Source organism: Dyadobacter sp. OTU695 (genome assembly GCF_038440355.1).
In the GTDB taxonomy this organism is placed as follows: Bacteria; Bacteroidota; Bacteroidia; order Cytophagales; family Spirosomataceae; genus Dyadobacter.
The window spans coordinates 57,390-115,060 of record NZ_JASATN010000014.1 but is presented as its reverse complement, the minus strand read 5'-3'; the positions used below and the strand labels follow the sequence as shown (position 1 = coordinate 115,060).

Here is a 57,671-nt window from a genome sequence, read left to right as displayed (position 1 = left end):
AACTTCGCTGTTCGATTCGAAATACAAAGGCAGCGACAAAGTCTGGCGCAACACCGCCTTTAATACCAGATATGTCCTGAATGTGCTCGGAGGGAAGGAGTTCCGGATTGGGAACAGCAACGTCCTGAGCGCCAATATCAAGACCTCGCTCGTTGGCGGCAAATACATTACTCCGCTGAACCTGGCAGCGTCGAGGGCCAGGGGGTCGGCGATTTACGACGAAAACCGCGCTTATTCGCTCCGGCAGAGCGCCTATTTCAGGACCGACATCCGCTTTTCGTACCGCCGCGAAATGCGCCGGAGCACCATGGAGTTTTCGATGGATTTGCAGAATGTGACAGCCCGTAAAAACATTTTTCAGCAGACCTATAACCCGCGGACCAACGAGCTGGCGAACCAGTACCAGCAGCCGTTTTTTCCGGTACCTTATTTCCGGTATACATTTTAATTGAAATTTGGCGGGTAATCCAGTAGTTTGCCCGCCGATATTCACTTGCGATGAAAGAAAAGGCTTATACGCTCAATGACAGGAAGTGGCGGATCATCGGTATCCCGCTTATGGGAATGGCCATTGCTTTGATGATCAATTTCGACGAGTTCCTGAAACTGAGCCGGCATTTCTTCATCAGTGCGCTTTTTTCTACATTGCTCACGCTCACATTCTGGGAGGGCAACCGGTACATTATCATCTGGATGCGCCGGATTTTTCCCGAATATGGCCAAACCGGCAGGCGGGTGGCGGCCGAGGCAGTACTGGCGGTGATCTATGTGCTCCTGGTGTCGCTGCTGCTCGACGAGCTCTATTACAAACCGGTTTACCACATGAGCGTGCTCGCAATCAGTTTCAGGATCAGCATTGTGCCCACGGTGATCGTTTATCTGGTGTACGAAGCGGTTTATTTTTTTGATGCCTGGAAAATGAATGTACGGAAAACAGAAGCGCTGATGCGAGAAAATGTGCAATCGCAGCTGGAAGTACTCAAAAATCAGCTCGACCCGCATTTCCTGTTTAACAGCATGAACACCCTGGCGGCGCTGATCGATGATGAGAATACGGCCGCACAGGACTACCTGGAAAAGTTGTCGGACGTTTACCGGTACGTGCTGGTGAGCCGCAATAAAAACACGGTGGTGCTGAGCGAAGAAATTGCGTTTGTGGATGCTTATGTGTATTTGAATAAAATCCGTTTCAGGGAAAATTTGCAAGTCGAAAAGCGGCTTTCAACGTCCATATTGGCACAGCATGTTACGCCGTTGAGCCTGCAAATGCTGATTGAGAATGCGATTAAACATAATGTGGCCTCTCGTGAGAATCCTTTGCAGATCGTGATCCGCGAGACAAATGATGGATATCTGGTGGTCGAGAACAATATTTCAGAGAAGACCATCCTTGAAAAATCGACGCGCGTTGGTTTACAGAACATTATCAACCGGTACAGCCTCCTGACCGACCGGGAAGTGAAAATAACCCGCAAGGAGGGGCGGTTTACCGTAAAGATCCCGCTGCTGGGGCAGTTGGCCGAATAAATGACGACACCAGGGCGGGAGCCGCCTGATTACTATGAAAATACTGATCATTGAAGACGAATACCCGGCGGCTGAAAGGCTGGAAAAGCTTATCAAAAAGCTTGATCCTCGTACGGATGTGTGCGCGGTGCTGGAAAGCGTCGAGGCTGGCCGGAAATGGTTCGCGAAGGCCGAGCCTGTGGACCTTATTTTTTCCGATATCCAGCTGGCCGATGGCCTGAGTTTCCAGATTTTCGAGGAGTTTCCCGCGCACAGTCCCATCATTTTCACGACCTCCTACGACGAATACGCGATCAAGGCATTCCGTGTCAAAAGCATCGATTATCTTCTCAAACCGATCAAGGCGCCCGAACTGGCGGACGCGATCCGTAAGTATGAAAATATCCGGGAAGATTTTTCACCCAAGGCGTATGCAAGAAAGGTGGAAACGCTGCTCGATAGCCTGGAAATGACTAAAAGGCCTTTCAAAACACGGTTTCTTGTCAAAAATGGAGAACAGCTGATCCCTGTCAATCAGGAGCATGTCGCTTATTTTTACACAGCCAATGAAATGGCATGCCTCGTTGCTACCGACGGCCGCCAATATCTGGTGGACTACAAGCTGGAAGAACTGGAATCACTGGTTGACCCGCTTAATTTTTTCCGGCTCAACCGCCAGTTTATCGCACGGATCGACGCCATTCAGAAGATCCACACCTATTTCAATGGCAAACTTAAAATAGAACTGCGCCCGCAGACTTCTCAGGAAGTGGTTGTTAGTCGGGATAAGGCCCCTGCGTTCAAGGCATGGCTTGAAACATAGGGAATAGTGTTTATGTGTAACTCATTCGAGAGGTCTGGTAGACTAAATTATAGACGGCGGGAATGGCATTGTTTTGTATCCGCTTTTTTACCTTTGTCTAAAATCAACCCTCAAATATCGGTTTTCCAGTGAAGCAGGGGTAAATCGACGGACTTACACATGATGAAAATTCCTTTCCGCACCTTATCCAGGGCATTTTTTGTCTGGACCATCCTGCTGGTAGTCATATTGGGATCATTCGTTTTCATGCTTTTGCTGACGCGCGGCAAATCGCAGACGATCCGCGAGAACATCCAGGAGCTCCGCAAGGATATGAATGGTTATCAAAAGATCGATACCTGTATTTCGCTCCTATATGTAGCCGAGAACAACAGCCGGCTTTTTATCATTACCCAGGATTCCGCCTATCTGACAGCATTTACGGGCCAGCTTCAGACTGTTGCCAATATCCTTACCGAATTTGAAACCGAGCGAGCCCACCAGCCGTCGGCGTTGTCGGGGCTTATGGAGAGCAAGCGGGAAAGCAATGACGAATTTATCCGGATGAAAATCCTGGTTGACAGCCTTTTTGCCATCTCGATACAGCGCAGCGAGCAAATCCAGCAGGAGCAATCCAAACCCAAATCGACACCCATACGTGTAAAAAAGACTTCCAAAGTCGATTCGGTCGTGTCCGAGGAGACCCAAAAGAAGAAACGCGGGCTTTTCAAAAGGCTGGCCGATGCCATTACCAACAAGCGCGACGACGAGGTTACCAAGGAAAAAACGAAGGTGATCATCCAGCGGGATTCGCTCATCATGCCTTACCAGCTGGCACGGGAGCTCGATCTCACCAGATACGACGAATACGACCGGGTGAAAAAGCAATTGAACGAGGCGGAGCAAAGATTGTTATATCTGAATGGAGAGCTGTTTGCCAGTCTGCAATTAACCCTTAAATCGCTGAAAGCGGCCGAAGAGGAAAAAGCCAGAAAGTTCAGGCGCGTGCTGCTGACGGAAACCTCCGACAAGTTTGAAGAAGTGAACCACCTTTTCTGGGCGGGTGGGCTTCTGGTGTTGCTGATGACGGTCATTATCATTCGCAATCTCGTCAAACTGTATCGCAACGACGTTACTATCGTCAAGTATGCTGCGCTGGCAACCGAAGCTGCGAGAAACAAGGGGGAATTCCTTGCGCAGGTTACGCACGAGATCAGGACGCCGCTCAATGCGATCATCGGATTTTCTCAGCTCATGGACTCCGACCGCCTTGATGGCCAAATGAAGGAAAGCGTCGAAGCCATTCAAAGTTCTTCACGGATTTTGCTGACACTTGTAAACGATCTGCTGGATTTCTCCAAACTGGAACGGGGTAAACTGACGCTGCAATTCCAAGCTTTCAAGCCAGTTGAGCTGGTCAGCGAGGTAGTGGCATTGATGAGCGTTCTTGCGGATGAAAAGCATATTGAAGTTGTGTCCAAAATCGATGTCGGGCAGCAGGTATACCTCCTGGGCGACGAGGTCCGTATTAAACAGGTGTTGATCAATCTGCTCAGTAACGCGATCAAGTTTACACCGGCGCACGGTAAAGTGCTGGTGGATGCCGGCCTGGAAAATATCGACGGGCAAAAGAAATGTCTGAAAATCAGGGTTAAAGACTCGGGAATTGGTATTGCACAAGAGCATTTGCGGGAGATTTTTGAAGATTTCAGCCAGATCGACGGCGCTTCTGTCGGAAAACAGGGAACAGGGCTCGGTTTGGCGATATGCAAGCGGATCGTAGAATTGCACGGAGGCAAAATATCGGTCGAAAGTGTATTGGGAAAAGGGTCGGAGTTTAAGGTGGCTATTCCTATGCAGGTAGCCGAAAAAGCGAAGCTCGTCAAGAACCCGTCTCCGGCAGTCGTGCAAGTCCCATTACAGGGTAAAAAGGTGCTCGTGGCCGACGATACCAAACTGAACTTGGTATTGATGAGCAGGTTACTGGAAAAACACGGGCTGGCCTACGACCTTGTCGGCTCAGGTGACGACGCACTCGAGCTGTTCGAGAAGCAGCCGTACGATCTGGTGATTACCGATATTCATATGCCCGGCATGGACGGCTCCGAACTGACCAGGCAAATCCGCAGTAACGCCAACCCGCTGAAAGCATCCACACCTGTAATAGGCTTCACCGGCGATCTGTCCGACCGCGACAAGGACTTTTACGCGGGCCTGGGCATTAATGGCGTACTAGGCAAGCCATTCTCGGAGAAAGAGTTTTTGCAGGTACTGGGGCAAGTTTTCAGCGGGCGTAGGCAAAACAACTAGTCGTTAACGGATTTCAATCTGGCTCCAATAGGGGAGTGAATACTGACTTTCCCCGAGCACCATCATGGCGTCGTACCGACCAGGCGGCATGTCGGTGGGAATGCGGTATGCCCCGATGTATAACCGTATCGAGTGATCGGCGTATGTCGGGTCTTCCTTGACCCGGGCCTTCAGGATGGTGATTTTCTCGTTTTTCCTTAGTGCCAGGTCCGGTATTTTTTTGGTTTTGTCGAAAGGCTGCGAAGCATGGTCGGCGATGATAGGAAAGGGATTTGCGAGCAGCTGCGACCCGCGGATGAGGGTAATTGGATCGGACCGGAATTGCAGATAGGTTTTCTGGTCCTCGGACTCTTCCACCCACATCTGGCCGATTGCTCGCGCCAAAGTGTCGCGCGCGATGACGAGCGGTGCATTGCCGATCAATTGTGTTCCTTCATAAAAGCTTAACAGATATTGATCATCCGGCAATGATGAAGGGAATTGCGTTTGCAGACCCGAGATTCCGATTGTTTTAAGAGGAAGTTTAACAGGCGAAGCTAACCTGCCATTTTGCAATGCGACCGAATAGGTGTTTGAATGCAGGAAAATCCCACCGTAAAAGTCAGTAGGCATCCCTTTTTTAAAAACCCGGAAAAGACGATCGGCATAATAGAAGTGAACCGTCACCGGACCTCTTCCAAGTTTTTGCATTTGTGGAAACTGGAAGGTCTTATCGCCGTATTGAAGGCCAACAATAGAGCCATCAACGTCCATTAACGAAAAGACATCCTCGAAAGAAATAGTCCCCAAATCCCAATTTCCCTGTATGTCGATATTTTTGGCGGTGTTTTTAATAAATGGGACCACTTTTGTGACTTCATTGGGCGCTTCAGGAATAGAGCCAATGCCTGACTTTAGGACGATTGTTCCCGCGCCGCGTGCATTAGTCGGACTACTTGGAGTAAGTACAATATCGGAAGTAAGTTCTGCGCTGAGCGGCCCCTCGTGCTTTACAAACACAGCGTATGTTTTGGTATGTGCCCCGGAGCCGCTTTTTTTGGAAAGCGTAAAATGCTCCGGCGGCGATCCTCTGAAATGATATTTAACATGGCCAGGCGAAAAAAGCGGCCGCCAGGGATGTAGCTCTAAAGCGGCATCCTCGCTGATGCCTAGTTCGATGTCGATCACATCACCCTTAAATTGTTCAGGAAGTATGATCTGGATTTGGTTTGCGGTGGTATCAATACTCACTTTCCGTGCGCCTGCAACCTTTACGGATGTGAGAAATGGATTCCCTTTCAATACCTTTTCAGGGTTAAGTTCTTTCTCTTTGTTACAGCCCAGAAATAAAACGAGACCTAAAAGCGACAGAAACAGGCAAGTTTTTTTCATGTTAAAAGGTCAAATGAATTAAGTGTTGACATGATAATTCACCGGATCTCAATCTGGCTCCAATACGGCATGGATACATTGTTTTCTTTCGAAATAAACCGTGCTTCATATTTACCGGAGGGCGCGTTCGTGGGCACTTTGAAAACTCCGTAATAAACGTAAACACTACCATCGCCGTAGCACCAGTCGGCTTTCACGGATGGCTGGATACGCAGCGTTTCACTGCCCGACTTCAATTCCAACGTCGGAAGTGGTTTGTTTGGGTCTATCGGCTTGCCATATTGTGCATCCATGATGACAGGGAACGGGATGGCGTAAAATGTCTGACCTTTATTAAGCACCGTCTTTTTCGCATAACCTCCCAGAAGCATCTGCATCGTAGGGCACTCCGCAAAATCGATCCATACGCTCCCTACCGAGGCTTTCACCGAATCAGAAGCAACAGGTTCGGTCGACTTTCCGATAAGCGTGCTTCCTTCGTAAACCTGAGCGAGGTATTGGTCATCGGGCAGGTCATTGGGCAGTTTAAAGGTCAGCGTGCTATAATCAGCAAAAGTGGCCTCGAATTTTCGCGGCTGAGGCATGCGGTCGTTGGAGAGTTCGATCTGATAACGGTTTTCAGGAAGGAAAAGGCCACCTTGAATTTGCATGGTTTTGCCTTTGGTAATCGTTTTGAAAAGCTTCCTGTTCCAATCCACCTGCCCGATAACGCCCGACCGCTGAATGCGCTTGATTTCGGGAAAAACGAACTTTTCGCTGCCATACGAAATGCTCAGCTTCAGATTCTCCGATTTTAGAAATTTGGCACATTCTTCTATCGAAATATAGTGTAGATCGGAAGAAGCCGTCCCATCCTTAGTTAGCCCTTTTGCCGGATCGGACAGGGTCGACGATAGATTTAATGGCGAAATCGGTGTTTCGGGAATAGTGCCGATACCGGACAGGAACTTAAACTCCGCATTAACCGAAATCTCGCTGGCCGATGGAAAAAATACGGGCGCTATCAGCAACTGGGCTGTGAGAGGTCCCTCATGTTTCACAAAAACCGTATATAGCTTCTCATTGGACTGGTTCTTTTTGCCTACTTTAAACGTCAACGGGGAACTCCCGATGTAGGGATAGCTGATTTGGTTGGCCTGAACCAGTAAACTATCCGCAAATACGCTTAACTCGCTGGTTTTCGGCAGGTCGAACTTCATATCCAGCCTATTGCCTGTAAAAGTCTCCGGCAGTATTATCTGTATGACCCCTTTGCCGGTGTCGAGCTGCACTTCCCGGGCACCACTCACAGTCAAAGACTTTAAAAAGGAATCGTCCACCGGCACTACCTGAGGGTCGATATCTTTGTCTTTTTTACAACTCCCTAAAAAGCAGATAACGAGCACTTGCAGGTAAAAGCAGACTTTTTTCATGGCGTGTAACCTGTTGATAGTAAGTAATGTCGAGAGTTATTTATTTGAAAATTTATGAAATATATTTTTATAATCATTCAGTTACTTAAATTAAAAACCTGCACCAGTTAAATCCGGCTGCTAAGACGCTTTTTACTTGAACATGAATCATTAAAGAACTCAATTAGCATGGCAAAAACAGACTTCAAATCCGTGGACGAATATCAGGATACGTTCCGGGGAGAAAAAAAGGAGCGGCTGGCGGCGATTCGGAAAACCATCCGGGAAGCAGTGCCGGAGGCGGAAGAAGTGATCAGTTACCAGATCCCGGCATACAAGCATTTTGGTTTTCTGATTTATTATTCGGCTGCGACCAACCACATTTCGTTGTCCTATCCTTACAGCCAGGCACTGCTGGACGAGTTCAAAACGGAACTGTCGAAATATAAGATGAGTAAATCGGCACTCCAGTTGCCTGATAAGGAACCGCTGCCGCTCGACCTTATCAAACGCATTGTCGAGTACCGGGCAAAGGAAAATGAACTGGCAGAGGCTTCCAAGCCTCTCAAAAACAAAAAGAAGTGAGACATTCCGCCTGGTATGATCTTTTTCAGTATCACAGCTAAGCAGCGTCAGTTTTCCGGCGATGGGTGGCGAGTACTTTTGGATGAACTATCAAGACCTCATCCAGAATATGATGCCGCATACTTTTCATATACCCGTCCTCGGACTGGGATACTCTATCGATACACCCATTAAAGTTGCCAAATACGGCATTTCCTCAGTCGCATCCATCGTCGACGACGAGCTGATCGAGCGCATGCGCGTACATTATGCCCGCCAGCGTGGCGAGGACCATACGCCCATTACCAAATCCGAGCACGACTACCGCAGTCGCAGGATCACTGCATATCTCGACCTGATGCACCGTATTGTAACGGAAGAATTTGAAGACTTGAAAACCCAGCCCTTCGGCACCGGCAGTGATATCGATCGCTATTTCAGTCTGTTACCGGAGACTTCGGAGCTGAAACACCGGTATGAAGCAATGCTTGCCATGCCCGACAACGCGGAGAAAACGGCTGAATCTTCGGCGCTGCGGGCGCTCATCGTGCCAGGCAGCATTGATGTGAATATTATGTCGAAGGTGGATAAAATGAATTCGGATGCCGAGGGGAACCCGCTCGATGACATTCATACGGACGCGCTGGCGGCGCTTCGCGGTTTCGCATTGAGTAAGTTGTCGTCATCGATCATTCTCTCGGCAGGAATGAACCCGCATTTATACAGCTATCTCGAAGCTTTTACAGATTTTTTCCCGGATTCGGAAGGTAATTTCCGTAAAAAAGTGATCCTCAAAGTAAGCGATTACCGCTCGGCATTGATACAGGCGAAGTTCCTGGCCAAGAAAGGCATTTGGATCTCCGAATTTCGCATCGAATCGGGGCTTAACTGTGGAGGTCATGCATTTGCCACGGAGGGAAATTTACTCGGACCGGTTCTGGAAGAATTCAAAAACCGCCGTGATGAAATGCTGACCGAGTTGCTGGCCCTTTACGAGTCAGCGCTGGACAGCAGGGGCATCGCGCTCATGCGGGTGCCTCGCGTGCGTATATCCGTGCAAGGCGGCATCGGTACCGCGGCCGAAAATGCATTTTTGCTGGAACATTACGGCATTGAAGCTACGGGATGGGGGAGTCCGTTTCTGCTGGTTCCGGAGGTTACCAACGTCGATGAGACAACGTTGAACGAACTCGCGACGGCCGATAGCGACGCTTATTATGTAAGCGATTCATCTCCTTTAGGCGTTCTCTTCAACAATTTCAGGAACAGCACTGCCGAAAAACAACGGCTCGAACGCATAGCGAAAGGGCGCCCTGGTAGCCCATGCCATAAGCGTTACCTCGTTTCGAACACCGAATTCACCAAAGATCCCATCTGCACGGCTTCCAGGCAATACCAGCAATTGAAGATCAAACAACTGAAAGCGCTCGATCCGCAGCCGGCTGACCTTCAAATGCAGATAGATGCGGTTACCGAAAAGCTTTGCCTTTGCGACGGGCTGAGCACAGCGGCGCTCATCAGAAACCATTTGATCAAGCCGCGGGAAAACAGTGCAGTGGCCATTTGTCCGGGGCCAAACCTGGCGTGGTTTTCGGGCACCTATTCCCTGGATGAAATGGTGGGGCATATCTATGGAAAAATAGACCTGCTGTCCAAAAATCTGCGCCCCAACATGTTTATCAATGAGCTCAACCTGTATGTGGATTATCTCAAAAAAGACATTGAGCGGCACACGACGGCGCTGAGCGATAAGAAGGCAAAGTACTTCTCAAAATTCCGGTCGAACCTGCTCGAAGGGATCAGTTATTACAAAAAGCTGATCCCGGAAATAACGAACCAGACGGTGGCTTACCGGCAGGAGATGATGGTGCAGTTGGAGGCACTTGAGGGGAAGCTTTCATAGCTTGTCCGTCTTATCCAGATCCCCTGAATGGAAGAGATTAATGGCTGGCTCATAATCCAAATGAGACTTTCGCAGCAAAATGGACGCATATACGGTCAGTTCTGATCTGAGAAGATTACCATTCTCATCGATCTTCAAGTCCTTGACCATGACCTGTCTGTCGTGTTTTTCGATAGACAGGTCATGGATCAGACTGAACCATCTGTTGAATTTTGCATGCCGCTTGTGACCCTTTCCATCGTGCGGATCGCAATAGTATATAATAATTGCGTCGTTCTCTGCCAGGAAATTGGCCAGGATATCCAGCACAGTATTTCTCAGCCGGATATCCTGGCCCATGGATGGTTTATCCGTTTCGATCAGGAAACTATAAACTTTCTCTATCTCGGGATTATTGGGAAACCATCTTGGATCTTTGGATAGATGCACGGTAACCGCGACATCCTGGAATGTCGTGAATCGGTAGAGTTCGCCGAATTGAAGGTAGGGATAGATTTCAACCAAATTTAATTCCTAATGAATCAAATTCCTCTTTTGACATTTCACCTCTATGATAGGCCCGTATATCTCTGTGTGTCTGCATCATCCTGGCAATCAGGATTTCCAGGGTCAGTTTCTCAGGGCGGTCTTCTACACTGGCTGCCTCGGCAGCTTCTGGCGCTTCGATTGGTTTTGCCTGTTCCATAGTTTGATAGATTTTGAATGAACTTCTAAATCAAAACTAGGGAAAGAAAATGGGCTATTGCGACCCAAAGCCCACGGATGAATAAACGGTATGAAAAATGATTTGAATGGACGGTTTGGGTTATCCTTAGGTGCTAATTCCGCATCCGCGCCAACTTCTCGTATTCAAGAACCGTGATCTGGCTGCCTTTCATATCCACCAATCGCTCATCTTTGAAATCCGATAAAGTCCGTATCACGGTTTCGGTGGCGGTACCTACCATCGAGGCGATGTCTTCGCGGGTAACAGCCATTGTAAACGGTTTGGAGCGGTCTTCCTGGTAACGTTGCACCAGCATTACCAGCGCCTGGGCCACCCGTTTCCGCACCGAGTTGTAAGCCAGTTGCAGCAGCCGCTCTTCGCGATCTTTTACCTCGTTGGAAAGCATACGGATAAATTTCGACGCCACTTCACGATTGCCTTGAAGCAGAGCGAAAAAGTCGTCTTTCGGGATCATGGCCACTTCCGACGTCTCCAATGCGATGGCAGTCTCTTCATAAGGAGCACCTTGAAGCAGGTCGAGGTAACCAAAAAATTCTCCCTCTTTCAAAAGATCGGTAATGTATTCTTTGCCGTTCTCATTCGATTTATATGCCTTAACCTTCCCTTTTTGCAGAAAAAATACATGGGAAGGAAAGCTGCCTTCGGTATAGATCGTCTCCTTTTTTCTCAAAACCTTTACCTTTTTGTCCTCGGCGAGCTTTACGATCGGATCGAATGCCTGTGCTTCCCGGATAAACTGGTCGAAGCCGTCGGCCGAGCGCTCAAACTGCTTTTTGAGCCGGTCGCTTTTTTTCAGGCGCATTTCAACCGCATTGAGCAGCTCCACGTCGTCGTATGGTTTGGTGAGGTAGTCGTCGGCACCCATGGTCATACCCTTGCGGTAGTCTTCCTTCTCTGCTTTGGCGGTAAGGAAAATAAATGGAATGGAGGCCGTACGTTCATCTTTACCCAGCATATGCAACACGCCATAACCATCCAGTTCGGGCATCATGATGTCGCAGATGATCAGGTCGGGGAGGTGGGCGGCGGCTTGCTGCACGCCTTCTTTGCCATTCCGGGCGGTAGTCACCTCGTAGTTGGCCAGTTCGAGGATCTCGGACGTATTTTCCCGCATTTCGGGATTATCTTCTATTAAAAGTATTTTTCTAGCTTCCAAGTTGGATACTGTTTGAGTCAGGATTCGATTTTAAGGCCTGCGGGCTCCGGGTTCGGCAGTTCTACGAAAAACGTAGTGCCAACACCCACTTCGCTTCGGAAACGCACGGTGCCGCCCATCAGTTCTATGTAGTTTTGTACAATATTAAGGCCCAGTCCGGTACCTTGCGCGTTGCCGGCATTGTTGGCACGGAAGAAGCGGTCGAAAATATGTTCCTGGTCGTGCTCGGGAATACCGATACCCTGGTCCTGTACCTCGATGTGAATTATTCCACTCCAATTTTTGATCCTCAGAAAGATTGATTTTCCCGGATCCGAATACTTGATGGCGTTCGAAAGCAAGTTGAAAAGCACGTTGCGCAGGAGCTGCTTGTCCAGCCAGGCATTGGCTTCGCCTTCGTAGCTCACAAACATTTCCTGACCTTCCTTGCAAAGCCCCCGGATCTCCTCGATCAGGTTTTTACAAAACTCCTGAAGATCGGTCAGTACGGGAATGCAATGAATGCGGCCTTCTTCCAATTTACCAATGGACAGGAAGTCGTTCAAAATCTCGGTAAGGTTGGTTACAGTCGATTTGATACGCTGGACATGTTTCTGACGCTTATCCTCATCCTCCGTGCGTGAATACCGGCCTATGAGCGAGGCCGACGACAGGATAGTTGCCAGTGGAGTCCGGAATTCGTGGGAGGCGATTGTAACGAACTGGCTTTTCATATTGTTCAGTTCGCGCTCCTTGGTCAATGCCCGCACGACCTCCTCCTGTGACTGCTCGATACGCTTGATTGCCGCGGCCAGTTCTTCGGTACGTTGCTGCACGCGTTCTTCCAGTTCGGCATTCAGTTTTTGTATTTCAAGATTGGCCTCGATAATGCGGCTTTCCTGTTTTTTGCGTTCGGTAATGTCAATGACAAAGCTGACGACAAATTCTCCGTCGCTGGTCTTGAAAGGGCTCAGGCTTACCTCCACGGGAAATTCGCTGCCGTCCTTGCGGCGGGCAAACAAGTCCATCATATGCCCCATACCGCGGGCGCGGGGCGCTTCCAGGTACTCGTCACGGTAACCGACGTGGTTTCTGTTGAACCTTTGCGGGATTAGCGTCTCGATCTTTTTGCCGATCAGCTCGCGATCCGTGTAACCGAAAAGCTCCTTTGCCTTGGGGTTAAGCATTACAATGTTTGCCTGCTTGTCCACCACCACGATCCCTTCGGTCGCGTGTTTGAACAGGGCATCCAGCATCTCGATATGCCGTGTCATCACCTGCGTATGAATTAAAATATCCGTATCAAACATACCAAAGTACAGGACACAGGTGAAGACACCAAGAATTCATTATTAAACTGTTTGACTAAAAAGCGCGGTTTGGGGTAAATCAGCCCAGAGACGTGCATCAAAGGCCATGCATACGTTGCGTACGAATGCCTTACCTTTTTCGGTAATCCTGAGCCGGAATGGTTCTAGTTCCACCAACTCGTCAAATTCCATTTCGCCAAGCCGTTCGAGTGCCTGGTACAGTTCTGCGCATACTTCGGAGCTGTTGGCCCAGGAAGTTTCGAAGGAGGTCATCAGGCGGAGAATATGCTTTCTCATGATCAGGTCTTCGCGGGTCAGCTCGTGGCCGCGGAACAGGGGCAGTTCGTTTGAAGCGAGCTTTTTGTAATAATCTTCCACTTTCTTCTCGTTCTGCGCATATCCCGTCCATGAGTCGGAGATGGACGATGCACCGAGGCCGATCAGAAGTTGCGTGCGGGTGTCGGTATAACCCATAAAGTTCCGGTGAAGGCGCTCCTGGGTGGCTGCATGATAGAGTTCATCGGATTTGAGAGCAAAATGATCCATGCCAATGTCTTCGTACCCCGCCAGCTCCAGTGCACTTCGTCCTGCTTCGTAGATCGCCATTTTGTGGTCAGCATCGGGCAGGTCGTTTTCGGTATAACTGCGCTGGCCGGGTTTGATCCACGGAACATGGGCGTAGCTGTAAAAGGCAATGCGGTCGGGTTTGAGCTGAATGACGCGCAGCATCGTCTGCATCATCGAGCAGTTTTTCTGTTGTGGAAGGCCGTACACGATGTCGTAGTTGACGGACGTGTAACCGATTTCGCGGGCTTTCAGGGTCAGGTGTTTTACCTGTTCAAAAGTCTGGTGCCGGTTGATAATCGCCAGCACGACCGGGTTGAAATCCTGGACGCCAATGCTGATGCGGCGAAAGCCGACGGAAAATAATGCGAGCAAATGCTCGTCTGTCGTATTTCCCGGATGTGCCTCGAAACCAAAACGGGCATCGGGATGTACCAGGGCATTTTCCAGCAGGCCATTTACCAGTTTTACCAGATTGCCGGGACTGAAAAAGGTAGGCGTGCCGCCGCCCAGGTGCAACTCGCGGATCAGTGGTTTTTCGGCACCGAATAGCTCGCAATACATTTTCCATTCTTTAAGAACCGCCTGAATGTATTTGTTTTCCACCGCGTGATTAATGGTAATGCGCGTATTGCAGCCGCAGTAGGTGCAGAGGCTCTCGCAGAATGGGAGGTGAACATACAAACTGATCCCTTCCTTCTGATTCGAAACCGTGAATGCGTCCTGCACGAGCTCTTTCCATTTTTGAATGGCAGGAGGAGTTTTCTGCCAGTAGGGAACGGTCGGGTAGCTGGTATAGCGCGGCCCCGGAATGTTATATTTGAATAGCAGGTCCTTGTCCATTAGTCAAAGTTTTAATCTGGATGATTAATCAAAACTACCCATGAGGGAAGGGGAAAAACATGACTTTGATCAGGCCAAAAACAGACTCTGACCGGCTTTTAAGGAGTTCTATCCTTTTCGTTGCAGGATCAATGGCGCTGCCGCGCCCAGGTCTTACCGGCAAATGGAAATGTCCGCGGCTGACTTTGAGGGACTGGAATAGGGGGTCATTATCCCCCTTGCCACAAGCCAGATACCCGCAATGGCGACTAGCACCGGCGTAAGTTTGCGAATGCGCGTACGCAACGCAGGCGTGAAGTGCTGTTTTGCAATACCCAATGCGAGCATGGCCGGCATGGTACCTAACCCGAAAATTGCCATGAAGATCGCGCCACCCCAAACGCTGCCGGTAGCAACAGAGCTCAGAAGGGCCATGTAAACCATGCCGCAGGGGATCGCGCCGTTGAGCATTCCAAGTACCAGCATGCCGGATAAGTTTGTTTTTTTTAGATGCCTGGTCATTCTTTGCCTTAGAAGCCCTATTGTTTTTTGCCAAAACAACGGCATGCTCAGCCGGTGTTCCATCCCCGACGGCCAGCATACGTAAACCAGCATCGCGGCTCCGACAGCGATAGAAGCGTACCGGAGCACGCCCAGCCATGCCAGCGAGGCGCCTAGCATACCAATAACCATTCCGAATATCGCGTACGTAAGCGCGCGCCCTGCATTGTATGCCACTACGCCCGCTATCTGTTGAGCGCGCGGACCCTTATGCACGGGTAGTGCGAGCGCAATAGGCCCGCACATGCCCACACAATGGAAGCTGCTGATGAACCCCATCGAAATGGCGAGGTAAGGCAGGACGGTGATCATCGGTCAAAGGTTTTTGTTGCCGATCACGACCACCCCTTCGTTCCAGTAGGTTTCGTTTCCGCTTTTCCAGTCGACCTGGATTTTGTAACGTCCTGCCGGGATTTGCGCCAATGCGATGGTCTGCCGGCCATTGTTCGCACGGATCTCAAATTGGCGGTCGTTGCGGTTGTCGGACGGGCAGTACATCCGGATCTGGCCTGTGATGGTCGAATCGGCGAAAATTGCCGGGTAATGCATTTGCAGATCACTTTCGGTGATCTGCCAGGACAATGGCTCTGCTAATGCGGTAGCGCGTTCGGCCTTATCGATCTTGCCCTGGAATTTCAGTTCCTCCTCGTAGTAGTGGTCGGTTACCAGGTCGATTTTCTGCCCCGCGCTCATTCCTACGAGCAGCAGTATCATCGATACAAAGCTGACATAAACAGCGGCAATGAGTGCTTTCCAGTTGATTTTCATAGTATTTGAAAATAGGTGAATACATTATTCTTCCGGTGCGATGAACGTGCTTTCGAAGCTTTCCAGCTGCCGGTTCCCCTGCGAAACGGATAATTTCAATACCGTTTTGCGGCTTTTTAACGCCGATTTTGGAATAACTACAAATACAGTCCCCTCGGACATCCCCGCGGCTTCCAGCGTCAGATCGGGTGATCCGGCGAAGAGAAGTTTTCCGTGCGGGGCGTCGAGGTGCAGGGAGGGTTTAATGATTCTGTTTGTTTTATTAAAAATCTTGAAAGTATACAGATTGCTGATCGTGCCGTCGGTGTTTTCGATGTAGCGGCTGCCCGGTGCCCGGAAGAGGGTCGTTTGGGTATCGGTACGGGTAGCCACTACGAAGCCCAATGCCGACCACAGTAGCAACAATACCGCAGCATAGCCCCAGGTGCGGGGTGTTACAATCTTTGTCGTTTTCTGAACGATCGCATTTTCGGAAGTATAGCGGATCAGTCCTTTCTGAAAACCGACCTTTTCCATAATCGAGTCGCAGGCATCGATGCAGGCAGTACAGCTCACGCATTCCATCTGGGTACCATTGCGGATATCGATGCCGGTCGGACATACGGCTACGCACTGGAAGCAACTGACACAATCGCCCTCGGTTCGGTCGGCGCCTTTGTGCAGTTTGCCTCTGGGCTCCCCGCGCTCGTGGTCATAAGCGACATTGATCGAATTGCGGTCGAGCAGTACGCTTTGCAGGCGGCCGTACGGGCACACAACCGTGCAGGCTTGCTCGCGTAGCCACGCGAAGTTCCAATAGAATACAGCTGTAAATATGACGATGCCGGAAAACAGGCCGATGTGGTCTTCGATGGGTTCGGCAATGATTTTGTAAAGCTCGTCGGTGCCCACCACATAGGCCAGCAGCAGGTTGGCGATCGCAAAGGATACAATCAGGAAAATGGTGTATTTCAAACCCTTTTTCAGGATTTTATCCGATGTCCAGGGGGCTTTGTCGAGCAGCTTTTGTTTTCCTGCGTCACCTTCGATGGCATATTCGATTTTGCGGAAAACCATTTCCATAAAGACCGTCTGCGGACAAGCCCAGCCGCACCATAGGCGGCCAAAGACCGTCGTGAACAATACAATAAATACAAAAAACGAGAGCATGGTAAGCCCGAAAAGCCAGTAATCCTGTGGTCCGATGAAAATGCCGAACAGGATGATTTTCCTTTCGATCACATTGAATAACACCAGCGGCTGCCCGCCGATCCGGATGAATGGTGTAACAAACAGCAATGCAATGATGGCAATGCTGAATACCACACGGCGGTTATGCCATTTGCCGGTTGGGCGCTGGGGGTAAAGGGGCCGCGTCTCGCTTTTGAAACTTCGGCTGTCGGCTATCGGCAGTCGGGTTTCGCGTTTGAATTTTTCCCCCGAGCCATTCGTATCTGTCCTTTCCATTTCTATCTCTTCTTTCCGAATCATCAATCACTACTCAATAGCCGACAGCCGATTGCCGACAGCCGAAGTTCCTTCTCATCAATCACTACTCGACAGCCGACAGCTGATTGCCGACAGCCGGAGTTCCTTCCAACTCTCCCTGCGGCTCCTTCGCATTTGCAGGTTTGGAGCCTTTGAGCGAAAGCACGAAGCTCGCTACCTTCTGGATGTCGGTAGGGGAGAGCTGCTTCTCCCAGGAGATCATCCCTTTCTCCGGTACGCCGTATTTGATTACTTTGAACACATTGTGAATACCCCCGCCATGCAGCCAGTATGCGTCGGTAAGGTTCGGGCCAACGGAACCGCCGCCTTCGGTACCGTGGCAGGCGGTACATTTTTCCTGGAAGATCTTCATCCCCGCGTCAACACCGGCTTTGTCGGTCAGTAATGTCACGGAATTCTCGTCCATGCTCGCGCCTACTTTTTCCATGTAAGCCTTTTTCTCAGCCTCAGCAGTGGCAATTTCCTTCTCCAGCTCGGCGATCTGCATATCGCCCAGGCCGCTGAAATAGTAGGCCGAGTAAACGACTGCGATTACAACTGTGGCATAAAAAAGGAACTGCAACCAGGGAGGCATCCGGTTGTCGAGTTCCTGGATACCGTCGTAGTCGTGTCCATCGATCAGAATTCGCTTTTCATCATGCAAATCGACGCTGATACCCCTGAACTTTTTCCACCAATGCGCGCTGAACAGGTGAGTAGGTTCCTGGTTCGTGGCATGGGCGGTTTTGTTGAGTAGCTTCATCGCCGAGGCCAGCAGGATTGCCAGCTGGATAATGATGAAAACAAATGCACCGAGCACCACATAGAGGATCAGGTCCAGCTCGGTAATAGCTCGGACTTTCTCGGTAGTTTCCTGTGCCGACGCCGGTAATGCTATGCACCCCAGTAAAAGAAGCGATAGCAAGGTCTTGTTCGCAATGCCGTCATTTAACGGAATATTGCGCATTTTGTCGAGCTTCCTTTTATCCAGGCTCCACACATAAATGAGCAGGCCGACAAAGAAAACGAAGAATATCAGCAGGGATATCAGCGGGTAAATGCCCACTCCGGCTATGGTTTCGAGGTAATTGCGGAATTTCATGAGTGTTAATTTTGAATGACTGAATGACTGAATGAAAAAGGTTTATGAATGGCTGACTGAACCCGACATTTATAATATTCGGTCATTCAATCATTCGATCATTCGGTCATTTTTTAATATCAGTACCAAGCCGTTGCATGTAGGCAATCAGCGCTACGATTTCTTTGTTGGCGGCGGTTTTGATGCCGCTTTGTTTCAGGCGTTCCTGGATTTCCTTCTCCTGTTTTACCAGATCGGCATTGGCCTGGTGTTCGTAACCTTTTTCGTAAGGAACACCCAGCGTCTGCATGGCTTCGATCTTGGCTCTGGTCGTGGCCGTGTCGAGGTCGTTTTCGAGCAGCCATCCATAGCGTGGCATAATAGAGCCGGGCGACATCGACGTTGGATCTTCCATGTGGTTGTAATGCCAGGAGTCGGGGTATTTGCCACCTACACGATGTAAATCCGGTCCGGTGCGTTTGGAGCCCCATTGATGCGGGTGGTCATATACGAATTCACCGGATTTGGAATACTCTCCGTACCGTTCGATCTCGGACCTGAACGGACGGATCATCTGCGTATGGCACACGTAGCAGCCCTCGCGGACGTAAATGTCGCGGCCCTGCAATTCCAGCGGTGTGTAAGGTTTCACGCTGGCAATGGTCGGTACATTGGATTCGACCAGGAACGTGGGGATCATCTCGATCATCCCGCCGATTGCCACGGCCACAAGGGAGAAGATCGTCAATGCCAAAGGCTTGCGCTCCATCAACCGACGGTGCCAGTATTCACTCTTTTCGGCATGCCAGATCGCATTCAGCGGCATGGCTCTGGCAGTTTCAGTTGCTACGAGCTTGCCTTTCAGGGCAGTCATCCAGAGGTTGTAGATCATCACTACAAAACCCACCAGGTACAACGTACCGCCAACACCACGGAGGAAATAGAGTGGTTTGAGGGCTGTAACGGTTTCGAGGAAGTTGGGATATTTTAAAAGTCCTTCCTGGGTAAATTCCTTCCACATCGAGCTCTGTACCCAACCGGCCCAGTACATGGGAATGGTATAGAAGATAATACCCAGCGTACCGATCCAGAAATGGAAGTTGGCGGCTTTGGTAGAATATAGCGGCCGGTTATAAAGACGTGGGAAAAGCCAGTAGAGGATACCGAAAGTCAGAAAGCCGTTCCAACCCAATGCTCCCACGTGCACGTGGGCTACGATCCAGTCGGTATAGTGGGCAATGGCGTTTACATTTTTCAAAGAAAGCATCGGCCCTTCGAATGTCGCCATACCGTAGGCTGTGATCGCTACCACCATGAATTTCAACACCACGTCTTCGCGCACTTTGTCCCACGCGCCGCGTAAGGTCATCAATCCGTTCATCATACCGCCCCATGACGGTGCGATCAGCATGACCGAAAACACGGTACCGAGCGTCTGCGCCCATTCGGGCAGTGCGGTGTAGAGCAAATGGTGCGGACCAGCCCAGATGTACAGGAATATCAACGCCCAAAAGTGCACGATCGAAAGCCGGTAGGAATAAATAGGCCGATTGGCCGCTTTGGGCAAAAAGTAATACATCAGGCCCAGATAGGGTGTTGTCAGGAAGAATGCCACCGCATTATGCCCATACCACCACTGCACGAGTGCGTCCTGCACGCCTGCATACACGGAGTAGCTTTTCATGAAAGAAATCGGCAGCTCGATACTGTTCACTACGTGCAGCATCGCAACGGTCACAAACGAGGCGATGTAGAACCAAACCGCTGCGTAAATGTGCTCCACGCGACGGTTAATGGTGGTCATGATAATGTTGACCAATGCAGAGACCCACACCACAGCGATAGCGATATCGAATGGCCATTCCAGCTCGGCATATTCTTTGGAAGTGGTAAAGCCCATCGGCAACGAAATAGCCGCCCCCAGGATGATCGCCTGCCACGCCCAGAAATGGAACCGGCTGAGGACAGGACTCCAGATTGGCGTCCGCAATACGCGCGGAACGGAATAATACAAACCGGTAAAGAAGCCGTTCCCCACAAATGCGAAGATTACCGCATTGGTATGCAGCGGGCGGATACGGCTGAATGTCAGGAACGGCAGGTCGAAGTTGAGATTCGGGAAAACCAACTGCATGGCCGCCAGCAAGCCCACGAGCATGCCGATAAGCCCGAAAAGGATGGTCGCGATGGCGAAGTCCCGGACAATGCGGTTGTCGTATTGAAATTCATCCAACTCAACGGAGGCGAGCTCGGGATGGGGAACGTTTGACATAACTTGATGAGGATAAATGGTAAAAATCGGTTCTGTTTCGTTGGTTATGGTTTCTCGGAATCGTCCAGCAGGATCCGAACGGAGGGCGTATAGTCGTCGTCGTAATGGCCCTTCCGGACCGACCAGATGAATGCGCCCAGAAACCCCAGCGCTACCAGCAGACTGGCGATGATCAGCAGATACAATGCGCTCATGATGAGGATCGGATTAGGTATTTTTAATAGGTCAAAACTACCTGCGATACGGCAGGTAAAGGATGATAAGTGCTATGTTCGGTTTATGACATTGGTCAGTTTCTTGAGACATCGTCGCGCAGCCGCATTGCTGGCAAGCGTCGTAAAAGCGACGATGGTAATGGAACTGACAGGCATCAGAATCGCCGCTATAACAGGGGAAAGGTGTCCTGTTACGGCAAACGAAAGTCCCAGGATATTGTAGATCAATGAAATAGCGAAGCTCTGCCGGATAATGCGCTGGCCGCTTCGGGCAAGGTTAATGTAACCCGGCAGCAGGCGAAGCTGATTTCCTTCCACAATAGCGTCGCAGGAAGGAGAGAAGTTATTGATATCGTCCGAAACGGCCAGTCCTACATCACTTTGGCGTAATGCGCCCGCATCGTTGAGCCCATCGCCGACCATCAGCACGTGGTGGCCTGCGCGTTGCAATTCACGTACGAAATCCAGTTTCTGTCCGGGTTTCTGGTTGAAAAGCAGCAGGGCATCCCGTCCGAAAAGCGGGGTCAGCAAATCGCGGTCGGTAGGACGGTCGCCGGAGAGGAGGTATGTGTTGATACCAGCCTTGCGCAATGCGGACAATGTTTCCGGCAGTTCCGGGCGGTATTTGCTGCGGATCGTGAAATAACCTTTCACGGCCTGGTCGATGGCCACATAAACCCGGCTCGATTGCTCGTTATCGCCGTCGTTACCCGCAGCTCCTACCCAAATTGCCGAGCCCACCTTCACCATTCTTGCCCCCCATTGCGCGCTCATCCCCTTGCCGCTGGTTTCTGAAAAACCGGTCAGCACGCGCCTGCTCGCAGGAACGTCGGACAGGTGCTTCGCGATCAACCGGCTGAGCGGGTGGGACGATTGCCCCACGAGCGTTTTGATCATGACCAGTTCCTCACGTGTCGACGGTTCGCCTGTGAAGTTGATCTCTGCATCGTCAGGCAGGGTAATAGTGCCTGTCTTATCAAAAACGACCGCGTCGATATGGGCCAGTCGTTCGATGCTGTGGGCATTTTTAGGGTAAAAGCGATTACGGCTGAAAACACTCAGCAGGTTGCCATTCGTGAACGTCGATGAAAGCAGTAACGCGCACGGGCAAGCCACGAGCAGCGTGGTAGTGAATGCTAGAAAAGCGGTTTCAGGATTTTGATATACAAAATACCATATTACAAAAGTAACGGCGGCAATGGCGAGCACGACCAGCGAGAAGTAGCGGTTAATGCGCGCTGCCAGGGATTGATTGGCGTTGTCTTTATTATGTGTAAAAGCTTCGTTGTTCCAGAGTTGGGTAAGGTAGCTCTGCGATACCTCCCGCAGTACTTCCAGCTCGATGGCTGCACCTTTTTGTTTTCCGCCTGCATAGATAGTATCACCTTTCCGCCTTTCAACAGGCTGCGATTCACCGGAAACGAAGCTGTAATCGATCATCGCAACCGCGCTTTGCAACAGGGCGTCGGCGGGGATCAGTTCCTCATTCCGGACGAGCATATGGTCGCCTTTTTGGAGATCGGTGATGGGTTTGCGTGTTTCGCTTCCATGGTCGATCACCGAAATGGCGATTGGGAAATAGGACTTATAATCGCGGTCGAAGGAAACGCCGGCGTAGGTTTTATCCTGGAAATAGCGGCCCACGAGCATAAAAAACACCGCTCCTGCAAATGAATCCAGATAGCCGGGGCCGGTTTGCGTGGCGAGCTGGTAAATGCTGATCAGGAAAACGCAGGTCAACGCCAGGGCAATTGGTGCATCGATGTTCAGATAACGCCCTTTAAGGGCCGACCAGGCTGATTTGTAGAAGTCCGCCGCGCAATAAAATAGGACAGGCAGGCTTAACGCGAGGTTGAGAATGCCAAAAAGCGTACGAAGGTTTTGGTCGGAAGTGTTTTGCCCTAAATGGAAATATTCGGGGAAGCTCAGCATCATAATGTTTCCGAAAGCAAACCCTGCGATACCGATTTTGTAAAGCCGCGTGCGGTTCCATTTATCTGCTTTCCTGCCCGACAGGTCGTCCATGCTCAGGTAAGGCTCATAGCCGATGCGTGTCAGCAGCGCCGCAAGTTCGCTCAGCCGCAGTGACGCCGCGTCGAAGGTGATCCTGACTTTTTTTTCCGGAAAATTCACCACCGAGCTTCGCACAGCCGGGTTGAGGCGATAGAGATGTTCGAGCAGCCAGATGCACGAGCTGCAATGCATTTTAGGCAGATGCCAGTAAACGCTGGTTAGTCGCCCGTCTGTAAACTCGATCATTTTGTCGTGGACTTCCGGCTGATCGAGGTGGTCGTATTTGCCTTTGTAAAAGCCCTGTGCAGGCGAAATGCCCTGTGGGCCGTCGATGGCATAGTATTGGCAAAGGTCGCTCTCTTTCAGCAGGCTGTAAACCGTGACGCAGCCTTCGCAGCAGAAATCATGGTCGTCGGCATGCAGCACCTCGTCGCGGCAATCCTCGCCGCAATGGTAGCACGCGTGCCGGGTATCTGAAATGGCCTCCGTGGCCGTCAATATGCTCATGGTCATGGTATGGTTAACCCTGCACCAAAATTGGAGCATACGAAAAGCGGAACGGATGACGAGGAGGAGTCGGGAAAACTGACTTTGGTCAGGAATCGTAGCCTATTCCTTCGTGCAGTTCGAATGCATAACGATAATTGATCAATGCCTTTTGCTCAGCGTTGTCATACCAACCGGTCTCGTCATGACTCAACTTTACGAGGTCGTCGGTGGAAAGCTTACTATATCGTTTAGCAACAAATTCGAGAACTTTCAATTCATCCTGCGAAAAAAGTGCCTTGTCAAACGCGATGCCGGCAGTAATTTCGTCGCCATAAGCACCATTTCCAAAGTACTGCTCATCAATGCTAATCTGCCCTTGTTCCGAAAGATTGACATACATCTTTTGAAAATGTGCAGGTACAGGCCCGAATTGTATCGCCCTGTATTCCAGTCCGGTAATGGAATAGCCCGTCAGCCGGTAAGCATTGAAATCCGCATAGAACAGCAGCTTGTTCAACTTGGTTTTGAATAGCGGAATTTTTCTCAAAACCTGAAAGAATGCGATCATACCAGCCACTTTGGTCAAATCCGGCTCGCGGTAGCCATTAAGTCGCGATGGAAATATTTTTTCCGAAGTAAATCGCCCGACGAGGTTCTCCGCAGCCCCGGTCAGTTTCCTGATATCTTTTTCGCTAAGGAAACGGGCACTCGCAGAAACCTGCTGGCTAAACGCTTCCGGGTTCCGGATAGACATGATCAGCCTTCCGATGGCTACGGACGGCACCTCACCCGCTTCATACAAGCGGTATGAGTTGGTGCCCAGCCCTAAAATCTCCGACATTTTGCTCGCCGAAATGCCATAACCTTCCCTGATGCGCCTGATCTCATCGGGAAACGGGATCCCGTATTTTTCCCGGTACTGATTATACACCTGCACCATGCTCAACTCGTCCAATCGATCATCGCTGAAACGCTCGCCTGAGTCCTCGCATTCGTAATAATGCGTGACCACCTCAAATTCCTCTTTCCTGAATGCCAGGCTCGCAACCTCGTGGCGAACCTGCATCTCTTTTCCCGTAATCGGACTTTTCATAATGTTTCTTTAAATGGATAGCGCATCAGTTTTTCTGCTATATGAAATGATATGCACAAGACATTTGCATTCGCCCGGCCCATCGAAATCTTAATGTATAGCTGGTGCTCCTTAAAAGCCTTACCGAAAACCCACATATCACTGATTTGGTAAAGTGTGTCTGCCCAAGGCCCTTCGACATAGTCGTCAACCGTAATCGCTTCGATAATCTGCCTGCGTTTTGCGGGCGAGATTTCGAGTAGCAACAAGGTCTGTGCATTTTTTGGATTTTTCCTTTCCATAAACAGAATATCGAATATCCTGTACTTGACAAAGAAGTCATCCAGGAAGCGCTGGACTTCTTAGCGATTCGGCATAGTGGTGTATTGTGTATCTTAATTTATAGTTGTAAAAATAAGCACAAACTGATATATTTTAAATTTTAAAGTTTAATCATTTATTTATCGGTAGCTAAAAGAAACCTGCGGTTGCGGAGGGCTAAGGCACGTCCCTGACAGGATTTTTGGGAGGTTTGTCTTTTGATTTTTACCAACATTGCATCGCTAAGCGATTTTTTGAGGCCAAATTTGCATATTACAACCCATTCCTAAACCACTTTAAAAACCGCATTGAGTGAAAAAACTAAAATCTTCTATTGGTCTTTTTGTTGTCGGCCTGCTTTCCCTGGCTTCGGTAACCCGGCATGACAAACCAATATTTCGGGAGCCGACGCTCCGGGAGCCGACGCTCCGGGAGCCGCTATTTCGAAACCATACGCCGCAAGTCGCAACTCCGGCACCGTCCTCCGGCATTATCGAAATTGCCGAAGGTCCCGATTCGAGCCGTTTTACCTATACAAAACTGGTATCAGGCCTGGACGAGCCCATGGAAATGGCGATATTGCCCAACTATGATATGGTAGTGGCCGAGCGGAAGGGTGCTGTGCGCTATTTCAGCAATGCAACCAGGGAGCTTTCGACTATCGCGCAGTTCAATGTTTTCAGCGGCATTGAGGATGGGCTGCTAGGGGTGGCAGTCGACCCGGATTTCAAGCATAATAACTGGATTTACTTCTACTATGGCCTAGGTGGTGAGAAGAGCGTCAGCCAACTGGCGCGTTTCGAGTTGAAAGGAAAAAACCTTGTCCAGGATTCTAAAAAAGTGCTTCTGGAAGTACCTACCCAGCGCAAATACTGCTGTCACTCTGCCGGCTACCTCACTTTTTCAGACGGATTGCTGTATTTGTCGATCGGCGATAACACCAATGCGGAGGAAATCGAAGGGCACACGCCCATCGACGAGCGTCCGGGGCGCGAGCTTTCAGATGATCAGGCCGCGACTGCCAACAGTAAGGATTACCGGGGCAAAATCCTGCGGATCAAGCCGGAAGCCGACGGTACTTACAGCATTCCTGACGGTAATCTTTTCCCCAAAGACGGCTCACAGGGCCGGCCCGAAATTTACGCAATGGGCGTGCGCAACCCGTTCCGCATTTCCGTCGACCCGAAAACCAAATACCTGTATTGGGGCGATGTAGGTCCTGATACTGAGGTTCCGGGAAGCGAGGGGAAGATGAGTTACGACGAGATCAACCAGGCCCGCAAGCCCGGCTTTTTTGGATATCCCTATTTTCTGGGCGACAATGAGGTTTTTCCCGATTACGATTTTGCGACAAAAAAAGAGGGGCCTGGAAAAGATCCGCAAAAACCGGTCAACGACTCGCCGCACAACAGGGGCATCCGCGAATTACCTCCTGCGCAGCCTGCGTTCATCTGGTATGGCAAAGGTGCTTCGAAGAAATACCCGCTGGTAGGCAAAGGCGGTGCCAGCGCCATGGCGGGGCCAGTGTATTACAGTGACTTATATCCTAATGCGCCGTACAAGCTTCCGGAATATTACAATGGCAAACTGTTCATTTTTGAATGGATCCGGAAATGGATCATGGCAGTCACGATGGACGCCGACGGCAACTATGTAAGTATGGAGCCGTTCCTGCCGCAATTGAAGGTCGTCGCGCCGATCGATATGCAGATCGCGCCGGATGGGGCTATTTACCTGCTGGCTTACGGTACGAACTGGTTTGCCCGCAACACGGATTCGGGTATTATCCGGGTCGAGTATGCCGAGGGAAACCGCAATCCGATAGCTTCGGTGACCACGGGCAAGACCATCGCCGCAGCCCCATTTACGGCCATTCTTTCAGCGAAAGGTTCGAAGGATTACGATGCTGCCGACAAGCTGAGCTATGAATGGAAGATCGGAACTAAAAAGCTTGCCGGTCAGGAAATCAGGCACACCTTTACCAAACCCGGCATTTACAACGTAGTGCTTACGGTCTCCGATCAGAACGGCGGAAAAGGTACGGCTACGACCGAATTCAAAATCGGCAACACACCGCCTGATGTGAAAATCAATACGAAAGCGAACCGCAGCTTTTACTGGGACAACGCCCCGTTTGATTACAATATCAAAGTGACCGACAAAGAAGACGGCCAGATAAAGCGCGAGAAGATTCATGCAGGATTCAGCTACCTGGCATTCGGCAAGGACCTGGCCGGCGCATTGTCCGGCTCGGAAGGAGAGAACATCCGGTATGCGGCGACCGCAAAATTGTACGCTTCACTGGATTGCAAGGCGTGCCACACGATGGAAACCAAGTCGATCGGGCCGGCATTGAAGGAGATTTCAAAAAAATACGCAGGTAATGCGGGCGCCGCGGACATGCTCGCGCGGAAGATCATCACGGGCGGGAGCGGAAGCTGGGGGTCATATCCGATGCCCCCGCACGCAGACCTGCCCGAAAAGGACGCAAAGGAAATAGCGGGCTACATTCTCTCACTGGGGCAAACGGCAGGACAAACGCCGCTTTCGGCCCAATTGAAACTCACGGAACATATTGGCAAAGGCAATGAAGGCGCCTATGTCTTGCAAGCTTCGTATACCGATAAGGGTGCAAACGGCATTGATCCGCAAAAGACGGCCAGCCACATCGTTTTGCGAAGTCCGCTGATTCAGATGGAGGATTATCAGGAGGGCAATGTGGGTGTGGTGATCGCCACGCAAAACACCGGCTACGTTTCCTACATCGCCAATATTACCAACGGGAAGTACGCGCGGTTCGATCAGATCGACCTTTCACATATTAGGAGTATCCGGATGCGCATTCAGGAACACGGCGCCGGCGGGACAATCGAGCTCAGGCAGGATGGCCGGGAAGGTCAGCTGCTGGGCAAAGTTGATGTGCCGGGTGGACGTCTGGACGACCTTAAAACCGGTTGGAAAGAAGTGCTCTTGCCGGTAAGCGGCAGCGGCGTCCACAATCTGTACCTGGTTTTCAGGAATGAAAAGATCAAAAGCCCGATGTTCCATATCGACTGGATGCATTTCGAAAACGATTTCAACCCTTGACGGTAATAATAAATACCTCTGCCGTTGTAGTAAAAAGGGATGCCTGGAAACTGAGGCGGGCACCCCTTTTTACCGGAACGCTGCAATTCCCGCATTATGGCTGTTTCAACAGCCATACGTCCGAAATCTTCGACTGCTTGCGCCAGTTTAAATGAGATTCTTCGGGCCCATCGAATGTGACGGAAATTTTACCGTCCTGGGTAAGACTTAGCGGCACGATCCACTCTTTAAATGTCTCCGGCTCTTTGTTGTAAACCACAGGTGAAAGCCGGCGCCCGTCTACGCGCAATAGCGCGTCGCCTTCACCTGCTACGCGTATCACGTAACGTGCACGAGGGTCGAGGTTGTCGTAATCAAGTTCCGGTTCGCGTTGGAACAGCTGGGTAGAGAGGCGCTTGCGGCTTTTACCATTATCCCACCAGGCCACATCGGTAGCGTCTTCGGATATGGTTTTTACGCGAGGGCCTTTGGCGACGCTGGAAATATCATCGTAATAGCTTCCCGGCCCGGGATTTTCCCAGAATGCGATAGTTTTCAAGCGGGCGAGCTGCTTTTCGGGATCACCCATTTTTTTGATCTTTTCAAATTCATCGGCCAGCCACCAGCGGTTGTTGAGCGGATAATCCACAAAATCCATCACCACACCACGTTCCGGACTTCGGGGTTTATGCTTCTCCGTGCTCGTTTGCAGGCCGATGGAAGTGTACAGTGCGTTGCTCAATTCGGTTAATTCTTTTCGTAGATCACGTTCGACCGGCTCGGTTTCACCTTTGTTAACAATCGCCAGAGCGGTGTCCATGGTTATACGGATATTGGTTTTATTGGCAATAGTGAGCACGGCATTGGCCTGTATTTCCAGCTGTTGGTCGTGGATAAGACGGGCACGGGTATATTGATCGTAGTACGCCCTGAAAACCAGCATTTGCCAGCGCCAATTCCCCTCCAATTGCTCCTCAACTCTTCTTAGTACGCGCCAGTTAAGATACGTCATTTCCACGCCACCATTTTCTGCCAATGGCCCTTTCCAGTTCTGTTCCAGTCCCTCTATCGCGCTGGCGACCACGGAAGCAACTGTAGGGTTGAAGAAGAAAGCAGCATATTCTTCCATGATCCCGTGCGCATCCGCTTGTGGGTCCCAGCCACGCATACTCCACAACACTTTGTTGACATCGTCGTGGCTGCCGTCGGAGTAAGAAACAAAACCATCGGTGAAAGGCGCATATTTCGCATGAATTTTAGCAAACGCAAACGGGCGCGGATTCACCGACTCCCTGCCGAGCGTCAATGCAAATGCCTGGTCGAATTTCTCGACCGGAAATTCGCAGCGGACCGAATGGGTAATGTCGGGATACTGCCGGTGCTGGTATTGTTTGGGTAGCCGGTAGCGCGTTTCAGCTATCGGCGGACTGCCGGGCCCAGATACCACGCCTTGCAGCCAGGTTGGCTTTTCGGTTTCCAGGTATTTGTAAAAATAGTCGATCTGCTCGGTGTCGAATCCTTGCAGTGAAATCCACATTTTGGCCTTAGGATGGTATTTAACTAACTTTTCTTGCAATTCTTTCAGGAAAGGCAGCACTTCCGACGGATGGTTGTCGCCGGGGTCGCCTCCGGGGAAGAAGATATGGTCCAGGCGCGGGCATTCCTTGTAAAATTGCTCGTGCAAATCCAGCTCGGCCTGGCGCTTGGCCTTGTCCGTCAGTTCAAATGTCGCGGGTGTCCATACCCAGTAATCCATGTCGTATTTCCGGCAAATTTCGCTCATTTTAATCCGCATTTCGCTCGCGGGGATTTTGAAATGAGGACTGGGCTTATCGTCTTCTTGAAAAGGAATACCTTCCACTGCATTGCTACCAAAAATAGCCAACTCACGGATGTATTGGTCAAACTGGCCGACTGTCCAGGCGTCGTAGGTATTAGCCGTCGAGCGGTAACCAAGCTGGTGCCCGCGGATCGGGTAAGCGGGCGAGGACGACACATTTACCGGTCCTGCCAGTTCCAAAAGCGGCTTGCCCATGAAGGATTTGCTCATTTTTAAATGTCGCAGCAGATATCCCGTCCCGAACAACACGCCGCGCGCATCCGCTCCGATGATCCAGACGGTCGTATTCCCGCCGGCTGTTTCCGTCACGATCCGGTAGCCCTCCGCTTTGAACTCCGGCCCGTTGGTCACGGTTGACGCCGGCAGCGTGCGGGAGAGCAGGGACTTGTCTGACGATAATGCCAGCGCAATCACCGGGGCGCCTTTTGGCCAGGCGGAAGCATTTTTGAGCGTTATTCCTGTCCGTTTCGCGATTTCCTCCGACAGCACTGCCGGCGCTGTTTCCCTCATGGGGGAAGAAACATTTGGGGAAATGAGCCATGTCGCATTTTTCAGGTTGATTGCCTGGGCGACACATCGGGAATAGAATGCTGAGAAAAGCAGGATGGTAACTAGCGGCAACAGCCGGCCGGTAAGCGACGCCTTGAAACGGGTTTGGGAATGCATGACAAATACAAATCGATGTGTTGTACTTGCATTACTTGGTTTGAAGTATTTCAGGCCATGATTTGAAAACTGGAAAAAGCTGGGTTGGAGGTCCGGCTTTAATTAATCCACCCGCAGGTCTACGGCCAGCCTTTGCGTACATGACCGGCCGGAGGCATGCGAATAGTGCGTCCGAATGTTTACGTTCGAACGATTTCGGGCTGGTAACATTCAGGTAAAGTAGAAAAGGCGGGCTTTCGCTATTTTAGAATTTGAAAACATTTGTATCCCATGCACCGTCTTACATCTCTGTCGACCTGTATTTTTTTATTGCTCTTGCTGGCACCGGCATCGTCGCAGACGCTTACACCTTTGAAGGAATTTGATGTGAAGGAGGCCAAACAGGCCGTGGCGGTAGATGCGCAGTATTTTTTTGTAATCAACAACAGTACAATTACCAAGCATTCCAAGACGGATGGAAAGCTTCTCGCGAGCTGGGATGGAACGAAGGAGGGCATAGTCCATTTGAACAGCGGAGTCGTAATCAAAGGGCTGCTGTATTGCGCTAATTCCAACTATCCCGAAATTCCGATGACTAGTTCTGTAGAGATTTTTGACGCTAAGACCTTGAAGCACGTGGATACTCACAGTTTCGGGATCGCGCAGCATGGATCGCTGACGTGGCTGGACCAGAAGGATGGTTATTGGTTCATCGGCTTTGCCCATTATGCTGGTAAGGAATCGAGCGAGGGACGGGATGTCCGGTGGACGTCGCTGGTGAAATACGATATGGCGTGGCGGCAGGTAGAGGCTTGGGTATTTCCAAAGCATCTGGTCGACCTGTTTACGCCCAAAAGCAATTCGGGAGGTGCTTGGAGTAAGGATGGGCTGCTATATTGTACGGGTCACGATCGCGGCGAGGTCTATGTCTTGAAACTACCGAACTCAGGCTATACGTTAACTCACCTTCGCTCATTACCTGCGCCCATCGAGGGACAGGGCATCGCCATAGACCGCTCGGTGGCTGGCAAAACGTTGCTCTACGGTATTCAGCGCAGCAAGCACATTGTTACCGTTTCCGAAATCCAGTAATCTTTTCTATTGATGAAACCAGATCTTCGCTGTCTGCTCTGTTTTTTTCTGATAATTTCCCTGCAACTGTCTCACGGACAGGGTACGGCCAACCGCCGTTTTGAAGTCAAAACCCTGATCGTGTTTTTTGACGGCTTGCGTCCTGACTACATTACCGAAGAACAAATGCCGAATTTGTTTGCATTTAAGAGAACGGCGGCATGGGGAAAGCATCACCACAGCGTTTTCCCGACGGTAACACGGGTGAATTCTGCTTCCTACGCCACGGGCTCCTATCCGGGCACGCACGGTTTGCTGGGAAATTCCATTTACATTCCCGAAGTAGCTCCAAACAAGTCAATCGGAACTACCTACGACGATTTGAAGAAAATTCCTCCCGCCACAGCCGGGCCGCTGCTGACGGCCAAATCGCTCGGCGAGGTGCTGGCGGACGCGGGTCAGAAAATGATGGTTTTCAGTTCTGGAACGACCGGACAAGCCTTTTTACAAAATCATACCGTGAATGGGGCGGTTGTAAACCCGGATTTGATTTTGCCCGAGTCGTTCAAAAATCAGGTTTTAACTGAAATTGGCCTGGATAGCCAGGGCGCCGATGAGGAAATGGGCCGCCACAAGTGGATAACGGATGCATTATTGAAATACGGACTGGTTAAAAACGGTCCGCTTGTGAGCGCGATCTGGTTTTCGGATCCCGACGGCGCGGCGCATGAGCACGGCATCGGCTCGGAGCAGGCCGTGAAAGCGATCAAATACGTGGACGGCCAGTTTGGAAGAATCATGGAAGCACTACGGACGAAGGGTTCCGGGGAGCGGTATAATGTCATCATTTCCACCGATCACGGCTTCGTAACGCATACTGCCAAGCCCGGACTCGTCGATTTTCTGATTAAAGAAGGTTTGAAAAAGGACAAAGAATCAGACGATGTGGTGGTGGCGGAGGGAGCGATCTATGTCAAAAATCACGACGTAAAAACGATCGAATCTATTGTCGCTGCATTGCATAAGCAGGAGTGGGTAGGGGCGGTTTTTACCAGACCGGCAAAGGAAGGCAACGCGCAGGGAGCAGTAAAAGGAACGCTTTCCTTAGATCTGATCCATTATAACCACTCCAAACGCGCCGGAGATATTCTGGTGGCACCAAACTGGAACGACTCGAAAAACGACAAAGGCTACGCTGGTACTGATTTCTCGGGTGGTGTGGCGGGGCATGGCGGTTCGAGCCCTTATGAAATCAATATTGCACTACTGGCTTCCGGGCCGGATTTTAAAGAAGGCTTCACAACCGAATTGCCGACGTCCAACATTGACATCGTTCCGACGATCCTGCATATTTATAACCTGCCCAAACCGGCCACAATGGATGGCCGGGTAGTGACCGAGCTTTTGAAAAAGTCTCAAAAAACAAATGGTACTTTCCAAAAACTGCTCCTGAAAACGGAAGCATCTTACCCCTGGGGCACTTATAAACTCTCGGCTGAGACCTCCGTTTTAGGTGGGCGTTCCTATTTCAATTATACTAAAACAGAAAGAATGCCGGCCCGCTGACCCGACCTTGACAAGCTGCGTCAGACGAGTGACAAAAGCTCCTGCTCTTCTGCCAATGCTGCAAGCAGTTTATCGTTCAGCCGTTTGTAGGCGGCCATTACGTTCCGGGCGGTGTCGGTGAGCACTGTCCCGCCGCCTTTGGTGCCTCCTTTCTGGGTGACTACGTAAGGCCCCTTGCCCAGCGTATTGAGCGCATCGACCATCGCCCATGCCTTTTTGTAAGAAAGGCCCATTTCCTTGGCAGCCTGCGCGATCGAGCCGGTTTCGGCGATGCGTTCCAGCAACTCGTAGCGCCCGGGGCCAAAAAATTTGACCTCGTCCACAAACACCCAATGACGGAGCCGTATATCGACGTGTCTTTCCATGTGACAGTTTTTTGAAATGACTATTTTTCCCGTTTTAATGCCGCAAACTATGACTAAATCGTAACTTTGCGGCCCAAAAAAGTTCTTTAATTTATTTTCCACCAGGAAAAGGTTTTACGTTCTGTGAATTAATAGGGAATCGTGTGCAAATCACGAACTGTCGCGCAACTGTAAGTAACGAATGCAGTTTATGCCAGATTGATGTCCACTGGAAATTGAGTTTTGAATGACTGAATGATTGAATGATTGAATAAATACACTATGCAATCATTCAGTCATTCAATCATTCAAAATTAACCCGGGAAGGACGGCGTAAATGTTACAAGTCAGGAGACCTGCCTTTTTCGGATCATTACTCACCTTAAACGGTTAAAAGTATGTTCATGTTTAAGACCCGCTGCCCGCGGTATGGCAGAGTCGGGGAGGCTTCTCTTTGTGCCCTGCTGGCAGTGGTACTGTTATCTCCCAGGAGCAGTGTGTTAGCGCAAACCGCGTCCGACAGCATTGCCAAAACCCATCATTTGTCTGAAATAACAGTTTCAGGCGCACACCGCAATGCATTTTCGTCGGTTAATAAAATCGATGTCCCATTACGGGATATGCCGCTTACCACCTCGGCCGTTTCGGCCCGCACCATCGAGCAGCGAGGCATCGACGATTTGCAGGAAGCCATGAAGAACACCACCGGCGTGCGTGCTAACAATACTTATGGCGGTTTTCAGCATTTCACGATCCGTGGTTTTTCCAATTTTGTACTGATGGTCGATGGCGTCCGCGATGAGCGGCATAACATTTCCACCAGCGCGCCGAATACCAATCTGGCGAATGTCGAAAGCATAGAAGTGCTGAAAGGCCCTGCCTCGGTACTTTTCGGGCATTCGGCTTTGGGAGGAATCATTAATATTGCCCGGAAACGACCGTCTGCGGATTTTAAGGCCGATTTTTCGGCAGCTTATGGCAGTTTTAATACCCGGCGCATGCGCGCAGGCGCGGGAGGTCCTGTCAACGACAAACTGCGGTACCGCGTCGATTTCGGAATGTCGGATACGGGCGGTTACCGTCATTCAGGGTCGAATACCAACAATGGTTACCTCGCATTGGAATACACGCCCACCGGTCGCGACCTGTTTTACCTGACCGTCGGTGCCAACAAGGACATTTACGACACCGATACCGGGCTGCCGATGCTCGAAGGCAGCGAGCTCGCCCCGGGTATGGACCGAGATACGCGTTACAACGACCCCTCCGATTTTCTGAAACATACGCGTTATGATTACCAGTTGAAATATGTGCACCGTTTCAACTCCGGTCTGACGCTTTCAGACCAGCTTTCGTATTATGCCGACAATATCAACTATTTTTCAACCGAAGAACTGTCGTTCAATGCCACCCTCGATTCGCTGAACCGCTCTTTCCCATTCTATTTCAATCACCTCACGAAACCCCTGCAAAACCAGCTGGAACTGACCTTTGAGTTTGATACGAAAGGCATTTCGCATAAACTCCTGGCCGGGTATTCGCTGAGCATTCTCGATCGCAAAACCTACAATGGCGACGTTTTCGGGCCGGGGAAGAATGCGACGGTTTCAATTCGTAACCCTGTTTTGAACCAGGGTTATATTGACTTCAAAGACACATACTACCGTGCTACAATGGAGAATGTGCACGGTATTTATGTACAGGACTGGATTAAGATCAGTGAGAAACTGAAAGGTTTGGTAGGTTTGCGTTACGATAATTTCCGTGGTACCTATTTCACTGATCAGGTCGGTGCCGACCGTAAGGTGACATCCAAGGGCCTCGAATCCAGAATCTCCAAATCCGCATTGACATACCGGGCAGGTTTGGTGTACCAGCCTCTGGAAGTATTGTCTGTCTACGGCTCCTATTCGACCTATTTCAAACCTGCCCGCCGGGTGGCGCCGAACGGCGAAACGTTCGATCCTGAAACGGGGTACCAGGGGGAAGTTGGTTCAAGGTTGGAAATGAATAAAAAGTGGGTGGCTAGCCTGGCCTTTTACTATATGCGTAAAAACAATCAGCTGGAAGCAATGCCGGGTGGAATTTACAAGCGGATCGGTTCGGCGGAATCGAAAGGGTTTGAGGCTGAAATGAAGGGTTCTGTGGCTCCCGGACTTGATGTGACGGCTGGTTATACTTTCTCGAAAGCGGAATATCTGCCTTATAATGGTGTGGAGCTCAACCCAGTTGCCGGAAAACGTGTGGCGTTTGCCCCGGAAAATATGGTGAATGTGTGGCTGAACTATGAGGGGCAGAATGGCACATTGAAAGGCGCCAGCATTGGTGCGGGTGTCAATTACATGGGCGAAACCTTTACCAACAGTGCCAATACCTTCGTGATGGCGGCTTATACCGTGGCCGATCTTGCAGTAGGATATCGGGTTGGCCGCATCGGAATGCGGCTGAATGTTAACAACCTGTTCAATGAGCATTATTATGCCAATGCGATTTACGCTAACCAGTTTTCACCTGGTGCTACGCGGAATTTTCTGGTTAGTTTGAGATATAGCCTGTGATTCGATACCACGAAGGCGCTACACCGCCGGAGGGGGACTAAAAAAAACTGCTTCGAAATATTTATTGTTAGTATTATAGAATTAATTTTACGATTTGTGAGGCGAAAAAATTGTGCGCTCACAGCCTGGAGAACAGTTTCGGGACCATAACTGCATTAATTCCAGCGATCTAAGACAAGAATAATAAGCCGATAAACGAACAGTAGTGTAAAAGCGTGTCATGGGCTGCCATAACACGCTTTTTGTTGTTTATCACCCGCTTTTTTTGCGAAAAGCAGCAAGGAACTTCGTATGCTGGCGGTTAAACTCCGAATTTCCGCAGGTTATACACCAGACTGAGCAGGAAATATCGCTTCAATACCCTGCTGCGGACATCTTCAATATAGGCATCACCGGTATTCCTGACCAGGCTGCGGTTCTGGTTGAGGAGGTCGAAAACCTGCAATCGTACCTCGGCTTGCCGCGTGCGAAGAAACTGTTTGGCAACCGAAGCATTCCAGAGCAGGAATCGCTGGTTATATCCTTCGGCCCGGCCGGTGTTGCCGGTATAGGTAAGATCCGACGCGAGCACCAGGTTTCCCGGGAGCTGCCAATGCACATCGCCCGTGGCGTATTGCGACCAGTACTGCATATTTTGTTGGGACAAAAGCGAGTACCGCGCCTGCTGGTAGGTAATGCGCGCGCTCAGGCCATAGTCGATCCGGCCATTGTAATCGGATTGCAGGCGTATGCCTTGCCCGATCGAGGTCGACGTCGTTACATTGTCCGACGCATTGATCATGTTCGTATTGCGGGCCAGGCTTCCCTGTGTGCTCAGGTTGACCGATAGCCCCAGAGGTTCGATCTTTTTGCTAAGCGCGACAAATCCGGTTCCCGATAAGAATCCCCCCGTATTGATCGGCGTGTTGACTTGTACGCCCGACGCATCGGTGCGCGTGGATGTTCCAATGCGGTTGTTGCTTTGGTTGAAGCTCCCGAAAACAAACAGGTTATCCGTCCCGCTCTGGCCCGACGCGCTGAATGTAAGGGTAATATTGTGATAGAACTCAGGCCGCAATGCCGGGTTGCCAATGCTGATATTGAGTGGATTGGAGTTGTCGGCAATGGGTAGCAGCTGTGTAATGCCGGGCGATACGACGCGCGTCCGGTATTGAAGCCGCAGGTTCTTTTTACCCCGGAATGTATAGGAAAAAAGGGCATTAGGCATGAAATAGGCATATTCGGACCGGTAGCCAACCTCGGTTGATCGATCGGTGGGCCGCAGGGATGCCAGCTGCACGTCTGCGCCTAATGCGAACGTGTAGCGCAATCGACGGGTCTGGAAAGTAGCTCCCAGTCGGTTCGTTTCGAAGGTATTGGCGAAATTTCTGCTTAACGAGGCGTCGGATTTGTCATAATGATCCGTTTCCTCGCTTTTGTCGGCTACATTCCGAAGCAGTTTGCCAAAATTATTGCCGTAAGCATACCTGAATTCCAGTTTCTTGGTGAAAGAAATGGGTTCTGTAAAAGAAACGGTCACCGTGTTCTGTAATGCAAGCTGGTCCTGCGCATTCCGCTGATCGATTCTTTCTCTTCCGGGCGTCGTTGTCAATGTGTCGAAGAAAGTGTTGGCCGACCGGTTATAAGCTGTCGTGTTTCCGGTGGTCAGAAGTGTGTTGAGATTCGCGGACAAGCTCCGGCCTTCTTTTCTGAATTTCCGCATCAGCAATAAATTGTTGTACCCATTCAGCCCGGTTCCGTGCAGGTCATATTGGTTAAGGCCCTTGTTGAGCGAGTCTGCGGCAGGGCGGTAGGAGTAACTGCTGTTTTTGCTAAGCAAGTCCCTGGTCTGAAAACTGATGTTGGGTGTAAATCTGAGGCTGGTCAGCGAATCGATCGGCAGGTCGAAGCGGCCGTTGATGCGGTGCGTAAGCAAGGTGTTTTTAGAATAATTACTTTGGTCGGTCAGAAACGACTGCCCGGGCAGGACATTTTCGCGCCTGCTTTGCTGGTCGGTGGTCGTCACGGCGCGGTTCACGAAATAGCTGGCAGCCATTTCGGAGCGTTTGCCCCATTTCACGACCTTGCTTTCAGTCCGGTAGTTGACGCCCAATGCACCTACTTCGATAACATTGGAAGGGGCAATCTGCCCGTCGCCGCCGCCACTACCCGGCTGGCCTACCAATTGCGGCCCGCCACCTCCGTCGGCCATGCTGAAACTCTGCTGGTTAAGGTTGTTAGCCTGCCCGATTACCGAAAGCTGCCGGTTAGGCCCTCCGTTGTGGTTATTGAAACGGTTCACATTCAATTTGGCCTCGTACCTCGCCGACTGATCACCGTTAGCAGGGCCGGCGCCCAGTACATTTTGCCCGAAAAAGCCCTTTCCTTTATCTTTTTTAATGGTAATGTTGATCGTCCGCTCGCGGTCACCATCGTCCACCCCCGAAAACTGGGACTGGTCCGAGGACTGATCATACATTTGAACCTTATCGACAATATCAGCGGGCAGATTGCGGGTTGCCATTTTAGGGTCATTGCCAAAAAATGGTTTGCCGTCCACAAGCACCTTGTTCACAGCCTGGCCGTTGGCCTTAATGGAGCCGTCACGACCCACTTCGACGCCCGGTAATTTGCGCAGCAATTCTTCTACCTGCGCATTTGGTTGCGTTTTGAACGAACCTGCATTGAATTCGATGGTATCTTGTTTGATCGTCACCGGGGCGCGCTCCTGCTTGATCACTACCTCGTTCAACTGTGTGCCCTGCTCGGTCATCAACAGCGTTCCCGCATCAACAGATGCATCGCGGCTAACGGTAATGGGCCAGGACAGGTTTTTATAACCCACAAAAGTGATTAGCAAGCGGTAAGAGCCGGGTGCTGCTTTCCGGATCACAAAATGGCCGTCGCCGTTGGTAATCGTCGCACTTACGTAGGCGGAGTCACGTGCGAGCAGCAGGGAAACGGAAGCCATCCGCAGCGGTTTCCGCGAGACAGAATCGAGGACCATACCGCTGATTTCGCCTGCCGAAGATGTCTTTTGGGCAAATACGGGCGATAGCGAAAGCAGCAGCAGGCAGAGTATCAGTTTAAATGCCTCCACCGCCAGGCCCCATTTTTTGGTGAAAATCAGCCATCGCCTTCTGGCGGATATCTGTCAGCTGTTCCGCACTGACAGTCTCTGCCTGATTATCGGGCATGACGGCTTTCTCATCGACTTTGCCCAGGCTTACTTTCGTGGCCCTGAACTGCTCGCGGCTCCCTTCTACGAGTAGTACAACCCCTTTTTCAGGTGTAAGGGCGGGCACGGGGGAGTACCGGAACGGCAATTCGGTCGTGAACCAAACGGCATAGGGTTCCTTATGGTAATTAACGATCGCTTTTTGACATAAAAAACCTGCAATTTTCTTTGTCTGATGTGTAGGCTGCCAGCCGGCGGTCGCTTCAATCGGCGCTTCGCTTTTATAGGTATGGGCCTCCTTGTCTTTTCCGACCGTTACAAACGTCAGCGTTTTCTGGGCCGCAATGTCTGTCACCACGTATTCTTCAAACGGGCGCCCGGCATTGGTCGTTTGCGGGATGCCGCCGGGTTCTTGTCTTACCCGCAGCATCATGTTTTCTTCATCCCGGTTTTCTCGTACAAAATTCCCGGCAAAAAGCACTTTCTGTCCGATTGTGCGGGTGTCTGGAACATCCGTCGGGAAGTTGGGATCGCCCTGTTTCACCTCCTCGCCATTGACCATGAAGCGTAAGCGCGATTGGTCGATCTTGCGCACGACTTCGTAATTGATTTGTCCTGAGGCTTGGGCGAGAATGTTCGGGGCTGCTGCGAAGAGCAGCATGAAAATTGAAAGAAGCTTTTTCATAATGTCACCTTGGTTTTGATTTTTGATGGATCAAAGGTCAGGCGACGGTTTGTAAGGTTCTGCTATTTAATGTTAAGTAGTGTTAAAGAAAATCCTGCCAGAGTTCAATAAAAAGCCTTCCCAATACGGATTTTGCACCGGCAACTAAAAAAAATCTCATTTTATGATGTATTAAAGAGGTGCTGGCCTTATATTGATTTATACTTAACAACCCTCTGTATACTAATGGTTTATAACCTCTACTTTAAACTGTTCCTGTTTGTTGTCTTCTTTCTGTCTTCTTTGTGGATTTATAGGGTATACATAAATGATCCTCAACACAAAATTTCCCGGAAAGATGCTGTAATCGTGATCTCGGTCATGCTGCTGCTGGTGTGGGCTGTGAGAATCCCTTTTCTGCGCGACAGAGAATATGATATCGATACGAGTACCTGGCTCAGCGCGGTCATCGCCATCAACCATTACCCAGACAAACTATGGACGTTGCTTAACTACACTGACGCCCGGCCATTGACTGTGTTTCCTTTACTTGCTGGTTCATGGGCCGGAATGCCGGTCAATTACAGCAGTGCCGAAATCATCGGGTTGTTACTCTGGACAGGTACGCTACTGCTTCTCTATCAGATATATAAGTTGTTTGCCGGAAAGAATATCAGCCTGGTACTGACTTGGAGTCTTGCCCTTTTTCTCGGGACGATATGCCCCATTTTCGCGGCTTACAATTCCGAGCACAACAGTATTTTTATGGTCACCGCAGGCGTTGCATTGTTCTTTTTGTACTTCTACCGACGGTGGACCAGCCCGGCAATCGCGGCGGCGACGGGCTTGTTGCTTGGGAGCCTGATTTATGCCAAATTTCAAAATGCGCCAATGGGTCTGCTCACAGGGGCCTTTCTGTTGCTGACCATGGCAAAGCGTAAAGACTGGCCAGGCATGGCCGCATTGCTCGCAGGCTGCCTGTTCCCCACTATTTTCGTCAATGCCTTTTATGGCTTGAGGGGCAAACTGGATGTGTTCTGGAATAACTATTTTTGGAACTACTTTTATTATTCTTTCACGACCCAGTTTTCATCCATGCCCATCGCCGAACGGTTCAGTCCGATCCGTGCGATCCGGTTTATTTTCTACGCTACCAGCTCTGGCACTTATGTATTCACACTTGCTGCATTAGCACTTGCCTTGCCGGTTTTGTCTTTTAAAAAATGGCGCTCAGAGCTTAAAATCAATTGGATCCCTTTTGTTTTTGCTTTCCTGTTCCTGCTGCTGAGCGTCTATGCGGTATTGCAGTCGGGTAACAATTTTGAGCATTATAAACTCTTTCTTTTTGTCCCCCTGCTGATCTTCAATGCATTATTCCTGTCGATGAGCCGGCCGCTGGTCCGGCAATATGCGGCAGGTGTCCTGTTGCTGGGAGGTGTACTGCAAACGGCCGTCAGTCTTAAATACCTCGACGGAAAAATACCTTACGACGTTCGGGCTGATACTGACAGGAAGGTGGTTGGGCATATCGTCAGATACACCCGCTCGTCGGATCCGGTGGTGGTTTGGGGCTGGCGTGACGGGTTGCTGGTGAGCGCGCAGCGGCCGATGGGTTACCGGGACGTTCACACTTTTCACTTTTCGATGAAATCGCCGCTTGTTCCGAACTGGACCCAGGATTTTTTGGAAGATATGGAGGAAAACAAGCCTAAAATATTCGTCGAGGCGATGCTACCCGAATATTCAGAGCGCGGGCACCTTTTCCTGCCCCATGACAAAGTGCCTGTGATACGCGAATACATTCGGAAGCATTACCGGTTTGTGAGGGAACTGGATGGGGTAAGAATCTTCCACCGAAATGGGGAAGCGGCCATTTCTCTGCTTCGGTAAGCGCCATATTAATCAATACTATTTTGTGTTAAATAGTGTTAAGGTGCCGGAAATCATCCACCCGGAAAGTTTAGCTTTGTGGTATGACCAACCGCCGCATCCGCTCGATTTTCTGGCTCATGACTGCCTGCATTGTCGCAATCAATGCATTTCAGGGATATTGGCTCCTTACAACGTATCAGCTTAACCGGCAGCAGTTTGCGAATACCGTCCAGGATGCGTTGTTTCAGGTAATCGAAGGGCATCAGGTGGATAATGCGCGAAGGCTTCTGGGCAGGCACCGTCCCGGTCGTCCCGGCAAGGCTAATTCCAGTGACGCTCCTGGAAGCGTTCCTAATACGCCTCCCCGGGCTGTTTCCAAGAAATCTCCCGGAAGCGCTCCCAAAGAAGCGCGCGTGCTGGTCAGGCGCACCGACGCCGGCGCAGGATCGCGTTTTTATTATCAGTTCAACAATGACAGTGTAACCATCGCGCCGGCCGATACCCTGGCGCGACGTATTTCACGCTTCGTGCTGCAGGAGTGGACGGAAGGAGGCGGCCGGGTGGATTTGAGAAGGATCTATTCGGTCTATCGTGCGGAATTATTGAGAAGAAACATCGACGTAGCTTTCACCATCGACACGCTGTCCATTCTTCCCAAGGCAGGGGGAGATAACCTGATCATTTACAACGGGAATGGCTTGAATGCAGAAAGCGATGGCCGTTTCAGGACCTTACCGCTGCCGGTCAATCCGGTCCGGCATATTTTCGTGCAAGCTACTTTCGAAATGCCCGTTCCCTATCTGCTGAGACGAATGGGTTGGCTGCTGGGTGGCTCGCTGCTACTTTTGCTGCTTACTTCGGGTTGCTTCGTCTTCATGCTGCGGACCATACTGCGGCAGAAAAAGCTTTCCGATATCAAGAATGATTTCATCAACAACATGACCCACGAGCTTAAAACGCCTATCGCGACCGTTACGGCGGCTGTGGAAGCATTGTTGCATTTCGGAGCGTTGAACGATCCCCGTAAGACCGAAGAATACCTTCATATTTCTCAGAACAACCTTCAGAGGTTATCCGAACTGGTCGAGAAAGTGTTGAACCTGGCCGTGGAAGAAAAGCAGGAATTTGAATTCCGGACAGAGCCGGTGGGCCTGGCCGAAATGTTATGCGAGCTGGCTGCCAACCACAGGATCAAAGCTGCGAAAACGGTGGTATTTAATATGCATATCCCGTTTGGGACGACAGTGCAGGTGGATCGGATGCATTTCGGAAATGTAATCAATAACCTCATCGACAATGCAATCAAGTATTCCTATGACCGCGTAACGATATCATTCAATTACGAGCAGGAGCCGCATGGCTGGCAGCTTACGGTCACCGACAACGGGATCGGCATCCCCAAGGCTTATCAGGCTTCGGTTTTCGATCGCTTTTTCCGTGTGCCTACCGGCGATTTGCATCAGATAAAAGGCTTCGGCCTGGGGCTGGCCTATGTGCGGCAAGTGGTGGAGAAGCATGGAGGGAGTATCAGTCTGGCAAGCGAACCGGGGAAAGGAAGTGCTTTTGTTTTAAAATTCTGAGAAATGGCTAAGGTACTATTCATAGAGGACGAACCCGCGTTGGGCATGATTGTGAAAGATAGCCTGGCTTACAGAGGGTTCGACGTGCTGTATGCCACTAACGGGATCGAGGGGCTGGAACAATTCAGGCAGTACCAGCCCGATATCGTGGTGGCCGATATCATGATGCCCGATATGGACGGCTTCACGATGGCCGAACATATTCGTCGCGACGATCCGCACACGCCGATCATATTCCTGACGGCACGCTCCCAAACTGCCGATGTGGTAAAAGGTTTTGAGTTGGGCGGAAACGATTATATCAAAAAACCATTCAGCCTCGATGAACTCGTTGCGCGTATCAATGCGCTCCTGCGTGTAGGCGCTTCCCGTGCAAGCATCCAGGGAACGTTGAAAATCGGCCGCTACCTTTTCGATCCTGCCAAACAAAAACTCTCCGTTGACAACCGGGAAGTCACGTTATCTCACCGTGAAGCCGAACTGCTCCGCCGCCTCTACCAGCAGCGCAACGAAGTGCTTGGCCGCAGTGAAGTCCTCAATGAACTTTGGGGCGACGACTCCTTCTTCAACGGCCGGAGTCTTGACGTTTTCATCACCAAACTTCGCCGCTATTTACGCGAGGATCCCAAGATTCAGATTATTAATATCAGAGGGAGAGGGTATAAGCTCGTGCTTTGAGAAGCGGGTATTTTGTATTTTTGTAAAAAGATGAAGGATATGAAAGAGGAGATCCAACTTAAAGTAGGTCGTAGGACAACCGATCCGGATGCGATGACTGCCGAGGAGCGCTCCCGATGGCTTTATCAAGTCAAAAAACACAGGGAACATGGCCACTAAATACCGCTCAATAGACGATTACATCGCAAGCTTTCCGGAGGATGTGCAGCAGATATTACAGGAGATCCGCATGGTGATAAGGAACCTCGCGCCCGAAGCTGTGGAGACGATTTCATATGATATGCCGACGTTTAATATAAACGGGACGTACCTGATTTACTTTGCCGGGTGGAAAAAGCATGTCGCGCTTTATCCTGTTACCGAAAGAATATGTCAAGCGCTCTCATCTGAACTTTCGGGTTACAAGGGGACGAAAGGCTCGGTGCATTTTCCTTTGAATAAACCGATGCCGATGGATTTGATCGCGAAGATCGTCGAACTGCGGGTGGCGGAAAACCAGGCGGCCGCGCGTAAGGTGGCGGAAAAATAATGTACTGATTAAGTGCCTGTCGTGAAAGAATATTTCTTTAAAATATCGTCGATCCGGCTGTCCGGTACCAGGTCGGTAACCTCCACAAGCTTCACGCGGGGATAGTCGGGATGCGCGGTGTTAATGACAAAATTGAATGCCAGGGGCATCACAGCCGACGGTACTTTCAGGGCGAGCGCCTTACCGTCGTTGAACCATCGGTCTCCCTGCGGCTGGCACTGCGAATAGTCGTTGGGGTCGCGCCAGCCGGCTTCGAGTTCGCTTTCGGCGACCGATTCGATAACCGCATCGTCGGGTATTTCGATAAACATGATTTTGAAATCCGTATTGAACCCCACGCCCTGCCTCCTTACGAGGTTTTCAAGTAATGCAAGCGGGATCGTTTCGGAGGTGTAGATCACTTTATTGCCCGCACTGTTCCATCTGCCGCGCATTCCGGAGGCAAACAATGTGCTGGCATAAAGCCTGTGGACGATCCGGAATACCAACATCTTTTAAGCCGGATAACCTTCTGCCATTTTATCGAGCTCCTCGCTCAGAAAATCCACACCACCGCCGGTCGTCAGCCAGTCAGCGGGCCTTTCAGCCGAATTCCAAAATGGCTTTTGCAACCAGTAATTGAACTCGTCGATGGTTCCGAAAAGCTCCTCTCCCTTTTCAAAAAGGGCGATCAGTTTCAGAAGATGCTCGCCATAAAGGGGTTCCAATGGCTTTTGAGCCTCTTTATAGTTGCTGATGGTACGCGCGGAGACGTTCATGATCGCCGCCAATCTCCGTTCTGGCATTTTGATTGCCTCGGCGAAGTCATAAAAAACTTTCGTGTGCAGGCCTTTTCGGGCGGAGAGCACAATAGAGAAATTGCTGTCCATGTCAATGTGTTTGAATTTGGATTTCAAATGTGAACCAGGTTGAGCAACGGCTTTCATAACAAAGGAGATTGAGTCCTCAAATTTATGAATTTTTTCAAAATTAGAAATGAATTTTTTCGATTTCTTCCTAATAAGTATAAACATGCTGTCGCCTTCCTTTATTCTTAGCTTTTAAAACCGAAATTCCTAAACAGTTAAGTATGATCAGGTTTACACACATGCTCGTCCCGCTGGCATTGGCCATGGTGACAGTCCCGTCGCCGGACACCTTTGCGCAGAAAACAAAGACGACACAAACCGAAGAAAAATTCGATCGCGACTACGCGCTGGAAGCGACCATGCTCGGTTTTTTTGCCAAAGACGGTTCCCGGAACCCGACATTGAAGGCCAATAAAGGCGATCGTGTGCGGATCACGATCACGAATGGAGAACTGATGACGCACGATATCGCGCTGGAAAAGCTTGGTATTAAAAGCAAGGTCATCATTGAAAAGGGAACCAGCACGAGCCTTACTTTCAAGGCCGAGCAGAGCGACACCTATTACTGTTCCGTGCCCGGGCACCGCGCTGCGGGTATGGTGGGTAGTTTTGAGGTGGTTGAAGGCGTTATTTCAAATGAAACGGTGGCCGGTCAGCTACCCACAAAAGACGGCCAGGCGCTGAACCTGGGGTTTGAAACGGGTGACCTGAAAAACTGGACCGCGACGGGCGACGCATTCGCCAGTGCCCTGTTCAGCTCGGACCCTTCGCCGGTTCATGAAAAGGAAATGAATATTGGCTACGAAGGGAAATACTTCCTGAGTAGCGGAGGCACGCTTAATTACAAACAAACGGGTACATTGACCTCCGTTCCGTTCCAGGTAACACAGCCATTCGCGGCATTCCGCGTGTCCGGTGGCGCGTTGCAGGATACCCGGGTGGAAATCGTGACGGCCGCCGATAATAAGGTCATCTACCATATCACTGGTCAGGGAAGGGCTACTTTACAGCCTGCGGTGGTGGATCTGCAACCCTATCTGAACAAGGAGATTTTTATCCGGATTGTTGATAATGAGACAGGTATATCGCAAATCCCCTACATTCCCAACGACAAATGGGCGCATATCAATTTCGATGATTTTCGTTTTTACCCAAGCCGGCCGGATTTCCCCAATGAGCTGAAACAGCAAGACATCATCATCCTGCCGCCATTGGACCCTGTTTTAAATGCAGGGCTATCGGGTAAGGACGCGGCGAAGGCCATGACACCTCCTCCGGGTTTTAAAATCACGCTCGCGGCAGCCGAACCTGACATTATCAGGCCCATCAGTTTCACCGTGGATTCCCGCGGCAGGCTTTGGGTCGTAGAAGGCCATACTTATCCGGTACGCGCTCCGGAGGGCCAGGGAAGGGACAAAATCCTGATCTTTGAGGATACCAATGGCGACGGCACGCTCGACAAACGCAAGGTATTTGCAGAAAACCTCAACCTCATCAGCGGTATCGAAGTGGGACTGGGCGGTGTGTGGCTGGGTTCAGCGCCTCACCTTCTATTTATCCCTGCCGATTTTAAAAATGACAAACCCTCGGGGCCGCCACAGATTTTGCTCGACGGCTGGGGACTGGAAGATACGCACGAAGTACTCAATAACCTTCGCTGGGGCCCGGACGGCTGGCTTTATGGCACACACGGCGTATTCACCCATTCCAATGTAGGCAAGCCCGGAGCACCGGATTCGGAACGGACAAAAATCAATGCGGGCGTGTGGCGCTACCACCCGACTGCGCACAAATTCGAGGTGTTTGCCGAAGGGTCGAGCAATCCGTGGGGGATCGATTTTAATGACTATGGACACCCGTTCATTACCGTTTGCGTGATCCCGCATATGTACCACATCATTCAGGGCGCGCGCTACCAGCGGCAGGCAGGCAAGCACTTCAACCCCTATACTTACGACGACATCAAAACCATTGCCGATCACGTGCATTGGGTAGGAGAGCGCGGGCCGCACGCGGGTAATTTCCGTTCGGCATCCGCGGGCGGGGGGCACGCGCACGCGGGGGCGATGATTTACCTGGGCAACAGCTGGCCGAAAGAATATCGCAACGATATTTTCATGAACAACATCAATGGCGCTCGTCTCAATACCGATCATCTGACACGCTCCGGGTCGGGGTATGAGGCAACGCACAAGAACGACTTCATGGCAATGAACGATTCCTGGTCGCAATGGCTGAACTTCAAATATGATGCAAGCGGGTCTGTTTGGGCCATCGACTGGTACGATAAAAACCAATGCCACAGCCCGAATCCGGATGTGCACAACAAAACGATGGGGCGGATATTCAAAATTACCCACGACAACGACAAATGGGTGCAGGTGGATTTGTCTAAAGCCTCGGATATGGAGCTGGTCAATTATCAGTTGAACCCTAATGAATGGTATGTCCGTCAGGCGCGCACGATTTTGCAGGAACGCGGTCCGAACAAGAAAGTACATAAGGCATTGAAAGAGATCCTTGCGAAAAATCCGGACGAAACCCGCAAGCTCCGAGCGTTATGGACACTCCACGTGACAAAGGGACTCACGGAAAAAGAACTTGCCGACCTGCTTTCAAACGACAGCGAATACATCCGCAGCTGGTCAATACAGCTTTTGACCGAAAACAAATCTGTTTCGCCCGAGACATTGAAAAAGTTTGCAGAGCTGGCGCAGAAGGATAATTCCAAGCTGGTGCGGCTGTACCTGACCTCGGGCATGCTTCGGCTCAATCCTTCCCAGCGTTGGGATGTGCTGGATGCATTGGTGCAGAAGGCCGAAGACAAAGACGACCATAACCTGCCGCTGATGGAATGGTACGCCGCCGAGCCATTGGCAGCTATCGACGCGAAACGAGCATTGCAGCTGGCCGGAAAATCTCAGTTCCCTAAAATATTACCGTACATGATCCAGCGCGTGGAGGCGATCGGGACTGATGAGTCGAAAAAGGTTTTGAAAGACTATAACAAGGTGGGAAAAGCCGGGAACCTGCACGAACACCATGACGGGCACGAAACGGGAACAGCTATGAAGCACTAAAAGAAAGGGCTTCACGTAGAAGCCCTTTTTGCTAACGTTGAGTAAAATGATTGAAATAGTACTACAATATACAAGAATTAGTTTGGTTCATAATATGACAAAAGTCATATTTTCAGTTTTGGGTGGATCGAACGTTGTATCACCCGCTATGAACGGGCCGTGGGCCGGATATCGTAATAGCGGGTAAGAGCGGCGTTATTATTTGAAAATCAAATAAAGAAGTAGCATTTGAGCTCCAAAGATCGGAGATTGCTTTCTCAACATAGTTTGTTTATGGAACGAGGAAAAATCAATTTTTTCGAAAAAATGGCTATCCGGATCACAGCCTGGACCGGTAGTTCAATGGCATTCGGCGTAGCATTTAGTATCATACTGATTTGGGGCATTACCGGGCCAATCTTCAAATATTCCGATACATGGCAGCTGGTCATCAACACCGGCACCACGATTGTTACCTTTCTGATGGTTTTTCTGATTCAGAAATCGCAGAACAAAGATTCGAAGGCGATTCAACTAAAGCTCAACGAACTGATCGCCGCCAGCCGTTTCGCAAGCAATAGGATGGTCGATATCGAAGACCTGAGCGAAGCGGAACTCGACGTGCTGCGTAAATTTTATCGAAAACTGGCCGAAATGTCGGAAGAGGACAATGATATTCATAATTCGCATTCCATCGATGCAGCACAACAGTTGCACAGGCATAAGAAAGGAGCGTTTTCGGGATTGACGCGCGGCGATACCGGCTCTCAGGAGTAGGCTACTTGTCTTTTTTCTTATCCTTCTTGTCTTTCTTATCATCCTTGGAGAAGATCTTTTGAAAAAAGGTCTTCTTCTCTTTTTGATCTTCCTTCACTGAGGCGATACTGATCTCATTATCGATCGAAGGCTGGATGGCATGAATGAATGCATTTTGAAGAATATTGGTAATGGCCAACCAGACGTTCGTTTTGGGATCGTCGAGACGGCCCTGGAAAGGAACTTTGGTGGCAAGCTGATCCTTATTTTTATTTTCAAACAGCTTTCCCGCGCCACCGGCAACAGCTTCCCAGAGCTTTCGAAGCAGGTTATCTTTCCGGTCCTCCTTTCCCAAAACGTCCAGATCCTTGATCACCGGCTTTACATACCCCTTAAACTCCTCGTCCTTGGCCGCCACTTCGGTATACAATCCAAAGTGCCCGTCGTTGACATCGATTTTGGCGTAAGCCTGGAAAAAGTCATTCAGCTTTACAAGATTGGTGTTGTTCAGTTCGGCGCTCATATCGAAAGTCGGGGCATCGGCGAGCGGATTGAGCTTGGCATCGAAACGTAGTTTGCCCTCGTACACGTCTGCGGTTGCGTGAATGCTCGCAGGAAGGATGGCCGAAGAGTCGTAACTGTTGCGGAGGTTTTGGGCGAGCAGGTTCAGGTTGGTCAAGGCAATGTCGACATTGGGTTGGCTGCTGAAATCTTTATACTGGATCGCCCCGCCAAGCAGTTCGCAGCGGTTGATGTTCAAAGGCATAAACTTGTTGAGGATCTTTCGAAAATCGGCGGAGTCTTTCACAATTTCTTTGGGTTCGACTTTGTCTTTCGTAAAAAGCAGGTAAGGCCGCTGGAAAACCAGCTCGCCTGCAATCGAACCTTTGATCAGCGCCTTCCATTCCACAGATAGGTCGACCTCCCGGGAGGCAAAAAAAGGTGTTTGCTTGCTGGTGACGGAATCTTCTTTATTAATGTAAATGCTATCTATCTTGTACGCTCCGCGGATAATGGACAGATCGATATCCTTGATATGCCCGTAATAGCCGTTCATATCCGCGAGGCTGCGGTTGGCAAAATGAAGGATGACGTAAGGTAATACCAGCCGGACCACTACAATGGCGATCAGTATGCCGATCAGGATCTTTGCGGTACGTCTCTTTTTCGAATGTGTGCGTGTAACGGTCATTTCAGGGTTATTTACAATGGTATCAGTTTGATTTTCATGCCGTTTATTTAAACAATCGTACCAAGCCTGACGCACGTTTTCTCAGCTTTCGTATTTTTCCGGAATAAAAATCCCAAACTGCTGTCCAGTCCGGGCCCGGCTGTTCGTCAACAGGCTTTAAAAACATAAACCTTATATCACAATGAATGACTTCTTGTTTGTTTTCAGAAATGACCCCGCGGTAATGTCGAACATGTCGCCGGAAGCTTTGCAAAACAGTATGCAAAAATGGATGGACTGGATTGGCGGCATCGCTGCACAGGGTAAGCTGGTAGATCGGGGAAACCGGCTTGCCAACGAAGGGAATGTGGTAAGACCTTCCCAGGTTGTCACAGATGGGCCGTATATCGAAACCAAGGAATCAGTAGGTGGTTTCATCATGGTCAGGGCCGAGTCGCTCGATGAGGCAACCGAGATGGCGAAAGGCTGTCCGATCCTGTCTAATGGCGGTAACGTCGAGGTCAGGCCGATCATCCGAATGTAGTTTTTGCCCAAAACTTCGATAAGCCTTTGTAACCAGCAAAGGCTTATTTACTTTAATGCCATGGAAAACCAGGAATTGATACCGCATTTGTTCAGGACGGAGTACAGGAAGATCACCGCCGTTTTGAGTAAAACTTTCGGCCTTGCACATATCGAGATTGCCCAGGACATTGCCAGCGATACATTTTTACAGGCGTCCGAAATGTGGGGGATTAAGGGCGCGCCGGACAATCCCGTGGCTTGGCTTTATACTGTCGCGCGCAACAAAACGCTTGATTACCTGCGTCGAGACAAGCTTTTTAAGGAAAAAATCACCGGCCAGGTAGTCAGGGACAGTCCTGTGGGCGATGAGTTGGAGATCGATTTATCGACTCAAAACATTACCGACAGCCAGTTGCAGATGATGTTCGCCATCTGCCACCCGTCGCTTCCTGTCGAATCACAGATCGGTCTGGCACTCAACGTGCTGTGCGGGTTCGGGATCAGCGAGATTGCCGGCGCATTCCTGACCAACAAGGAGACGATCAACAAACGGCTTTACCGGGCGCGGGAAAAGCTGCGGACCGAGGACGTAAAAATGGAGTTTCCCGGCGAAACCGACATCGAATCCCGGTTGGATGCCGTTTTGAGGACCTTGTACCTACTTTTTAACGAAGGTTTCTATTCGGCAGGAAAGGATGTAACGCTACGAAAGGATGTTTGCATCGAGGCCATGTGGCTTACAAAAATGCTTACAGAAAATCCCGGGACCGACCGCCCTCCTGTAAATGCATTGCTTGCGCTGATGTGTTTTCACGCGTCGCGTTTCGAGGCGCGCACCAATCCGCAGGGTGAAACCGTGCTGTATCAGGATCAGGATGACAGCCTGTGGGATGCTACCCTGATCTGTCGCGGAGAATACTACCTCAATCGCGCCTCGGTCGGTCAGCAACTTTCCCGTTACCACCTGGAAGCCGCGATTGGTTACTGGCATACGATCAAAGCCGATACACCTGAAAAATGGGAGCACATTCTGCAATACTACAACCAATTGCTTATCCTGGAATATTCACCCATCGCCGCCCTGAACCGCACCTATGCCCTGGCCAAGGCTCGCTCCAAAACCGAAGCCATCCGTGAAGCCGAGAAGCTCAACCTGACGACCAACCACCTGTACCATTCACTGCTAGGCGAATTGTATCTGGGCATTGATGAGGGAAAAGCTTTGGAATATTTTAATGCATCGCTATCCCTGGCGAAATCGAAAGCGGACAAAAGGCTGCTGATGGAAAAGATAGAGAGGATTAATGAGGCTTGCTGACCGGCCAATTCGCCTTTCCTTAGCGCTTGGTTGATTCTCCCTGGAAGTACAACAGGATGGTGCCGGCATTGCGTTACCGCCGATTAATAAAACTTTCGCAACCAAAGCATTAAAAATCCTTGTTTGTGTCCTTTTAACACAATGGACAAAAACATATCCTTCATGAAACGCCTATTGTTAAGCCTGGCCCTTTTTGTTTTTACCAATCAAACTTTTGCACAGACGACCGGTGCATTGAAGCTCTGGTATAAAAAGCCGGCCGGAAATACATGGACCGACGCATTGCCGGTCGGGAATGGCCGGTTGGGTGCAATGGTATACGGTAACCCCGAACGGGAGATACTCAAACTTAATGAATCGACGGTATGGGCTGGTGGCCCTAACCGTAACGACAATCCTAACGCCCTCGCCGCATTGCCTGAGGTGCGAAAGCTGATATTCGAAGGCAAACACAACGAAGCAGCCAGGCTCGCGGCTGAGAAAATCGAGTCGAAAACGACGAACGGGATGATGTACCAGCCCGTCGGTAACCTGAATATCGATTTCCCGGGCCATGACAAGTTCGCCGGATATCATCGTGAACTGGACATTGAAAGGGCGGTTACCACTACTTCATATACGGTCGACGGGGTGAAATACACCCGGCAGGTGATCGCATCGGTGCCCGATCAGGTAATTGCGATCCGTCTGACGGCCGACAAACCCGGCCAACTGACATTTACTTCGTTTTTGAGCAGCCCTCAAAAGGGAGAAAGGAGGATCGAGAAGGGAGGAAGGATGGTTTTTGCAGGAACCAGCGGCGATAAGGAAGGCATTAAAGGCCAGGTTGCGTTTCGTGCGCACGTACTTGTGGCGCCCGAGGGCGGTCAGTTGAGCGCCGGAGACACGTCGCTGACGGTCAGCAAGGCCGATGCAGCTACGATTTATATTTCCATTGCTACCAATTTTGTGGATTACAAAACACTGACAGCCGATCCGCAATCCAAGGCTGATCAGTATTTAAGCAAAGCGGCAACCAAGCCATTTGCCAGCATCCTGAAAAGTCATATTGCAGCCTATCAGCATTATTTCAACCGGGTGAAATTCGATCTGGGTACATCCGAAGCCGCACAATGGCCCACAGACGAGCGCATTGTGAAATTCGCTTCCGGCCATGATCCGCAGCTGGTGGCATTGTACTTCCAGTTTGGGCGGTACCTGCTGATATCCTCTTCGCAACCGGGCGGGAATGGGATGCCTGTCGGGCAACCGGCCAACCTGCAGGGAATCTGGAACCAGTCGATGAACCCGCCGTGGGGTAGTAAGTATACGATCAATATCAACACGGAAATGAACTACTGGCCTGCCGAGGTTACCAACCTGACGGAACTGCACGAGCCGTTGGTGCAAATGATAAAAGAACTTTCGGTGACCGGGCAGGAAACGGCGCGGGTAATGTACGGGGCCAAAGGCTGGCTTGCGCACCATAATACCGACCTGTGGCGCATTACGGGCCCGGTCGACCCGATCTTCTACGCCATGTGGCCAATGGGCGGAGCCTGGCTGAGCACGCATTTGTGGGAAAAATATTGCTATTCGGGAGATAAGGAATACCTGAGGTCGGTGTACCCGGCTTTGAAGGGTTCTGCACAATTCTTTGTCGACTTTCTGGTACCCGAGCCGACGCATCAGTGGCTGGTAGTGGTGCCGGGCATGTCGCCCGAGAATGCGCCGGGGATTCGCCCGAAAACGACAATCGGGGCGGGGAATACGATGGACAACCAGATCGTCTACGACATTTTTACGGCCACAATCCGCGCGGCAGAGGCGCTGGGAACGGATGCCGGTTTTGTAAAAACACTGAAATCCAAACGCGCGCAGCTGCCACCGATGCAGGTCGGCAAGTTCGGGCAGTTGCAGGAATGGCTGGAAGACCTCGACAATCCCGAAGACAAACACCGCCACATTTCGCATCTGTATGGGTTGTATCCATCGGCTCAGCTTTCAGCTTACCGCACGCCGGAGCTTTTCGGCGCGGCGCGGACTTCACTCGAACACCGCGGTGATGTTTCTACCGGGTGGTCGATGGGCTGGAAGGTGAATTGGTGGGCCCGTTTGCTCGACGGAAACCGCGCCTACAAGCTCATTACCGATCAGCTTTCGCCGGTCAACGCAGCCGGTAAAAAGGGCGGCGGCGGCACTTATACCAATCTCTTTGACGCTCATCCACCGTTCCAGATCGATGGTAACTTCGGCTGCACGGCCGGTATCGCCGAAATGCTCATGCAAAGCCACGACGGCGCCATTCATTTGCTTCCTGCCATTCCCGACAGCTGGAAAAACGGGTCGATCAGTGGCTTGCGGGCACGCGGCGGTTTTGAAATCGTGTCTTTGGAATGGAAGGATGGAAAAGTTTCCAAATTAGTGATCAAGTCGAATCTGGGCGGAAACTGCCGGTTAAGACTTCCTAATGCGCTGAAAGGCAATGCGCTGGCACTCGTTGATGGCAGCCGGAACAGCAATCCGTTTTACCAGGTGACCGATATCCCCAAACCAATCATTTCTCCGGCCGCAAACGTGACCCTTTCGAAGCTGCCGGAAACGGCTTTGTACGATTTCAAAACCGAAAAAGGAAAGACCTACACATTTACCCGCTAACTTGACCCTTATAAACCATCACCAAGAACAAAAAGATTTGGCTCGCCGGAGCACTGCCTGCTATCAAGGCAATACAGTTATGTGGCGGTCAGTACTCAACCATCCGCATGACCTCTTCTTTGTAACTCCGCCCGATCGGTATCTGGTAATTCCCCCAGATAATCCGGTTACGCTCGATCCGGCGGATCTTGTCGACGGCCATGACAAACGATTTATGCACGCGCAGGAAGCGTGCAGGCGGGAAAATGTCGAGCATCGCCTTTACGGAGCCTTTGATGACCACCTTACCGTTGACGGTGTGAATAATGGCGTAATCTTTCAGGCCCTGAATGTGTGAAACGTCGTCGAAGGCCAGTCGGACGCGCTGGACGCCGCTTTTGACAAAAATAAAGTCTGGCGTTTCTTCGGACAGGTTCTGTTCGAGATTGGTATTTTCTTCTTTGAGTTGCAGAAAGTCGCGCACTTTTTCGAGCGCGTGCTGGAAACGGGGGTAGGCGATCGGTTTGAGCAGAAAATCGATCACGCCGAGCTCATAACCTTCGAATGCATAGTCACGGTAGGCGGTGGTGAAAACGGTTACCGGCGGCTGCACCAGCGATTTCAGGAAGTCGATGCCATTCATTTCCGGCATTTCAATATCGAGAAAAAGAACGTCGGGCTCGTACGTTCGCAGGTACGCGAGCGCGTCGCGGGCATTACTGAACTGGACGGCGTCGGTAACGCCCGATTTTTGCAGGTATTCTTCCAATATTTCCCTGGCAAGAGGCTCGTCATCGATTATCACGCAATGCAGCATACGTCGGGGGATTTTTGTATTGGAAAAATCAATTGGTAACCCGGTTGAACGTATAGCTCAGGTATTCGCCACCGACCATGAGTTTTTTCGAACCGTCGAGTACGAATAATACATTTTCGTCGCCTTTCAGCAGGAAAACGGACTTTTCGGGCTGGTCGGGGTCGAGCTGGATGACGGTGGCGTCAGGATCGTCGGCGGTGCCTTTAACGAGCGCCCATTTGCCCGTCCGCGGTTTGTCACGGAAAAGCGAACCGCTCCATTCGTAGGTCGTTGGCTTTTTACTTTGCGGGTCCTGGAAGAATGTGAAGCCCCATTTCAGTTTTTCGCAATTGGCATGTACGGAAATATGCATGACCAGAGCCATCGTCTGGCAGGGTACGCGCCCGTGAAACACACCCCACACATGCGCACCTTCGACGATGGGCTGACGGGAGCTCGTTTTGGAAGGGATATTAACCAGCGAACCCGATTGCGCCGCCGCGTTTTGCAGCATTATAAAGCAACTGGCAATGAGCAATAGTGTTTTCATGGCTAACAGTTGATTTTGTTACAGATTGGTGCCCTGTTTGTTAAAAGTATAGCTAAAACCTGCATTTCCTATCATTAAATTCCCCTGCCTATCAAGCAAATGCAGCATACGGTCGCTCATTTGCAGAAGGGTAACAGGAACTTCGGAGGTAGTTGTTTGCAACGTGAAAACCTGCTTGCCCGGAGTTTTGCCAGGGTTTTTTGAAACCACCCATTTACCCGAAATTTCCGTACTGAAACCGTCGTTCATGAATCCCTGTGTGCCGGGCTTGGTCATACCGTAGGTGTATTGGAGTTTGAAGTCGTCGCGACCGAGATTGCGCGGGTCGCGGCGGAGCGTGAGGCGCCATTTGATCATTTCACAATCGAGATCGGCCGGGATGGACAGCAGCTGTCTCGGAACGGCATCGCAGGGCGTGGCGGCGACAAATATTTCGGGTTCAGGTGAGATGACCCGCGGACTTGCCCAGCCTGTTAGCAGCAAAAGCGGAAGCCAGATAAATTTTTTCATGACAGGTTCTGATTATGCATTGGCAAGATTGATTTCCATAAAAACACTGAAACTTTCCTGTTGATCATCGATCCGCAGGCTGTGGCGCGACGGGTATAGCAATTCCAGCCGCTTACGAAGGTTGGCCAGGCCAATGCCTCCCTTGCTATCCTTGGATGCCCCGTTCGATTTGCTGTTTTCGATCGTCACTTGAAGCGCCGTCGGGCCAACCCGAATCTTCCCGTGCAGCCAGCCTTTATCGGATTTGCGGCTCACACCATGTTTGAACGCATTTTCGACTAGCGGCAGCAGCAACAGCGGGGCAATTTCCTTGCCGTCCGGGTTACCGGCTACTTCCAGGGAAATATCCGGGTTGTTGTCGTAGCGGATTCTTTCGAGTTCGATATAGTTATGCAGGTAGCTGATCTCTTTGTTGAGGGAAACGGTACTGTCGTCGCTGTCGTAGAGCATGTATTCCATCATTTCCGATAATTTCAGTACCACTTCCGGCGCCAGGTCTGATTTCTTCAAAGTCAGCGCATACAGGTTGTTAAGGATATTGAAAAGAAAATGCGGGTTTACCTGCGAGCGCAGAAAATTCACCTCCGCATTGAGCTTCTCGACGAGGATCTTTTGCAGGATACGCTGCTGCTCATACCAGTCGATGCTCAGTTTCAGGGCGACCATCAGCGCCAGGTACCAGAGTGTGCTGAAAAAATTGTAGGAAATAGCCTCTGCGATATTGCTGTTCCGCATCGGGCCGATTACGTAGCCGTATAGATAATAGTCAAAAAGGGATTGTATGAACAGATAACCCAGGATCGACAGCAGTACCAGCCCGAAATAGCGGCCATACTTCTTTCTTAAAAGATATTTGGGTAGAAAATAATGCAGGTTCAGGTAGGCGATCACAATCAGCAGCGCCACGCGGGCCACCACGCAAATCGTAAAATAATTGAGACTTGCCTTATAAATCAGATAACGCTTTTCGTATAGGAAAAAACCCGTGACGAGCAGCCAGTAACAAGCATGCACCAGCGCATATTTGGCTGTAACCGTGCGGTTTGAGAGAGGAAGCCGGACTTGCTTTTCCATGAAGGGCGTTTCCATAAGCGTGCTTTGAATAATCACTGTAAATGAACAGAAAAGAATGCAGCAGCAGAAATTATTTCGACCAACGCACCAAAAAGTAGAGGAAAAGCATAATCGCCATCCTCCTTAAAATTTCACTAATTTCGAAACCACTTATCCGGTTGTCTTTAAGGCTTTAATTTATCAAGATGCTTTTGAAATTTTTGCGAACTCCTGC

General features: G+C 50.5%; 47 protein-coding genes and 1 riboswitch (2 of these 48 cut by a window edge). Of the genes, 20 read left to right on the top strand and 27 right to left on the bottom strand.

From position 1 onward, the window contains the following. From AAHB90_RS23365 to AAHB90_RS23350, 4 genes are all read left to right on the top strand, one after another. On the top strand, positions 1-448 hold the final stretch of the coding sequence (locus tag AAHB90_RS23365; RefSeq protein WP_342087662.1) for a TonB-dependent receptor. Its footprint begins 1,928 nt before the window's first position; the window shows 448 of its 2,376 coding nt (coding positions 1,929-2,376); the start codon falls outside the window, past its left edge; the stop codon is at positions 446-448. 50 nt (positions 449-498) lie between these two features. After that, on the top strand, positions 499-1,527 hold the full coding sequence (locus AAHB90_RS23360) for a sensor histidine kinase (RefSeq protein WP_342087661.1): 1,029 nt from the start codon (positions 499-501) through the stop codon (positions 1,525-1,527). Positions 1,528-1,561: 34 nt separating this feature from the next. After that, the gene (locus tag AAHB90_RS23355; RefSeq protein ID WP_342087660.1) at positions 1,562-2,329 is read left to right on the top strand and encodes a LytR/AlgR family response regulator transcription factor; all 768 of its coding nucleotides are present in this window, start codon (positions 1,562-1,564) and stop codon (positions 2,327-2,329) included. 159 nt (positions 2,330-2,488) lie between these two features. Then, positions 2,489-4,618 carry an ATP-binding protein gene (locus AAHB90_RS23350; RefSeq protein WP_342087659.1) on the top strand — a complete coding sequence of 710 codons (2,130 nt, stop codon included), beginning with the start codon at positions 2,489-2,491 and terminating at the stop codon, positions 4,616-4,618. Positions 4,619-4,621: 3 nt separating this feature from the next. Here AAHB90_RS23350 and AAHB90_RS23345 read toward each other — a convergent pair whose 3' ends face one another. Beyond that, entirely contained in the window at positions 4,622-5,989 is a 1,368-nt protein-coding gene (locus tag AAHB90_RS23345) for a hypothetical protein (RefSeq protein ID WP_342087658.1), read from the bottom strand. A gap of 38 nt (positions 5,990-6,027) precedes the next feature. Further along, positions 6,028-7,401, bottom strand: coding sequence for a hypothetical protein (locus tag AAHB90_RS23340; RefSeq protein WP_342087657.1), 1,374 nt, complete (start codon positions 7,399-7,401; stop codon positions 6,028-6,030). 168 nt (positions 7,402-7,569) lie between these two features. Between AAHB90_RS23340 and AAHB90_RS23335 the strand changes: the two genes are divergently transcribed. Both AAHB90_RS23335 and AAHB90_RS23330 read left to right on the top strand, forming a co-directional pair. Next, complete coding sequence (locus AAHB90_RS23335; RefSeq protein ID WP_342087656.1) at positions 7,570-7,965, top strand: iron chaperone; 396 nt, start codon at positions 7,570-7,572, stop codon at positions 7,963-7,965. A gap of 82 nt (positions 7,966-8,047) precedes the next feature. Beyond that, the gene (locus AAHB90_RS23330; RefSeq protein ID WP_342087655.1) at positions 8,048-9,847 is read left to right on the top strand and encodes a hypothetical protein; all 1,800 of its coding nucleotides are present in this window, start codon (positions 8,048-8,050) and stop codon (positions 9,845-9,847) included. On the opposite strand, the gene AAHB90_RS23325 is transcribed toward AAHB90_RS23330, so the two are convergent. From AAHB90_RS23325 to AAHB90_RS23260, 14 genes are all read right to left on the bottom strand, one after another. Further along, positions 9,842-10,351, bottom strand: coding sequence for a DUF6169 family protein (locus tag AAHB90_RS23325; protein WP_342087654.1), 510 nt, complete (start codon positions 10,349-10,351; stop codon positions 9,842-9,844). The genes AAHB90_RS23330 and AAHB90_RS23325 overlap by 6 nt on opposite strands. Next, entirely contained in the window at positions 10,344-10,532 is a 189-nt protein-coding gene (locus AAHB90_RS23320) for a hypothetical protein (RefSeq protein WP_342087653.1), read from the bottom strand. Before AAHB90_RS23320 ends, AAHB90_RS23325 begins: the two co-directional genes overlap by 8 nt. A 133-nt stretch (positions 10,533-10,665) precedes the next feature. Then, the gene (locus AAHB90_RS23315; RefSeq protein ID WP_342087652.1) at positions 10,666-11,730 is read right to left on the bottom strand and encodes a response regulator; all 1,065 of its coding nucleotides are present in this window, start codon (positions 11,728-11,730) and stop codon (positions 10,666-10,668) included. 17 nt (positions 11,731-11,747) lie between these two features. Then, complete coding sequence (locus AAHB90_RS23310) at positions 11,748-12,983, bottom strand: PAS domain-containing sensor histidine kinase (protein WP_342087651.1); 1,236 nt, start codon at positions 12,981-12,983, stop codon at positions 11,748-11,750. 78 nt (positions 12,984-13,061) lie between these two features. Continuing rightward, positions 13,062-14,426: an oxygen-independent coproporphyrinogen III oxidase gene (gene hemN / locus AAHB90_RS23305; RefSeq protein WP_342087650.1), complete on the bottom strand. Its 1,365-nt coding sequence runs from the start codon at positions 14,424-14,426 to the stop codon at positions 13,062-13,064. Positions 14,427-14,579: 153 nt separating this feature from the next. Continuing rightward, complete coding sequence (locus AAHB90_RS23300; protein WP_342087649.1) at positions 14,580-15,278, bottom strand: sulfite exporter TauE/SafE family protein; 699 nt, start codon at positions 15,276-15,278, stop codon at positions 14,580-14,582. A gap of 3 nt (positions 15,279-15,281) precedes the next feature. Continuing rightward, complete coding sequence (locus tag AAHB90_RS23295) at positions 15,282-15,734, bottom strand: FixH family protein (protein WP_342087648.1); 453 nt, start codon at positions 15,732-15,734, stop codon at positions 15,282-15,284. Between the two features lie 24 nt (positions 15,735-15,758). Further along, entirely contained in the window at positions 15,759-17,180 is a 1,422-nt protein-coding gene (gene ccoG, locus AAHB90_RS23290; protein WP_342087647.1) for a cytochrome c oxidase accessory protein CcoG, read from the bottom strand. Between the two features lie 85 nt (positions 17,181-17,265). Next, positions 17,266-18,303, bottom strand: coding sequence for a cbb3-type cytochrome c oxidase N-terminal domain-containing protein (locus tag AAHB90_RS23285; RefSeq protein ID WP_342087646.1), 1,038 nt, complete (start codon positions 18,301-18,303; stop codon positions 17,266-17,268). A 106-nt stretch (positions 18,304-18,409) separates the two neighbouring features. Next, the gene (gene ccoN, locus AAHB90_RS23280; protein WP_342087645.1) at positions 18,410-20,554 is read right to left on the bottom strand and encodes a cytochrome-c oxidase, cbb3-type subunit I; all 2,145 of its coding nucleotides are present in this window, start codon (positions 20,552-20,554) and stop codon (positions 18,410-18,412) included. A gap of 44 nt (positions 20,555-20,598) precedes the next feature. Then, positions 20,599-20,748, bottom strand: coding sequence for a cbb3-type cytochrome oxidase assembly protein CcoS (ccoS, locus tag AAHB90_RS23275; protein WP_106596734.1), 150 nt, complete (start codon positions 20,746-20,748; stop codon positions 20,599-20,601). A 72-nt stretch (positions 20,749-20,820) separates the two neighbouring features. Then, on the bottom strand, positions 20,821-23,289 hold the full coding sequence (locus AAHB90_RS23270; protein WP_342087644.1) for a heavy metal translocating P-type ATPase: 2,469 nt from the start codon (positions 23,287-23,289) through the stop codon (positions 20,821-20,823). An 88-nt stretch (positions 23,290-23,377) separates the two neighbouring features. Beyond that, on the bottom strand, positions 23,378-24,364 hold the full coding sequence (locus AAHB90_RS23265) for a type II toxin-antitoxin system antitoxin SocA domain-containing protein (protein WP_342087643.1): 987 nt from the start codon (positions 24,362-24,364) through the stop codon (positions 23,378-23,380). Continuing rightward, positions 24,361-24,645 (bottom strand): hypothetical protein, encoded by a 285-nt coding sequence (locus tag AAHB90_RS23260; RefSeq protein WP_342087642.1) that lies wholly within the window; start codon positions 24,643-24,645, stop codon positions 24,361-24,363. Before AAHB90_RS23260 ends, AAHB90_RS23265 begins: the two co-directional genes overlap by 4 nt. Positions 24,646-24,976: 331 nt before the next feature. On the opposite strand from AAHB90_RS23260, the gene AAHB90_RS23255 reads away from it, so the two are divergent. Continuing rightward, complete coding sequence (locus AAHB90_RS23255; RefSeq protein ID WP_342087641.1) at positions 24,977-27,751, top strand: PQQ-dependent sugar dehydrogenase; 2,775 nt, start codon at positions 24,977-24,979, stop codon at positions 27,749-27,751. Positions 27,752-27,845: 94 nt separating this feature from the next. Here AAHB90_RS23255 and AAHB90_RS23250 read toward each other — a convergent pair whose 3' ends face one another. Further along, positions 27,846-30,080, bottom strand: a complete 2,235-nt coding sequence (locus AAHB90_RS23250; RefSeq protein WP_446717923.1) for a hypothetical protein — start codon at positions 30,078-30,080, stop codon at positions 27,846-27,848. A 426-nt stretch (positions 30,081-30,506) separates the two neighbouring features. On the opposite strand from AAHB90_RS23250, the gene AAHB90_RS23245 reads away from it, so the two are divergent. Together AAHB90_RS23245 and AAHB90_RS23240 are read left to right on the top strand one after the other, a co-directional pair. Then, positions 30,507-31,307, top strand: a complete 801-nt coding sequence (locus tag AAHB90_RS23245; protein WP_342087639.1) for a hypothetical protein — start codon at positions 30,507-30,509, stop codon at positions 31,305-31,307. Between the two features lie 12 nt (positions 31,308-31,319). Beyond that, positions 31,320-32,852 (top strand): alkaline phosphatase family protein, encoded by a 1,533-nt coding sequence (locus tag AAHB90_RS23240; RefSeq protein WP_342087638.1) that lies wholly within the window; start codon positions 31,320-31,322, stop codon positions 32,850-32,852. Between the two features lie 20 nt (positions 32,853-32,872). On the opposite strand, the gene AAHB90_RS23235 is transcribed toward AAHB90_RS23240, so the two are convergent. Beyond that, on the bottom strand, positions 32,873-33,217 hold the full coding sequence (locus AAHB90_RS23235; protein WP_342087637.1) for a winged helix-turn-helix domain-containing protein: 345 nt from the start codon (positions 33,215-33,217) through the stop codon (positions 32,873-32,875). A 92-nt stretch (positions 33,218-33,309) separates the two neighbouring features. Beyond that, positions 33,310-33,574, top strand: a riboswitch (cobalamin riboswitch). Positions 33,575-33,600: 26 nt separating this feature from the next. On the opposite strand from AAHB90_RS23235, the gene AAHB90_RS23230 reads away from it, so the two are divergent. Further along, a complete protein-coding gene (locus tag AAHB90_RS23230) occupies positions 33,601-35,754 on the top strand; it encodes a TonB-dependent receptor (RefSeq protein ID WP_342087636.1) in 2,154 nt (717 codons plus the stop codon). Between the two features lie 301 nt (positions 35,755-36,055). On the opposite strand, the gene AAHB90_RS23225 is transcribed toward AAHB90_RS23230, so the two are convergent. After that, a complete protein-coding gene (locus AAHB90_RS23225) occupies positions 36,056-38,833 on the bottom strand; it encodes a TonB-dependent receptor (RefSeq protein WP_342087635.1) in 2,778 nt (925 codons plus the stop codon). Further along, a complete protein-coding gene (locus tag AAHB90_RS23220; RefSeq protein WP_342087634.1) occupies positions 38,820-39,596 on the bottom strand; it encodes a GLPGLI family protein in 777 nt (258 codons plus the stop codon). The genes AAHB90_RS23225 and AAHB90_RS23220 overlap by 14 nt, the downstream gene beginning before the upstream one ends. A 360-nt stretch (positions 39,597-39,956) precedes the next feature. Here AAHB90_RS23220 and AAHB90_RS23215 point away from each other — a divergent pair, with 360 nt between their 5' ends. The 4 genes from AAHB90_RS23215 (at position 39,957) to AAHB90_RS23200 (ending at position 44,234) form a co-directional block, all read left to right on the top strand. After that, the gene (locus tag AAHB90_RS23215; protein ID WP_342087633.1) at positions 39,957-41,465 is read left to right on the top strand and encodes a hypothetical protein; all 1,509 of its coding nucleotides are present in this window, start codon (positions 39,957-39,959) and stop codon (positions 41,463-41,465) included. A gap of 83 nt (positions 41,466-41,548) precedes the next feature. Next, the gene (locus AAHB90_RS23210; protein ID WP_342087632.1) at positions 41,549-43,027 is read left to right on the top strand and encodes a sensor histidine kinase; all 1,479 of its coding nucleotides are present in this window, start codon (positions 41,549-41,551) and stop codon (positions 43,025-43,027) included. A gap of 3 nt (positions 43,028-43,030) precedes the next feature. Beyond that, positions 43,031-43,705 carry a response regulator transcription factor gene (locus tag AAHB90_RS23205; protein WP_342087631.1) on the top strand — a complete coding sequence of 225 codons (675 nt, stop codon included), beginning with the start codon at positions 43,031-43,033 and terminating at the stop codon, positions 43,703-43,705. Between the two features lie 148 nt (positions 43,706-43,853). After that, on the top strand, positions 43,854-44,234 hold the full coding sequence (locus tag AAHB90_RS23200; protein ID WP_342087630.1) for an iron chaperone: 381 nt from the start codon (positions 43,854-43,856) through the stop codon (positions 44,232-44,234). 8 nt (positions 44,235-44,242) lie between these two features. Here the strand turns inward: AAHB90_RS23200 and AAHB90_RS23195 are convergent, their stop codons facing one another. Further along, positions 44,243-44,725: an RES family NAD+ phosphorylase gene (locus AAHB90_RS23195; RefSeq protein WP_342087629.1), complete on the bottom strand. Its 483-nt coding sequence runs from the start codon at positions 44,723-44,725 to the stop codon at positions 44,243-44,245. Between the two features lie 3 nt (positions 44,726-44,728). Next, a complete protein-coding gene (locus tag AAHB90_RS23190; RefSeq protein ID WP_342087628.1) occupies positions 44,729-45,160 on the bottom strand; it encodes an antitoxin Xre-like helix-turn-helix domain-containing protein in 432 nt (143 codons plus the stop codon). 143 nt (positions 45,161-45,303) lie between these two features. Here AAHB90_RS23190 and AAHB90_RS23185 point away from each other — a divergent pair, with 143 nt between their 5' ends. Together AAHB90_RS23185 and AAHB90_RS23180 are read left to right on the top strand one after the other, a co-directional pair. After that, on the top strand, positions 45,304-48,162 hold the full coding sequence (locus AAHB90_RS23185; protein ID WP_342087627.1) for a PVC-type heme-binding CxxCH protein: 2,859 nt from the start codon (positions 45,304-45,306) through the stop codon (positions 48,160-48,162). Positions 48,163-48,435: 273 nt separating this feature from the next. Further along, complete coding sequence (locus AAHB90_RS23180) at positions 48,436-48,918, top strand: low affinity iron permease family protein (protein WP_342087626.1); 483 nt, start codon at positions 48,436-48,438, stop codon at positions 48,916-48,918. 1 nt (position 48,919) lies between these two features. Here AAHB90_RS23180 and AAHB90_RS23175 read toward each other — a convergent pair whose 3' ends face one another. Continuing rightward, entirely contained in the window at positions 48,920-50,089 is a 1,170-nt protein-coding gene (locus tag AAHB90_RS23175; protein ID WP_342087625.1) for a DUF748 domain-containing protein, read from the bottom strand. Between the two features lie 181 nt (positions 50,090-50,270). Here AAHB90_RS23175 and AAHB90_RS23170 point away from each other — a divergent pair, with 181 nt between their 5' ends. The 3 genes from AAHB90_RS23170 to AAHB90_RS23160 all read left to right on the top strand — a co-directional run bounded on the left by AAHB90_RS23170 (position 50,271) and on the right by AAHB90_RS23160 (position 54,548). Further along, positions 50,271-50,612: a YciI family protein gene (locus tag AAHB90_RS23170; RefSeq protein WP_342087624.1), complete on the top strand. Its 342-nt coding sequence runs from the start codon at positions 50,271-50,273 to the stop codon at positions 50,610-50,612. Between the two features lie 60 nt (positions 50,613-50,672). Then, the gene (locus AAHB90_RS23165) at positions 50,673-51,911 is read left to right on the top strand and encodes an RNA polymerase sigma factor (RefSeq protein WP_342087623.1); all 1,239 of its coding nucleotides are present in this window, start codon (positions 50,673-50,675) and stop codon (positions 51,909-51,911) included. 162 nt (positions 51,912-52,073) lie between these two features. Beyond that, the gene (locus tag AAHB90_RS23160; RefSeq protein ID WP_342087622.1) at positions 52,074-54,548 is read left to right on the top strand and encodes a glycoside hydrolase family 95 protein; all 2,475 of its coding nucleotides are present in this window, start codon (positions 52,074-52,076) and stop codon (positions 54,546-54,548) included. Between the two features lie 88 nt (positions 54,549-54,636). On the opposite strand, the gene AAHB90_RS23155 is transcribed toward AAHB90_RS23160, so the two are convergent. The 4 genes from AAHB90_RS23155 to AAHB90_RS23140 are packed head-to-tail and all read right to left on the bottom strand — an operon-like array spanning position 54,637 to position 57,457. Then, on the bottom strand, positions 54,637-55,344 hold the full coding sequence (locus AAHB90_RS23155; RefSeq protein ID WP_342087621.1) for a LytR/AlgR family response regulator transcription factor: 708 nt from the start codon (positions 55,342-55,344) through the stop codon (positions 54,637-54,639). A 28-nt stretch (positions 55,345-55,372) separates the two neighbouring features. Next, a complete protein-coding gene (locus AAHB90_RS23150; RefSeq protein WP_342087620.1) occupies positions 55,373-55,873 on the bottom strand; it encodes a hypothetical protein in 501 nt (166 codons plus the stop codon). Positions 55,874-55,891: 18 nt separating this feature from the next. Beyond that, entirely contained in the window at positions 55,892-56,383 is a 492-nt protein-coding gene (locus AAHB90_RS23145; protein ID WP_342087619.1) for a hypothetical protein, read from the bottom strand. Between the two features lie 12 nt (positions 56,384-56,395). Continuing rightward, entirely contained in the window at positions 56,396-57,457 is a 1,062-nt protein-coding gene (locus AAHB90_RS23140) for a sensor histidine kinase (protein ID WP_342087618.1), read from the bottom strand. Positions 57,458-57,642: 185 nt separating this feature from the next. Here AAHB90_RS23140 and AAHB90_RS23135 point away from each other — a divergent pair, with 185 nt between their 5' ends. Next, positions 57,643-57,671, top strand: partial view of a hypothetical protein gene (locus tag AAHB90_RS23135; protein ID WP_342087617.1) — the 5' portion only. 946 nt of this gene lie beyond the right edge of the window; only the first 29 of its 975 coding nucleotides appear in the window; the start codon lies at positions 57,643-57,645; the stop codon falls past the right edge of the window.

Bases quoted from the DNA above. Each gene is read 5' to 3' on its own strand.
- AAHB90_RS23360 (WP_342087661.1), top strand. From the start codon at position 499: ATGAAAGAAAAGGCTTATACGCTCAATGACAGGAAGTGGCGGATCATC.
- AAHB90_RS23355 (WP_342087660.1), top strand. From the start codon at position 1,562: ATGAAAATACTGATCATTGAAGACGAATACCCGGCGGCTGAAAGGCTG.
- AAHB90_RS23350 (WP_342087659.1), top strand. From the start codon at position 2,489: ATGATGAAAATTCCTTTCCGCACCTTATCCAGGGCATTTTTTGTCTGG.
- AAHB90_RS23345 (WP_342087658.1), bottom strand. From the start codon at position 5,989: ATGAAAAAAACTTGCCTGTTTCTGTCGCTTTTAGGTCTCGTTTTATTT.
- AAHB90_RS23340 (WP_342087657.1), bottom strand. From the start codon at position 7,401: ATGAAAAAAGTCTGCTTTTACCTGCAAGTGCTCGTTATCTGCTTTTTA.
- AAHB90_RS23335 (WP_342087656.1), top strand. From the start codon at position 7,570: ATGGCAAAAACAGACTTCAAATCCGTGGACGAATATCAGGATACGTTC.
- AAHB90_RS23330 (WP_342087655.1), top strand. From the start codon at position 8,048: ATGAACTATCAAGACCTCATCCAGAATATGATGCCGCATACTTTTCAT.
- AAHB90_RS23320 (WP_342087653.1), bottom strand. From the start codon at position 10,532: ATGGAACAGGCAAAACCAATCGAAGCGCCAGAAGCTGCCGAGGCAGCC.
- AAHB90_RS23310 (WP_342087651.1), bottom strand. From the start codon at position 12,983: ATGACACGGCATATCGAGATGCTGGATGCCCTGTTCAAACACGCGACC.
- hemN (WP_342087650.1), bottom strand. From the start codon at position 14,426: ATGGACAAGGACCTGCTATTCAAATATAACATTCCGGGGCCGCGCTAT.
- AAHB90_RS23300 (WP_342087649.1), bottom strand. From the start codon at position 15,278: ATGATCACCGTCCTGCCTTACCTCGCCATTTCGATGGGGTTCATCAGC.
- AAHB90_RS23295 (WP_342087648.1), bottom strand. From the start codon at position 15,734: ATGAAAATCAACTGGAAAGCACTCATTGCCGCTGTTTATGTCAGCTTT.
- ccoG (WP_342087647.1), bottom strand. From the start codon at position 17,180: ATGGAAAGGACAGATACGAATGGCTCGGGGGAAAAATTCAAACGCGAA.
- AAHB90_RS23285 (WP_342087646.1), bottom strand. From the start codon at position 18,303: ATGAAATTCCGCAATTACCTCGAAACCATAGCCGGAGTGGGCATTTAC.
- ccoN (WP_342087645.1), bottom strand. From the start codon at position 20,554: ATGTCAAACGTTCCCCATCCCGAGCTCGCCTCCGTTGAGTTGGATGAA.
- ccoS (WP_106596734.1), bottom strand. From the start codon at position 20,748: ATGAGCGCATTGTATCTGCTGATCATCGCCAGTCTGCTGGTAGCGCTG.
- AAHB90_RS23270 (WP_342087644.1), bottom strand. From the start codon at position 23,289: ATGAGCATATTGACGGCCACGGAGGCCATTTCAGATACCCGGCACGCG.
- AAHB90_RS23265 (WP_342087643.1), bottom strand. From the start codon at position 24,364: ATGAAAAGTCCGATTACGGGAAAAGAGATGCAGGTTCGCCACGAGGTT.
- AAHB90_RS23260 (WP_342087642.1), bottom strand. From the start codon at position 24,645: ATGGAAAGGAAAAATCCAAAAAATGCACAGACCTTGTTGCTACTCGAA.
- AAHB90_RS23250 (WP_446717923.1), bottom strand. From the start codon at position 30,080: ATGAGGGAAACAGCGCCGGCAGTGCTGTCGGAGGAAATCGCGAAACGG.
- AAHB90_RS23245 (WP_342087639.1), top strand. From the start codon at position 30,507: ATGCACCGTCTTACATCTCTGTCGACCTGTATTTTTTTATTGCTCTTG.
- AAHB90_RS23240 (WP_342087638.1), top strand. From the start codon at position 31,320: ATGAAACCAGATCTTCGCTGTCTGCTCTGTTTTTTTCTGATAATTTCC.
- AAHB90_RS23235 (WP_342087637.1), bottom strand. From the start codon at position 33,217: ATGGAAAGACACGTCGATATACGGCTCCGTCATTGGGTGTTTGTGGAC.
- AAHB90_RS23230 (WP_342087636.1), top strand. From the start codon at position 33,601: ATGTTTAAGACCCGCTGCCCGCGGTATGGCAGAGTCGGGGAGGCTTCT.
- AAHB90_RS23220 (WP_342087634.1), bottom strand. From the start codon at position 39,596: ATGAAAAAGCTTCTTTCAATTTTCATGCTGCTCTTCGCAGCAGCCCCG.
- AAHB90_RS23215 (WP_342087633.1), top strand. From the start codon at position 39,957: ATGCTGCTGCTGGTGTGGGCTGTGAGAATCCCTTTTCTGCGCGACAGA.
- AAHB90_RS23210 (WP_342087632.1), top strand. From the start codon at position 41,549: ATGACCAACCGCCGCATCCGCTCGATTTTCTGGCTCATGACTGCCTGC.
- AAHB90_RS23205 (WP_342087631.1), top strand. From the start codon at position 43,031: ATGGCTAAGGTACTATTCATAGAGGACGAACCCGCGTTGGGCATGATT.
- AAHB90_RS23200 (WP_342087630.1), top strand. From the start codon at position 43,854: ATGGCCACTAAATACCGCTCAATAGACGATTACATCGCAAGCTTTCCG.
- AAHB90_RS23195 (WP_342087629.1), bottom strand. From the start codon at position 44,725: ATGTTGGTATTCCGGATCGTCCACAGGCTTTATGCCAGCACATTGTTT.
- AAHB90_RS23190 (WP_342087628.1), bottom strand. From the start codon at position 45,160: ATGAAAGCCGTTGCTCAACCTGGTTCACATTTGAAATCCAAATTCAAA.
- AAHB90_RS23185 (WP_342087627.1), top strand. From the start codon at position 45,304: ATGATCAGGTTTACACACATGCTCGTCCCGCTGGCATTGGCCATGGTG.
- AAHB90_RS23180 (WP_342087626.1), top strand. From the start codon at position 48,436: ATGGAACGAGGAAAAATCAATTTTTTCGAAAAAATGGCTATCCGGATC.
- AAHB90_RS23175 (WP_342087625.1), bottom strand. From the start codon at position 50,089: ATGACCGTTACACGCACACATTCGAAAAAGAGACGTACCGCAAAGATC.
- AAHB90_RS23170 (WP_342087624.1), top strand. From the start codon at position 50,271: ATGAATGACTTCTTGTTTGTTTTCAGAAATGACCCCGCGGTAATGTCG.
- AAHB90_RS23165 (WP_342087623.1), top strand. From the start codon at position 50,673: ATGGAAAACCAGGAATTGATACCGCATTTGTTCAGGACGGAGTACAGG.
- AAHB90_RS23160 (WP_342087622.1), top strand. From the start codon at position 52,074: ATGAAACGCCTATTGTTAAGCCTGGCCCTTTTTGTTTTTACCAATCAA.
- AAHB90_RS23155 (WP_342087621.1), bottom strand. From the start codon at position 55,344: ATGCTGCATTGCGTGATAATCGATGACGAGCCTCTTGCCAGGGAAATA.
- AAHB90_RS23150 (WP_342087620.1), bottom strand. From the start codon at position 55,873: ATGAAAACACTATTGCTCATTGCCAGTTGCTTTATAATGCTGCAAAAC.
- AAHB90_RS23145 (WP_342087619.1), bottom strand. From the start codon at position 56,383: ATGAAAAAATTTATCTGGCTTCCGCTTTTGCTGCTAACAGGCTGGGCA.
- AAHB90_RS23140 (WP_342087618.1), bottom strand. From the start codon at position 57,457: ATGGAAAAGCAAGTCCGGCTTCCTCTCTCAAACCGCACGGTTACAGCC.